Origin of the sequence: Phocaeicola sp. RTP21359st1_B8_RTP21360_211022 (genome assembly GCF_040911965.1) — a bacterium.
Lineage (GTDB): Bacteria > Bacteroidota > Bacteroidia > Bacteroidales > Bacteroidaceae > Phocaeicola > Phocaeicola vulgatus.
Map to the genome: position 1 here is coordinate 1 of NZ_JBDFXP010000042.1, position 45,835 is coordinate 45,835.

Below are 45,835 nucleotides of genomic sequence, written 5' to 3' on the forward strand. Positions count from 1 at the left end.
TATAAAATAAAAAATACGGAACTCGATTTTGAATCCCGTATTTTCCATTTACACAAAATATTTTATAGTGCCATTTTATAATTTAAAATCTGAGTTTAACACCCGCATTCATTACAAATCCATCCAAAGGAGCATAAATATCCCGGAAAACAGGATTAGATATACTTCCGGTATATATAGTATCAAAGCGGGTTTGCCGTCTGTCGGTGAAGTTTTCAAAGTTAGCATACAATGAAAACATCTCCCATATTTTTTCAATCATGAAGCCGCACACCACATATTGTTTTCCTTTTTGTCCGTCTCCTAGTTTTTGGGGGCTGAAATAATAAGCCTCTAATCCTATTTTCCATTTATCTTCTACTTCATACATTAGAATACTGTTCAACCTATGTTTCGGAGTTAATATATTCTCTTGTTTCACCCCATTTTCTTTGGTTCGGGTATCGGTGTATGTATAGCCTAAGTATAAGTGGAAATCTTTGTATCCGATTTTTACATTCGTTTCTCCTCCTTTGCTATCTGTATTGCCGGATATGTTGTTAAGTCGATATAGCCCATCTTTTGTAGATTGCAATAATAAAGGATTATCGAGATAAGTGTAGAAGAATAATTGGTTTATGCTGAAAGTTACATTTCCATCGAAGATTGATGTGACATAATTAAAGTCTAAATTCAAACCATAACTTCTTTCGAGCTTGTTATTGTCTTTATCAATTGGCAATACATTCTGATATTGTAGCCTTTCGCTATCCTCTGTAAATATGGTAGGTGATTTATAGCCAAATCCTCCTCCAAGTCGAGATGAAAACTTATCCGTAATTTTGAAATGTGCAGAAACTCGTGGTAGAATTGCTGCGCCATAATCCGGAATATAGTCTGCTCTTAATCCGGTTTCCAGATTCAACCATTTTGTTGCCTCCCAATTGTTTTGTACGAATGCTCCCATGGTTGTCTGGTTGTAGTCTCTTAACTGAAAATCAGTAAGTTTCTTTTCATCAAATTTGTCTGTCCATAAGTTGAGACCAGCCACCCATTCTGTTTTTTGATTCGTGCGTGTGTAAGTCAATTCACTAAAGGTAGATACCTGAGTACCTTCAAAAGTATAAGTGGGTACACCGATATTTCTATTGAAGTATGTTACACTGTTTTTGAAATCAATTCTGTCTTTTTCGCCGAATTTGTGTTCGAATGTCAGTTGTGTGGAATGTCTTTGAGTCTTGTTTTTCTCGAAATAGGAATGTGTGTCATTTCCATTTCCTTTAATATACTCAATATCCCCGCCCAAACGGTCTTCAAACATAGCATTTAGCCCTACACTCATTTGCGTGTTCTCTGAAAAATAGAGAAATAATTTGGGGTTGAAGACATATCTGTCAAACTGCGGAATGGCTGTGAATCCGGTGTTAGAGGGGTCGTAAGCCCAATTTCTGTTGTAGGAAGCAAAAATGGTTGTACCGACCTTTTTGAATCGTTGCCCATAGAAAGCGCTGACGTCCAAACCTTTTCCGGATGTCCCGTTAAGATGCAGACCTAAATCTCTTTTCTCTTCGGGAGTTTTTGAGATAAGATTAATCAAGCCTGCTATTGCTCCACCGCCATATAAAGTTGAAGTTGAGCCTTTGATGATTTCCACTTGTTTTAAGTCAAGAGGTGGCGTTTGCAATAATCCCAGTCCGCTCGCTGCACCAGCAAAAACGGGGAATCCATCTTTTAATATTTGTGTATATCTGCCATCCAATCCTTGTATGCGGATTGATGCATTTCCGGATGTGGCAGAAGTTTGCTGGGTGATAATACCTGTGCTTTCGTTTAGTAACATACGAATGTCGCCCGGTTTCATGCTCCCTTTTTCTCCTAGTTCTTCGCTTGAAATAAATTCAACACGGGTCGGGATGTTTTGAATAGTGCGTGTACCTCTGGTTGAAGAAATGGTAACTTCTTCCAGCATTTCATCATCTTGTTCCAAGAAGATTTCGACCGGAGCTGAAGAAGATAAAGGGAATGTGTATGATTTGGTTTCCGATTCATAGCCTAAGTAGCTGAATGTGATATGTTGCTTTCCGTCAGGTATGTTCGAAATGGTGATTATTCCGTTTTCATCTGAGCTTGCTCCATTGGCGGTTTTATTAAGAACGGCATTCACGCCAACCAGTATCTCTTTAGTATCTCCGTCTTTAACGATTGCTTTAAATATGTTTTGCGCACAAATGCTTTGTGCCAGCAATGTAATTATTGCCAGTGCTATTAATTTAATTTTCATTTTTCTTGTTTTGTCAATTTAGTGCCACACACTTAATCTGTATTATAATAAGTGCACGACGTACTGGTGATGAAACAGCGGTTTCATCATCATGAATTTAATAAATAAATGGTGAGGTCATATTAATTATGACATACAGAAATCTGCTAAATTCATCAGCTTAGGCGGCTGCCAAATTGAGGAAGAGAAATGAGGAATCATTTTCTCTTTGTAAAACGAAAGGTTATTATTTAATAGAATTAATTCGGCGGTTGGTGAATGAAACAATTTGGGTATTGGACAACCTGTGCATGTGTTGCAATGTAGAAATGGTGAACAATTGCAGTCTGTACATGAGGAACCATCATTATCAGCACATGGTTCTTCTGTTTGTTCATTAGCACATTGAAACAGACATTTGTCTTCAAGAAAGCATGGAACTGTTGATAATAACAGCACCCATAAAGCTAATATGTAGGACAAATGTTTCATTAATATCTATGCTTTGTTCTGATTTTGAGCTGCAAAATTAGTTATTTATATTTTATAAACAAAACATTCTGCAATTTTTATTATATCTATTAAGAAGTTTGACAATTTTATGGTGAGGTGACCGCTACTGACACTCATTATCTTGTTTTCATTCCAAAGAATAACATCACCAGTGTAATAGTCCAAATAGATAGACTGATTACCATTGGCAAGTTGCTTAAACCGGATTCTTACAGGCTCCTTCAATTTTGCCTCTTGTTTCTTCTTCGCCATACTTATGTTTTTATTTTGTTACCGATGGCAAATATAGATATTTTTTTTGTTACTCAACGCTATTCGAGTAACAAACTGGTAACAAAATAAACGCATTTATTGGAATTAATAGGAAAATCGGAAAAACAAAGGAAAAGATGAATATAAACAGCAAATAACTAAATATCAATATCTTATATTCATTATTTTATCTCATTCTTTCTCTTTTTCCATAGCTGCCATGAGTTGATAATGTTTTGCCACACCACATAACTACCCGGACCGACAGACGATAAAGGATTAAGATACGTAACCGCCATCCAAATAGCTAGTACTGTATTTTTTTGCCCCAATGCCTGTCCTGCACTTATACGGTCATTATATGCACTACCAATTCTTTTACCAAAATAAAATTGTAAACAACAAGTTACTAAACCGGCAAAAGCAATCAACATCTCTACCGTTACATCAGCAGTACTATTAACCAAAGAGCGAGTAGTCTGCCCCATTACAATGGTCAATGCTACCGCCCATAAATAAAAAGCCGAAGTATGATATTTCAGTAAAAACTTGTGGAGCCGGGGAATATAATAACGGAATAATAAAGCGATAAAAAACGGTGCAAGCAACAATGGAAAAACCTTACTTAAAATCTTAAGAAAAGCAATACCAAAAGTAACATCTGTATGTGGTTCAACCAATGGAAATATCAAAGGAACTGCTATTGCAGCCAAAATATTTGAAAGCAATGTATAAGTAGTCAAACTGGAAGCACTTCCACCTAGTTTTCCCGTAATTACTGCCGCTGCCGTAGCAGTAGGACAAATAAGACAAACCATAGCCGCCTCGAATATCTCCTTATAAGATTCATCCATCGGACAAAATATTAACAACAACGCAATAATACCGCAAGAAATGGCTTGAATAGCCAACAACCAGCCATGCCATACTCTAGGAACCAACTCTTTTGGTTCAATTTTACAGAATGTAAGCAACAATTGGGCAAAAATCAAGGAAGGAGTTAAAAAAGAAATCAACCCATTCATAAATGGCTTTGTCGGCTCCAGAAAAGTGAAGTTGGCAAAAACAAAATAACCGATAACTCCTGCAAGCATCGCTAGAGGTAACGTCCAATTCTTCATAAACTTAAACAAATCCATCTTTTAATATTTATTTCAGAATACAAAATAAAAGAATTTAGTCCAAACACTCGTCTATTTTTCGGGTTTTGTGGCAAGTTTCGAATAAAAAACGCAAAACTTAAAGACAAAAGCCGAGTTTTCACTAAAAATCGCTACATTTGCAACTTAATTGATATGAAAACCGATAGACTTAAAATAATATTCCTGTTGTGTAGCCTGTGGCTGGTCTTTCCCTGTTTCTGCCTGGCGGCAAAGGGAAAGGACTTTGTAGTCGTCATTGATCCCGGTCATGGCGGACATGATCCCGGTGCTATCGGCAGACGTGGAAAAGAAAAAAACATCAATCTGAACGTAGCTTTAAAAGTAGGACAACTGATCCAAAATAACTGTAATGACGTAAAGGTAATATATACCCGGAAAACAGATGTCTTTATCCCTTTGGATCGTCGTGCACAAATAGCCAATAATGCCAAGGCCGATTTATTCATCTCTATACATACTAATTCCATAGCCCGTGGCAGAACTGTACGGGGAGCAGAGACTTATACGTTAGGACTCCACCGTACTGAAGAAAATTTAGAAGTTGCTAAAAAAGAGAACTCGGTTATTTTGATAGAGGATAATTATGAACAACGTTATGCCGGATTCAATCCAAATTCTTCTGAAAGCTATATTATTTTTGAATTTGTACAAGACAAAAATATGGAGAAGAGTGTAAAATTAGCCACTCTTATCCAAAAACAATTCAAGAATACAGCCAAACGAATAGACAAAGGAGTACATCAAGCCGGATTCCTAGTTCTACGTGCCACTTCCATGCCTAGTGTTTTGGTTGAATTAGGCTATATCTCAACACCGGATGAAGAACAATATCTTTTATCCGATGCAGGCACTACGGCGTTATCTAACAGCATTTATAAAGCATTCCTCAATTACAAGCGCGAACATGACGCCCCCATCGGCCGCAGCAGAGTACAAGAACAAGAATTACCGGAACCAGAAAACAAACCGAAAGAATCAAGAATAGAAATACAAACTGCGGAACCGGACACTGCAACGGAACCGGACAAGGTTACCAAAAAGTCTGTGCCTGCCACACAAAAAAAGATCACAGGCGACCAAGCCCGAACATCTGCCAAGCCTGTATTTAAAATACAAATATTGGTATCAAACAAAATATTGCCCAAAGGAAGTAAACAACTGAAAGGTGTATCACCTGTTAGCTATTACCGCGAAAAAGGACTTTATAAATATACTTACGGAGAAAATACGGATTATAATAAAATACTACGCATGAAACGTAATATTACTCCTAAATTTAAGGACGCTTTCATTATCGCTTTCAAAAACGGAGAGAAAATGAATGTGAACGAAGCCATCAAAGAATTTAAAAAGAATAGATAATATAAAAGGTATAATTGAAATGACGAAAGAGGTAAAAATAGGATTAATAGGCATCGCTGCATTAGCTATGCTGATCTTTGGTATCAACTACCTGAAAGGAATAAATATGTTCCAATCTGCCAATTACTATTATGTAGAATATACAAATATAAACGGATTAGCCGGATCAAGCCCCGTCTTTGCCAATGGTTATAAAGTAGGTACAGTAAGAAATATCAATTACAACTATGCAAAACCGGGACATGTCACAGTAGAAGTGGAAGTGGACAAGGAAATGCGTATCCCCAAAGGAAGTACAGGAGAACTGGTTACAGAAATGCTGGGAACGGTAAAGATGAACTTACTCCTTAACTTTAATTCTACAGAATACTATCAACCGGGAGATACCCTGCCCGGCAAAACGAATGCGGGGCTCATGGGAGCCGCTGAAGAAAAGCTAGTTCCTCAAATAGAGCAGATGTTACCCAAAATGGATTCTATCCTATATTCATTAAATAAAATATTAGCTGATCCTGCATTGAGTGCAACCTTGCACAACGCAGAAAAACTGACAGCCAATCTGGATGTGACAACACGTCAATTAAACATGTTAATGCAAAAGGATCTTCCGCAACTTACTGGAAAATTAAACACAATTGCTGATAACTTCATTGCTATCAGCGACAATTTGAAAGGTATTGATTATGCTTCAACATTCAATAAAATAGACTCCACTTTATATAATGTACAAATGCTGACAGAAAAACTCAATCGCAAGGACAACAGTATCGGATTGCTATTCAATGATCCTACTTTCTACCAAAATTTGAGTGCGACGACAGCAAACGCTGCAACCTTATTGGAGGATTTGAAAGCGCATCCTAAACGTTATGTACATTTCTCTTTGTTTGGCAAGAAAGATAAGTAACAGATTTGCTAATTTAAAAATATTCTAAATAAGTCTACTCAACCATTTTTCCACTTATTTTCAGTAAATGACTGCAAATAGGGAAGAAATACCATGTAGACTTATTTCATTTAAAATAAATAAAAGCCTATTTTGACTGATAGTCAGCTAAGAATCAGTCAATTATCAAACAACAAGAATCTTTCAAAAGCCTTTAGATAGAGGTTTTTATAAGTAACTGAAACTAAAGATATTACTCTTTAAAAATAAAAAGCAAGAAAAAAGCGATTTGTTTTTTCAGAAATTCATTTCGAAATTTGCATTGTAGAAGTTTCGCTTTTTATAATAAATGTTTCATATGATTGAAAACGATCACGTCGTTTTATGGGGTCGTTGCCTGAACCTTATCAGAGACAACGTACCAGAAACGACCTTTAAAACGTGGTTTGAGCCTATCGTACCGCTTAAATATGAGGACAAGGCACTGACAATTGGCGTCCCCAGCCCATTCTTCTATGAATTTCTAGAAGAAAAGTTTGTGGACTTGCTGCGCGCTGCCCTATATAAAGAAATTGGGGAGGGAACGCAGCTTATGTATTGTATCTTGACCGATAAGACCAACCATATAACTGTTAACATGGAGGGAAGCAAACGCTCTTCAGCACTACCCACACAAACAGTTATACGAGATGGTAACAAGGCACCTAATCCAATGCAGGCACCGGCTCCGCAGGATTTAGACCCACATTTGAATCCAAATTACAATTTTGAGAATTTCATAAAAGGAAATAGTAATGAGTTCTCACGTACAGTAGGAGAAACTGTAGCTAAAAATCCGGCAAAAACATTCAACCCTTTGTTTTTGTATGGACCATCCGGTGTGGGCAAAACTCACTTGACTAATGCTATTGGTACCCGCATCAAGGAATTATATCCTGAAAAAAGAGTATTGTACGTATCAGCACATCTGTTTCAGGTGCAATACACTGACTCTGTTCGTACCAATCATTTCAATGATTTCATTAGTTTTTATCAAACCATAGACGTTTTGATTATTGATGATATTCAAGAATTCGCCGGAGTAACCAAAACCCAGAACACATTCTTCCACATCTTTAACCATCTGCACCAGAACGGTAAGCAACTTATTCTGACTTCTGACCGTGCGCCGGTAATGCTACAAGGTATGGAAGAACGCCTTCTGACCCGCTTTAAATGGGGCTTAGTGGCCGAATTGGAAAAGCCGGACGTAGAATTGAGAAAGAATATCTTACGTAATAAAATACGTCGTGACGGTTTGAATATACCGGAAACAGTAATTAATTATATTGCTGAAAACGTAAATGAAAGTGTACGTGAATTAGAGGGCATCATTAATTCACTTTTGGCACAATCCATTATTTTCAAGCGTGATGTTGATTTGGATTTGGCTGAAAGAATTGTACGAAAAGCTGTACGCTGTTGTGAGAGCAAGCCTGTCACAGTAGAAGATATCATACAGAAAGTATGCAGCCATTACGAGATAGAAGAATCTGCCATCCATACTAAAACAAGAAAAAGAGAAGTGGTACAAGTACGTCAGGTAGCTATGTATCTGGCCAAAAAACATACAGACTCCTCTTCTTCCAAAATTGGTCAATTAATAGGTAATAAAGATCATGCAACCGTATTGCACGCTTGCAAAATAGTAAAAGACCAAGTAGAGGTTGACAAAGCATTTAAAGCGAATATTGAGGAAATTGAAGCTTCTCTCAAAAGGAAATAGAATAAAACCACAGAGGTGCGCAAAGGGCATTTTCTTTATTTCCCTCTGCGCACCTCTGTTTTAAGATTGATAGTTCCCGGCAATTCACTTCTCAAAACCCTGTTTCTTCAAGGTTTCTTTCAAAGTTACAGACATACATTCATTATCCGACTTCTTGTATCTGACCTCAGTAAATACCTGAGCCAGTGTTTCCTTATGATTTTCTTTAATAAACTGATGATTTTCCGGAAGTGACTCTTTATATCTATAAATACGATCAATATCCTCTTTGGTATAATCATGATACAATTCTTCATGCAAAATACCCTCTATAGGAAGACGATCGACTTGTGGAGGGCATTCATCCGGATATCCTACTGTAATAGTAGCCACCGGCATAACCAATTCCGGCAACTGAAGGATATCAATAATTTGATCAGGATTATAAATCGTTGTTCCCAAAAAACAAATACCTAATCCATTTTCCTCAGCCAATGTACAAAAGTTCTGAGTCACAAGCAATGCATCCGTAGCAGCATTCAAAAAAGAAATGGGATTGTCATAACCCGGTACCGTCTTACGCTCTCTGCACCATTTACTAAAACGGTTAAAATCCGCACAAAAAGTCAGTACAACCGGAGCACCTGTTACCATCGGTTGATTAAAATGGGCAGGTGCCAATCTCTCTTTCATCTGCTTGTCACGAGTCACAATCACACTATATAATTGCATATTACCCATTGTAGAAGCACGGAACGCCTTTTCAAGCAAATCATTTAACAAAGAAGCAGAAATATCTTCCTGCTTATATTTACGGATCGTCCGTCTATTATTTATCGATTCCATATATATTTTTCTTGCAAAGATAAAAAAAGAAAAGAGTAATAATGCATTTTTTGCAAAATATTATATGCTAAGAATCTGGCCTTTTCAACTAGTCAATCACTCATCCCCTCCATCAAAATTTTCAAAACAGAAAACTTCTACAAATAAGCAAGCATATATATCTTTTGATAATCAATAAATTAACAAATATTCTTGGATAACTTTCAATTTGTTGAAAACTTATCTGCTTTTTATTTTGTTAATTGAAAAAACATATATAGCTTTGCCGAAACTTTTATTATAATGAGTTGTAACTTCTACACTAAAACAACTTATTGATATTACAGTAAATCTAAAAATAAAAGTGGAAAGACAAACGTACACCTATGACGAAGCTTTTGAAGCATCTTTACAATACTTCAAAGGTGATGAACTTGCTGCAAGGGTTTGGGTAAACAAATATGCAGTAAAAGATTCTTTCGGGAACATTTTCGAAAAGTCTCCCGAAGATATGCATTGGCGCATTGCAAATGAAGTAGCCCGCATTGAAGCTAAATATCAGAACGGGTTAAACGCACAGCAGCTTTACGAATTATTGGATCACTTTAAATACATTGTTCCGCAAGGTAGCCCTATGACAGGTATCGGGAACGACTTTCAAGTGGCTTCCTTATCAAACTGCTTTGTCATTGGAATTGATGGAGCAGCCGACTCATACGGAGGTATAATCCGCATTGATGAGGAACAAGTACAATTAATGAAACGTCGTGGTGGCGTAGGACATGATTTATCTCATATACGACCAAAAGGTTCTCCGGTTAAAAATTCAGCACTGACTTCCACCGGACTGGTGCCCTTCATGGAACGTTATTCCAATTCAACACGTGAAGTAGCGCAAGACGGACGTCGTGGTGCTTTAATGTTAAGCGTATCCATCAAGCATCCAGATTCAGAAGCATTTATTGATGCCAAAATGACCGAAGGCAAAGTAACCGGTGCTAATGTATCCGTGAAACTAGATGATGCATTTATGCAGGCAGCTGTAAATGGCACTCCTTACAAACAACAATACCCGGTAGATTCCGATCAACCTGTTTTCACGAAAGACATTGATGCATCTGCGTTATGGAAAAAGATTGTCCATAACGCATGGAAGTCTGCTGAACCCGGTGTATTATTTTGGGACACCATCATCCGTGAATCCGTACCAGACTGTTATGCCGATTTAGGATATCGTACTGTTTCTACCAATCCTTGTGGTGAAATACCCCTGTGTCCCTACGATTCTTGTCGCTTATTAGCTATCAACTTATACTCATACGTAGTAAACCCTTATACAAAGGAGGCTTACTTTGATTTCGACTTATTCAAAAAGCATGTGGCATTGGCCCAGCGCATTATGGATGACATCATTGACTTGGAATTGGAAAAAATCGAGAAAATCATAGCTAAAATCGATTCCGATCCCGAAAGTGAGGAAGTAAAAGAAGCAGAGAAACATTTATGGGAAAAAATTTATAAAAAGAGCGGACAGGGAAGACGTACAGGCGTAGGTATCACAGCTGAAGGGGATATGCTTGCCGCTATGGGGTTACGCTACGGAACAGAAGAAGCAACAGAGTTTTCTGAACAAGTACATAAAACAATCGCTCTGGAAGCCTATCGTTCATCTGTTAACATGGCAAAAGAACGTGGAGCATTCGCTATCTATGACAGTGAACGAGAAAAAAACAATCCGTTCATCAACCGCTTAAAAGAAGCTGATCCAGAATTATATGAGGAGATGAAAAAATACGGACGACGTAATATCGCCTGCCTGACCATAGCTCCCACCGGAACTACCAGCCTAATGACCCAAACTACTTCCGGCATAGAGCCGGTGTTTATGCCGGTGTATAAACGTAGAAGAAAAGTCAATCCGAATGATCCTCAGACACACGTAGATTTTGTAGATGAAACAGGAGATGCATTTGAGGAATATATTGTATTCCACCATAAATTTGTGGAATGGATGACAGTAAACGGTTACGATCCCACCAAGCGTTATACACAAGAAGAAATTGACAAATTGGTAGAAAAGTCACCTTATTATAAAGCCACATCAAATGATGTAGACTGGCTGATGAAAGTAAAAATGCAAGGACGCATCCAAAAATGGGTTGACCATTCAATCAGCGTAACTATCAATTTGCCCAATGACGTAGATGAAGCATTGGTAAACCGCTTGTATGTAGAGGCATGGCGTTCAGGATGCAAAGGATGTACCGTTTATCGTGATGGCTCCCGCTCCGGAGTTTTACTTTCTACCAAAAAGGACAAGAAAGACAAAAAAGAAGAACTTCCCCCTTGCAAACCACCTACGGTAGTAGAAGTGCGCCCCAAAGTACTGGAAGCGGAAGTAGTACGTTTCCAAAACAACAAAGAAAAATGGGTTGCATTTGTAGGCTTGTTGGATGGACATCCATACGAAATCTTTACCGGTCTGCAAGATGATGAAGAAGGTATTTCATTGCCCAAATCGGTCACTACCGGACGCATCATCAAAAACATTGATGAAGAAGGCAACAAACGATATGATTTCCAGTTTGAAAACAAACGTGGATACAAAACAACCATTGAAGGTTTGTCTGAAAAGTTCAACAAAGAATATTGGAACTATGCTAAATTGATTTCGGGTGTACTTCGTTGGAGAATGCCTATTGATCGTGTTATCAAACTGGTAGATTCTCTGCAACTTGACAGTGAAAACATTAACACATGGAAAAATGGTGTAGAACGAGCACTGAAAAAATATGTAACAGATGGTACTAGTGCCGAAGGACAAAAATGTCCCAATTGCGGAAATGAAACTCTCGTATATCAAGAAGGATGCTTGATCTGCAAGACTTGTGGCACATCGAGATGTGGATAATGGTTTATTATATAATGTAACAACACAAAGGAAAAGCTCCTTCATGACTTTCGTGAAGGAGCTTTTTTATATAAACAAAATAAATCCCTTTTCTATCTTACCCCTACAATACGATGAAACCGTTCCACAATACGCCTTCCTAAATCCATACGCGTACTATCTACTTTATGAATGGCAGCAGGAGTCACATCATCTTTATATTTGGCTTTACCTACACGTATTTTCATCTTATCCAGATTACCGGAAATATTCACTCCAGCCTTAAAAGGCAAAGGCGATTTCAAAATGGATATATGATATTTAAAATTCATATCCAGTCCTTGCTCTCCCCCTATGGCAGCTTTATAACGATCTATAGACACTTGAAATGGATAAACAAGAACACTACCGTCATTAACAACTACATTAACCGAAATACTATCAAATACATTCTTCTTTTTATTTTTAAACATCAACATCTTTGAAATTTCGGCAAAGGTCTCACCATCCATCAACACCAAACTGTCCCCTTTTATATACATGGCCGAACGCAAAGTAGGTATACGAATATTCATATTTGAATCCAGACGTGCCTCTGCAGCCACATCAAACTGAACCCTTCCTTCAAAAGATCTCAGCATAGGTACAATGGTATCCATTGAAGGTATAAAATCTACCAGCTTAGCTATATTTATATCCCTAATTTTAAAGTCAAAGCCTGTATATCCTCCTCTGACTGAATCCGCACGATATACCATAACCGCCTTCATATCAGCATCCAATGCACGCATTTCCAAATTTCTTAAATATAATGTACGATTTTTCAAATCTACCTTTCCACACACATCTTCAAATTCCACCTTTTCAAACACTACTTTTTTCAAATCTGTCTGTAATTCAAAATCCAAATTACCCGGTAACACAAACAGCTTCATTTCTGTTGGAGACACTGTGTCTGTCACCGCCACAGATACTGAATCTTCAGATAAAGAGAATGAATTTATCAATTGATTACAATCAATCATCTCAGAAGAGATTGCTAAACGCGCTTTTAAAGTTTCATTTTTAGTCATCGCACGATATAATCCCATTACCTCACCGGTAGCAACCATATCTGAATGCCCTATTTTCAAAGAGGCATTTCTTAATGTTATTTTCGGACCATCTACTGTTACAGCTGTCTTACGTACTCGTAAAGGTAAACCAAATTCAGGAGTATGTACCAACAACCTATCAAAACCAACAATCCCCCGAGGTATCCATAACGAATCATTTTTCTTTTCCAATTTCGCCTTAATACCTGCCACGCCTAACGCCAACTTCGTTTCATTGGCATTAAAGAAAAGAGAATCCGTACGCATGGAAAAGCTAATCATCGGCATCGCCGAATTTTGTTCCTTCGGAGCAAGTTCGCCAGTTCCAGCAGTCTTGCCACTATATATTTTAAGCGAATCTCCTATATTCGCACGCAATTTATTCATTTCCAATTCACATTGCAAAGTGACAATCTTTGTGGTATCTTGAGGATTGGTTGAAACAACCTTCGCTTTCATCCGATCTATCTCTGAAACAAATTTCCTACTATTCAATATTATTTCTCTGATATCCAATTCGGCCTGCAAAGTTTCACTATCACTGAATTTTAAATCGGCATTACCTAAAAAATTAAAATCTTTAGCAGTGTCTTTTAACTCAAAATCCTTTAAAGCCAATCTTCCCCCTAACCTGATACGTCCAATATCCTGCTTTTTCAAAGAAGAAAGACGACATTTTAAATTTAAACCCGCATCTAATTTACCACGGATGGTTACATTTTCCTGCAAAGGGAAAGTTTTAGCTAAAGCATCCAAGTCAACTGTAGATTCAGTATGAAGTGTTATAAGTGGATCTACCAATAAATCCTCCACTTTGGCATCTGCTAGAATCTTGGTATGTGCTCCCTCAAAATGAAGAATTTTCAAGTTCAAAAATGAAGGATTGCGACGCATCAAATCAATATACGATTCAAAATCAGCCGTAAAATTATCAATACCATAAGGAAGTCCTTCATATCGGGCGGATGCATCATTAATCTTTATATTCAATGATACCGCCGGAAGCTGTTTGTTTCCATAATTACCTTCCAATGTTCCATCAACCTTAACCTCACCTTTTGCCGAAATTTGTCCACGTTTCACATAAGCCTCGGGAATCATATTCATGACTGTTTCCATGGAAGGTGCATGTAGTCCATATTTCAAGTTCACACCCACCATCTTGGTAACTGTATCACGTTTTAATTCACCGTTTACATCCAGCCGGATACCATTTATAGTCAATCCTGCATTTTTCAATGTCCACAATGCCGTAGACCTGTCTATCTCAATATCAGTCTGCAAGGAAGCCGCTACCTTATTAATCAATAATTCACCTTGCTGCCAAAAAAGAATATTTTTATTTTCAAATTCTACTCCCAATGAAGAAATTCCTTTTGTCAACGCCAGCTTTAGGCGCAAATCAACATCATCTATACGTGAATAAACCTCTGTATTACGATCATCAAAAATCAAATTGGCATGTTCTAACTCAACCTGACGGATATCTATCTCGCTATCAAATTTATTTTGTGAAATTGTATCTTTTTCCACAGCCAATGTATCCGAGGAAGTTTTCACTATCTCCCAATTCGCCTTACCTGTTTTATTTCGATAAGCATAAACAGCAACATTTTTTAAAGACAAATTATAGACACTGATCTTATTTTTCAAAAAATAATCCAAAGGATTCACTATCAACACACATTCTTTAAATGCCAATAAAGAATCGGTCTTTTGTGGAAGACTATCATTCAATACTTTAGAAACCAAGAAACCTTCGTCAACTTTTAACCCAAATTGAGGAAAGGTAGAAAAGAAAGTCAATTCTACACTTTCTACCTTCAAATCAGCATCCAATGAACGATTAGCAACATTCAACACTATCGGAGTTAATTTATCTGGTGTAAATACATAGTTAATCACAAAAGCCACTACCACAAACCCAGTAAACAGCAAGGCTCCCACTGTAATGGCACTTACCCTTATTAATTTACGAATTCTTCTTTCCATATTATGCAAAATTAATGAAAACACCCATGCCATCAACTTTATTTCGTGTTAATACTATAAAATAGACCAATAAAACAGATAAAAAAGAAAACAAGAACAATGATTTTTAATTTTGAGATATGAAGCGAAAGTTCTACTTTTGTTTCTCAAACTGAAAAAATATGAAAGCAACATCTATGTATATTTATCTGGAAGGTGCCAGGTTTTTCGCTCACCACGGAGTCGATCCACAAGAAACAATAGTAGGAGCTAATTTTATAATTGATTTAAGACTAAGAACCGATTTCACCCATGCAGCACAAACTGACGAACTGAAAGGCACCGTAAGTTATGCTGATATATATGCAGTCATCAAAAAAGAGATGAAAACTCCATCCAAACTTTTAGAGCATGTCTGTGAACGCATAGGGCAAAGACTGTTTAATGATTTTCCAACTATTCAGGAAATAATCATCCGGTTGTCAAAAGAAAATCCGCCTATGGGCAGTGATTGCAGAAATGTTGGAGTAGAAGTACATTATACACGATGAAAAAAATTATCTGACAAACATCCAGTCATTTAATTAAGTTCACCCTATTACATGCCCTCCTCTTAAAAACGTAAATATGCTATCGTGCAAATAACAACACAAACCAATAATAATGAATATACAGACCATGTTCATGACCCTACTTATTAAAATAAAGAAAGTTGTTTTCTTCCTTCAGAATGATAAAATTTCATGGTAGCACTGATTCCTAATGTTTCTATTCTGCGATAAAAAACCTCATTCAAATAGGGAGCATTAGGAGAAATGCATTCAGAACGGTCTTCAAAATAAGTTTGATATCGCTTGGCCATCTTTGGAAAAATCCGCTCTACCCTATCATAAAAATAATCACGGGAGCCCCGTCTTAAAGTTACCCCGAACAAAGGAAGCACATAGGACGCTCCTGCTTCGGCAGCCTTCTCTACTATTTCCTCAATATCTTCTATAGAATCGTTTATAAAAGGCAAAACAGGCATCAATGCCACTCCTGTATATATACCCCGATCGGACAATATCTTCATCGCCTTAAAACGCTCGGAAGATGCCGGTGCATTAGGCTCCAGTTTGCGCGCCATCTCGTCATCCGCTGTAGTGATAGTAAAACTAACGGCAGCATAAGTGCGCCCTATATCCTGCAATACATCGGCATCACGAGTCACAAGACTACTCTTTGTTATCACATGAACAGGAAAACGATGTTTGGCAATAATTTCCAACGCACCTCCAGTCAGCTTCATCTGTTTTTCCAACGGCATATAAGGATCATTCATTGAACCTGTGCCAATGGTTGCTTTTCCACGTTTCGTTCCCAGTTCATGATCCAGTAATTCCAAAGCATTCTTCTTTACAGAGATATGAGAAATATCACCAACACCATAGCAAGAACTACGTGTATCACAATAAATGCAACCATGTTGGCACCCTCTATACAAGTTCATGTTATAAGCAATTCCCCAATAATTATCTTTACTTTTCAAACGTGACAGAATAGACTTTGTTTCAATAGATTTTACCTCATGAACATTCATTTTACAGCTCCTTTTCTTTTTTGATCAAATTTCATCAAACAAAGATACAGGAATAATGCTATAAAAAGAAATATAAAGAGAAGCAATTTAAAAAAGTTTCAACTGGGAAAAATGTTTTTTGCCCAACAAATAATATTTCATAACAATGCTAAAATGAGTCCGTTCCGGAATTATCTCATCTGTAGACTTCATCATATTTTCTATACGAGAAGCGGCAAAAGAATATCTTATATCCTCAAATTCTCTCCGCGCCTGCATTACAGCACGCGCATTCGCTCTATCCTTTTTCAGATAAAAAACAAGGGCAGCCACTCTATCCAGTATACCACGTATAAAAAGTACATGTTCCAATTCCTTATCCGGCAAATTCTTATAAAGCATCAACAGATTATTTCTGAAATTCAAAAAAGTCTTTCTCGGATTCTCTTTTTTCAACGTAGCCCCTCCTACATGATATACCACACTTTGCGGAATACAGACAAGCTTTTTTCCCCTACTGCGCAAACGCCAGCACAGGTCAATTTCTTCCATGTGGGCAAAAAAATGACCATCCAAACCTCCAACTTCACGATAATCAGCCAACCGGATAAAAAGAGCAGCTCCCGTAACCCACATCACCTCCGTTACCGTATCATATTGTCCGCAATCCTTCTCAACAACATCAAAAATACGTCCTCTGCAAAAAGGATATCCATACCGGTCGATAAATCCCCCCGACGCTCCGGCATATTCAAAATATTCCTTATTATGCCAACTTAATAATTTAGGTTGGCAGGCAACTGTTCCGGAATGGGTGTCCATATAATCCAGCAAAGGTTCCAACCAATGCGGAGTAACCTCCACATCACTATTCAGTAAAACTACATATTCTGCATCAACTTGCTCCAAAGCCCGGTTATATCCTTCGGCAAAACCATAATTCTGATCCAGCTCAATCAAACGGACTACAGGAAATTCAGAACGAAGCATTTCAAGCGACCCATCAGAGGACGCATTATCAGCCACACATATTTCAATCCCCTCTCCTACTGAATTATCCATAACAGAAGGTATAAACTTACGGAGCATATCCACCCCATTCCAATTCAATATAACAACAGACACCCTTTTCATTTCTTTTCAGACTAATACCAAATGTATGGAATAATTCAGACTAAAACACCCTTCAACGCTGTACCCTCTTCATTAAAGCCTCCCATTCTTACACGAATCAACTGATTATCCAATTGATCATCGTGATCCATCTCCACCCGGATGTAATTATCAGTAAATCCATGCATAGGAGTTCCAGCCTTAGATTTTTCCATTAATACCCAAGCTTCCCTTCCTATATGAGAGGTATAGAACGCCTTTGTCTTCGCATCAGATAAAGCCAACAATCTCTGGCTACGGCGATGCTTCTCCTCAGGACTCACCACATACTCTATTTTCAAGGCCTGCGTACCGGGACGTTCCGAATAACTGAAAACATGTAACTGCGTCACATCAAGCCCTTCAATAAAACGATAAGCATCTTCAAAATATTCCTCTGTTTCACCACGTGTTCCCACAATTACATCCACGCCAATAAACGCATCCGGCATGATTTCCTTAATTTTGCGTATCTTGGAAGCAAACAATGCAGTATCATATCGACGTCTCATCAATTTCAACACATCATCGCTGCCCGACTGCAAAGGAATATGAAAATGCGGCATGAATGCACGTGAACGTGACACATATTCTATTATCTCATCCGTCAGCAAGTTGGGTTCAATAGACGAGATACGATAACGTTCAATCCCTGCCACCTGATCTAAAGTCTTTACCAGATCAAAGAAACTTTCACCGGTTGTCTTCCCGAAGTCTCCAATATTCACCCCGGTAATTACAATTTCCTTCCCTCCTTCAGCTGCGGCCTGCCGCGCCTGTTCCACAATCTCTTCAATACGTCCGTTCCGGCTACGCCCACGAGCAAACGGAATTGTACAATAAGAACAGAAATAATCGCAACCATCCTGCACTTTCAGAAAATAACGAGTGCGGTCACCCCTAGAACACGAAGGTGAAAAACTACGTATGTCTTTTGCAGCTGTCGTAATCGCCTCACCTTGAGGATGCTTTTCCAAATTTCCGAGATAATTCATCAACTCTCCCTTTTGTTCAGCTCCTAAAACAACATCCACCCCTTCTATATTAGCCACCTGGTCAGGTTTTAACTGGGCATAACATCCCGTCACTACTACATAGGCACCCGGATGCTGTTTAACCAAACGATGGATGGCCTGACGGCATTTCTTATCCGCAACCTCGGTTACAGAGCAAGTATTAATAACACAAATATCAGCTTTCTCACCCTTACGTGCTGTACGTATACCTGCTTCTTTCAGTGTTTTACCGATGGTTGAAGTTTCTGAAAAGTTTAATTTGCAGCCTAATGTATAATAAACAGCCGTTTTATCCTGGAAAATTGTCGTATCAATCATACCTTTTTATCTAATTAGCGAGCAAAGGTACATATTATTCTGCTTAAATTTTTTAGAATACCAATAATTATGCTTATTTTTGCACATTACATCAAAAATTGTGCAATGATAAAAGAAAACTTTATCAAGCTATATGAGAATAGCTTCAAAGAAAACTGGGATCTTCCCTGTTACACAGATTATGGTGAAGATACCACGTTTACATACGGACAAGTAGCGGAAGAAATAGCTAAGATACACTTGTTATTCCAATATTGCAGCCTGCGCCGTGGTGATAAAATATCTATTATAGGTAAGAATACTTCCCGTTGGTGTATCGCTTATTTGGCAACTGTTACATACGGAGCTATTGTAGTTCCTATTCTACAAGACTTCAAGCCGAATGATGTCCATCATATTGTAAATCATTCCGAATCCACATTCCTGTTTACCAGCGATAATATTTGGGAAAATTTGGAAGAAGAAGCATTAAGTGGATTACGCGCTGTATTTTCTCTAACAGATTTCAGATGCCTGCATCAACGTGACGGTGAAACTGTCCAAAAATTCATGAAAAATATGGATGCAGCAATGAAAAAGAATTTCCCCAAAGGCTTCTATAAGGAAAATATCAATTATACAGAACTCTCCAATGAGAAGGTCATGTTACTGAATTATACCTCAGGAACTACCGGATTCAGTAAGGGAGTAATGATTACGGGCAATAATCTGGCAGGAAACGTTACCTTCGGTATCCGTACAGAACTTTTAAAGAAAGGAGAAAAGGTACTTTCCTTCCTTCCCTTGGCCCATGCATACGGATGTGCTTTTGATTTTCTAACCGCTACTGCTGTCGGCACACATGTCACCTTATTAGGCAAGACACCTTCTCCCAAAATATTGATGAAAGCTTTTGAGGAAGTAAAACCCAACCTTATTATTACAGTACCATTAGTTATAGAAAAAATTTATAAGAATGTAATTCAGCCGCTCATCAACAAACGCAGCATGAAATGGGCGCTTAACATACCTTTACTAGACAACCAGATTTATGCACAGATTCGCAAAAAACTGATTGACGCATTAGGCGGACGTTTTAAAGAAGTCATTATCGGTGGAGCTGCCATGAATCCGGAAGTCACCGATTTTTTCCACAAAATAAAATTTCCGTTCACCATCGGTTACGGCATGACCGAATGCGCCCCACTGATCAGTTATGCTCCATGGAATGAATTTATACCTGGTTCTGCCGGAAAGATACTGGATATCATGAAAGTCCGTATCGACTCGGATGATCCTTATAACATAACCGGAGAAATACAGGTATGTGGTGAAAACGTAATGAAAGGTTATTATAAGAATGAAGAAGCTACCCGTGAGGTATTTACTGAAGATGGTTGGTTGAAAACAGGCGATTTAGGTACAATAGATGCTAACGGATTCATTTATATAAGAGGCCGTAGTAAAACCATGATCTTGAGTTCTAATGGACAGAATATTTTTCCTGAAGAGATAGAATCCAAGCTAAATAATATGCCATTCGTTCTAGAAAGTTTAATCATAGAGCGCAACAAGAAACTGGTAGCTTTAGTATATCCTGATTATGAAAGTCTGGACAGTCTGGGACTCAATACCCCCGAAAACCTAAAAACAGTAATGGATGAAAACTTGAAGAATCTGAATAAACTGGTAGGAAACTATGAACAAGTGAGTAAAATACAACTTTATCCCACAGAGTTCGAAAAAACTCCCAAAAAAAGCATCAAGCGATTCTTATATAACAGTATTACCGAAGAATAAATATGTTGTAAAACATGCTACTAATCAGCAAAATAGGTTGTATAACATAAAAAATTAGAAAAAAAGTTGTTCTTTTTGGTACAACGTATTAAAAAAGTGTATACCTTTGCATCGTTTTAAGAAAGCAACATTAGTATTACAGATTTAAAAAGCAAAGAAAATGAAAAAATTAGTATTTTTGTTCGTAGCCTTCGCAGCTGTTTCTTTCGCATCTTGCGGAAACAAAGCTGCTAACAACAACGCAGAAGCAACTGATTCAGTTGCAGTAGTAGAAGAAGCTGCTGTTGTAGAAGAAGTTGTAGCAGATTCAGCTGCTTGTGACTCTACAGTTGCTTGCTGTGACTCTACTAAGGCTGAATAATTCAGTACGAACTCTAGAGAGAATTGAAAGTCTGCCGTGCGAAAGCACAACAGACTTTTTTTATGTTTTTACCTCTCCCTTTCTGCCAGCATTCCATTGCTTTACAATACAAATTATCTACTTTTGTTTCTCGAACCACAAACAAAAGCAGAATATGAAAAAGACAAATCTAAAAGAGAAACTTCAAAACTGGAAGTTGGGAAATTATTTCCGCGAATTATCAATTGTCACTGCCGGAGTATTTATCACTCTTGCCGGAACTGATTTTATAAACAGTGCCTCACAAGAGAAGCAGATAAATAAAAGTATGCAAATGATAAAAATGGAATTAGAAGAGAATTTAAAAAGTATCAATCAGGCCGAAGCCGCATATTTAAATGAAATTAATTTCTTCCGATTGTTAATACAAAAACAGGATTCACTTCAAACCATTAAAGCTTCTATTTTAGAAAACAATGCCAATGCTCCTTTTGCGTATGAAAATTGTGAGTATTCGGAAGATGCGCTAGAAGTACTGAAAAGCTCAGCGCTGATGCAGCAGATACCTGACAAAGAGTTCATTTTAAAACTTTTACAAGCCTATAAAGGATGCAGAAAAATAAATGAAGACAACAAAGACTATTATAAATACAAACAGGACCATATAACTCGCTATTTATCTCACCAAACCAGCAATAATATTCATAAAAATTATAACAGTATTTATGAAGTATGGGCAGCCAGACTACAAGAATATGATATCAAACAACTGATCCTCACTATGCCAAATACTTTTAATGAAAATCCTTTTACCACTCCTCAAAAAGCTATAAAAGAAACGATTGAATTAATAAATCAAACATATTAAAAAGAAAAAGCCCGGCTCTCACGAACCGGGCTTTTTCAGCATCATTATACTTTAAAGTATTTACAGATTTTATTCAGCAACTACTTCGAACGGGATCTCTACAGAAACTTCCTTGTGAAGTTTAACGATAGCTTTGTAAGAACCAACTTCTTTCACTGCATCTTTCACAACGATAATCTTTCTGTCAACCTTGTGACCCAATTTTTCCAATTCCTCAGCAATTTGAATGTTGCTAACAGAACCGAAAATAGTACCTGTGGCACTCACTTTAGTAGCAATAGTCAAGGTTACATCCTTCAACTGTTCTGCCATAGCTTCAGCATCTTTCTTAATCTTTTCCAATTTGTGAGCGCGTTGTTTCAGCTCTTCTGCCAACATTTTCTTAGCTGAAGGTGAAGCAATCACTGCCTTACCAGTCGGAATAAGATAGTTACGACCGTAACCAGACTTCACAGTTACAATATCATTTTTGTAGCCTAAGTTCACTACGTCTTCTTTCAAAATTATTTCCATACTTATTCCTCCTTATTATTTCATCATGTCAGTTACAAATGGAAGTAACGCCAAGTGACGTGCTCTTTTAACAGCCTGCGCAATACGACGTTGGAACTTCAGAGAAGTACCTGTAATACGGCGAGGAAGGATTTTACCCTGTTCGTTCAAGAATTTCTTCAAGAATTCAGGATCTTTGTAATCAATGTACTTAATACCACTTTTTTTGAAACGGCAGTATTTTTTCTTCTTTACGTCTACTGAGGGCGGAGTTAAATATCTGATTTCTGATTGTTGCTGTGCCATGATTAATCCTCCTTTTTAGTTGATTTAACATTTCTTCTCTTAGCAGCATATTCAGCAGCGTATTTATCCATTTTAAAAGTCAAGAAACGGATAACACGTTCGTCACGACGGAAGTTAATTTCCAACTTTTCAATAACCTGCGGTTCTGCTTTGAACTCTATCAACTGATAGAAACCAGTTGATTTCTTTTGGATGGGGTAAGCCAGCTTTTTCAAGCCCCAGTTTTCCTCATTGATAATCTCTGCACCTTCTGCAGTCAGAATACCTTTGAATTTCTCTACCGCTTCCTTCATCTGAACATCAGATAAAACGGGAGTTAAAATGAAAACGGTTTCGTATTGATTCATACTACGTTTATTAAATTATTAAATTAAATTTCAAATGCGAGTGCAAAAGTAGATATTTTATCTTAATCTACAAAGAGTTATCGCAATTTTCTTCAAAAAATATAGTTTCATTTTACAATTAATTTTCCTTTTTATATTTTTTATCTGTGAAAAATAAGTTATATCCGCCAAGAATTGTATATTTGCAAAGTTGTTTAAACAATAATTCCATGATAGAACAATTTAGTTTTGATATCCAATTAATATTTGCCATATTAAATGGCAAAGTATCTGCCGCCATCAACCGGAAACTAAGCCGGAATTTTCGCCAGAATGGTGTAGAAATTACCCCCGAACAGTGGACAGTCCTTCTTTTTCTATGGGAAAAAGATGGTGTCACACAGCAAGAACTATGTAATGCCACTTTTAAAGACAAACCCAGCATGACCCGCTTGATAGACAATATGGAACGCCAGCATTTGGTGGTGCGCATCGCCGACAAAAGAGATCGACGCACCAATTTAATTCATTTGACCAAAACCGGCAGAGAATTGGAAGGCAAAGCACGTTTCATCGCAAACAAGACATTGAAAGAAGCACTGCAAGGATTAACATTGGAAGAACTGAAAGTCAGCCAAGATGTATTAAGAAAGGTATTCACCAACATCAAAGACTAAAGTTTTTCAAGGTTTTCATCTTTTTTTCCTAAAATAATTTCCATGATAAGAGAATTATGCTTTAATTTGTACACAAGAATAAATATAATCTATTAATAAAATACACACATGAAAAGCTTACTTAAGAATTTAGGTCTGATACTGATGATCATCGGCGCCGCTATTTTAGTCGGTGTTTTCTTCACCGGAAGTGCAGCAATTAACGACAACGGTGTTTTAGGTGGAAGTGCCGCCCTTATCGTTATAGGTTTAATCGTTTATATTGTATTAAACAAACGCATTGTTGATTAAAGTATAAGAGAACAAAAATAAAAAAGTCCGAAACAAATGTTCCGGACTTTTTTATTTCATCTATTTCACTCAGCCTTATTCTACTTCAGGAGTAATCAGTTTATACCCCTTCCCGTGAATGTTGATAATCTCGATAGAATCATCTTCTTTCAAATGTTTACGCAACTTAGTGATATACACGTCCATGCTTCGTGCATTGAAATAATTATCATCAATCCAAATGGTTTTCAATGCGAAATCACGCTGCAGAATCTCATTAGCATGAGCACAAAGCAAGCCCAATAATTCGGATTCTTTCGTAGTCAGTTTAGTCTGTTTTCCATCGATAGCCAAAATTTGTTTCTGAGTATCGAAAGTAAAACGACCAATCTTGTAGATATTGCTTTCCTTGTTTCTCTTACCACGTACACGACGCAAAATAGCCTCGATACGGAAAGTCAACTCTTCCATACTGAACGGTTTAGTGATATAGTCATCCGCACCAATCTTGAAGCCTTCCAATATATCCTCTTTCAAAGTTTTAGCAGTCAGGAAGATAATAGGAATTTCAGCATTAGCCTGACGGATTTCCTGTGCTAAAGTAAAACCGTCTTTCTTCGGCATCATCACATCCAATACACATAAGTCGTATTTGTTCTTAAGGAAAGCCTTGTAGCCAGCCTCACCATCCGGGCAAAGTTCGGCCGAGTAGCCTTTTGCCTGCAAATATTCTCTCAATAGCATGCCAAGATTCTCATCATCTTCGCATAACAAGATACGCAATTTCTCGTCCATATTATTCATTTTTTAATAAAGGTAATACAATTATAAATTTAGTTCCTACATTCAATTCACTCTCGGCACGTATAGCCCCTTTGTGATCTTGAATTATTTTTTTCACATAAGCCAGTCCCAAACCAAAGCCTTTCACATCGTGTAGGTTACCGGTATGCACACGATAGAATTTATCGAATATCTTCTTCAGGTTTTCTTTCTTAATACCTATTCCATTGTCCTGGATAGAGATATAAAGCTTGCCCGATTCATTCCAAGTACGTACATTCAACAACAATTCGCCTTCCTGTTTTTTATATTTCACTGCATTGTCCAGCAAATTAAAAATAACATTTGTAAAATGCATCTCGTCTACAAATATATCCGGATTTACCGCATCCAGATTCGAAGTGATTTTACCATTGTATTTCTCTACCTTCAACGTGAAAGTATTGACAACACCGGCTATCAAATCATTTGCATTCACCTCTTTCATCTTCAGCGTCGCTTTTTGCTTTTCGAACATAGACATCTGCAACACCTTTTCCACTTGGAAACGCAAACGTTTGGTCTCATCATTTATCACTCCGGATATATGCTGGAACATAGCAGGAGATTTGCCCACTGCCGGATCTTTCAACATCTGGGCCGCCAACGATATGGTAGAGATAGGCGTCTTGAATTCATGTGTCATATTGTTTATGAAATCATTCTTTATCTCGGTCAACTTCTTCTGACGGAAGATGATATAGATAGTAAAGATGAACGTCACAAGCAATACGAATGTGAAGATCAGTGACGGGATCATAAATTTAACAGAACTGAATATGTAACTGTTCAATGTAGGAAAATGAATATTTACTGTCGCCATACGAGCCGGAGGATCATTTTTAAATAAAACCTGCGGATATGTATTCTCACTACCCTCTTTGGTATAATCAGGGCAATGGTAAACTTCCGTCCCGTCACGGTCTGTCACCGTAAAATGATAAGGAATGTCAATGCCATTATTCAGCAATTCCGTCTTTAAAAACAAGTCCAACTGTTTAAAGTTGATTCTTTTGTTCAAAGGTTTGTCACTAGCTGTATACAAAATGTTATAGACCACTTCGTCCAACAATGCACGTTGGTACACATATCTGTCTTTGATTATTTCCTGCAAGGCTCTTGAAGTCTGAGGAATGTTCTTACCAGTCGAAATAATTGCTTTAGGAATATTAGAAGGACGATTCGCACTGAACCTCATCTTCAATTCAAAAGTAGAGTAACCGTTCAATCCGTCGGAAGTAATGGAATACTCATGCGTATGCGCCACCACATCACCACTTCCTTCCCCCTTCTTCTCTTCGGACTGCTCCCTGGACAGCTGTGCTGCTTTTTCCGTAGCAATCGCATCATCCTCAAGATACTTTTTAGTTTCCACCAACTCAATATTCCGACACGCCTGGACCAAGCTGCGCTGAACAGACTCATCAAATTGCCCTTTGCGCATTTTCACCATTTCTTCAATATAGCTTACCTGCAAATACAATAAGCTAAGAAATGATAGCCCCATTACAATACCTAATACCCAAATAGTAGACTTTTTCATGCCAGCAAAATTAAAAGCGTTAAATCTCATCACACAATAGATTAACCAAATTTAAACGGCCATTCTCTATAATTAACCGAAAAAGTCATTTAAGCTAAGATTCTGACTATTATAACAAAATTTACGCCAATTGGTTTGCAAAAATAATAAAAAATTAAGTTCAAAGCCAAATAACAAACCTAAAAGTTTAAGTTACCTTAAATAAAAAGAGACGCATTTTTAACGAAATACGTCTCTTCTAAGTACGAAATTTTACACTTTATCAATCATCTTTATTCTCTTTAGCTTCAAATTCCTTCATCAATTTTTCTTGTACGTCTGTCGGAACCAATTCATAGCTGGCAAACTTCATAATAAATGAAGCGCGACCGCCTGTCAAAGAACTTAAAGAAGTGGAATAAGAAGACATTTCTTTCAGAGGTACTTTTGCAACCAGTTTTTCGTATCCACTTTCACTGCTCATCCCCATAATCATACCACGACGACCTTGCAAATCACTCATCACATCGCCCATTTTATCGCTGGGAACGAAAACCTCCACATCATAAATCGGCTCCAGAATCTTAGGTCCGGCATTCTTAAATGCCTCACTGAATGCATTACGTCCTGCAAGCATAAAAGAGATTTCATTTGAGTCTACCGGATGCATCTTACCATCATAAACAATCACTCGTACATCACGCGCATACGAACCTGTCAACGGACCCTGCTCCATCCGGCTCATAATCCCTTTCAAGATAGCGGGCATAAAACGGGCATCAATAGATCCTCCCACGATACTGTTAATAAAGACTAATTTACCACCCCATTCCAAAGGTATTTCCTCAGTCCCCTTCACATTTATCTTGAATTCCTGACCGTTAAACTTATACGTTTCGGGTACAGGCATTCCTTCATAATAAGGTTCAACAATGAGATGGACCTCACCAAATTGCCCAGCACCGCCTGATTGTTTCTTATGACGATAATCGGCACGGGCTGCTTTAGTGATTGTTTCACGATAAGGGATCTTAGGCTCCTCAAACTTAATCTGCAATTTTTCGTTATTTTCCAAACGCCACTTCAAGGTACGGAGATGAAACTCACCTTGTCCATGCACAATAGTCTGTTTCAATTCCTTAGATTGCTCCACTTCCCAAGTAGGATCTTCCTCACGCATACGGTTCAATATAACCATCATCTTCTCTACATCAGCCTCATTTACAGGCTTGATGGCACGCGAGTATTTAGCATTAGGATATTTAATGAAGTTAAACCGGTTTTCACAGTCTTTGCCGTTCAAGGTATTTCCAGTCTTTACATCTTTCAATTTCACAGTACAACCAATATCTCCGGCTACCAGTTCCTGCACCGGAATACGATTAGCTCCCGCACAAACAAAAAGCTGTGCCATACGCTCTTTAGAGCCACGATCAGCATTAGTCAAATCGTCACCTTCGTGTACTTTTCCGCTCATCACTTTAAAATACTGCACACCACCGATATGGGGTTCAACGGCAGTCTTGAAGAAATAAAGAGAAGTAGGGCCATTCGCATCGGGAGGCACAGGAACACCACGGGTATTATGAACCACAGGCATATCCGATACGAATGGAACAACATTACCTAAGAATTCCATCAGACGACGGACACCCATATCCTTACCTGCACATACACAGAAAACAGGGAACATACCACGTGCCGCCAATCCCTTACGGATACCTTCACGCATTTCATCTTCAGTCAATGATTCCGATTCAAAGAACTTTTCCATCAGTGTCTCATCATTTTCAGCAGCAGCCTCTACCAAAGCTTTATGCATTTCCAATGCCTTTTCTTTCTCAGAATCAGGAATCTCTTCAATTGTAGGAGCGCCCCCTTCAGGTCCCCATGAATATTTCTTCATCAACAGCACGTCAATGAGTTCATGAAAATTAGGTCCCGTTTCAAGAGGATACTGCACGGGAACTACCTTGGAGCCATAAATGCTACGCAACTGTTCGAGCACATTGTCATAGTCACATTTCTCATTATCAAGCTGATTGACCAAAAAGATAACCGGCTTGCCCAGCTTTTCAGTATAACGGAAGTGGTTCTGAGTACCTACTTCGGGACCGTATTGTCCATTCAGCAGCAAAATAGCAGTATCGGTTACATTTAGCGCGGTTATGGCAGCCCCTACGAAGTCATCACTACCCGGACAGTCAATTATATTTAGTTTTTTTCCATTCCACTCTACATGATAAACGGTAGAGAACACTGAATAACCATATTCTTGCTCTACCGGAAAATAATCACTAACCGTGTTTTTGGCAGTAATTCTGCCACGACGTTTTATAATACCACTCTCAAAGAGCAAAGACTCTGTGAGGGTGGTTTTACCTGAGCCATCATTGCCAAGAAGTGCAATGTTTTTAATTTCGTTAGTCTGATATACTTTCATGATATCTAAGGTTTAATTATTAACAAACGGATATGTGTTTCATATCTCCTAAAAATGTGGAGCGCAAATTAGAAAATAAAGAGAAAAAAAGCAACTCAAAGGATAGTGTTACTAAACTATGTTTTACGGCAGATATAAAAAGGCCATAGGCTTATGTCTTCACATTCTTGGTGTTAGTAGGCTTTAATTTGTCTGATAAGCCCTTTTTTTATAGCTTTGCTGAAAATTTTAAATTTATGGCAGGTATTTATCTTCATGTCCCTTTTTGCAAACGACGTTGCATTTATTGCGATTTTTTCTCTACGACTCAAAGCGAAAGAAAAACAGCCTATATACATGCAGTATGCAGTGAATTGGAAATGCGAAAAGAATACCTTGGCGGTGAAACGATTGAAACCATTTATTGGGGAGGAGGCACTCCTTCTCAGCTTGATAAAGAAGACTTTGAGACTATCTTCTACTATCTACATAAGAACTATTCCATCAGCAGTCATCCCGAAATAACCCTTGAAGCCAATCCTGACGATCTGACCCCGGACTATATCGCTATGTTACGTACCCTACCCTTCAATCGGCTGAGTATGGGCATTCAAACTTTTAACGAATCCATTTTGAAAGTACTGCAACGCCGTCACACCGCCCGGCAAGCCATCGAAGCTTTCCAGAACTGCCGTGCCGCCGGGTTTCAGAATATCAGCATTGACCTGATGTATGGCCTGCCCGGAGAAACCTTGTCAACCTGGCAACAAGATTTGGATCAAGCCCTTTTATTACACCCCGAACATCTATCGGCCTATCACCTGATATACGAAGAAGATACCGTATTGTGGAAGCTGCGTGAACAGCATAAAGTGGAAGAGGCGGACGAAGACTTAAGCGTTTCCTTATTCAGCACACTGATAGACCGGCTGACCTCCGAAGGGTACGATCATTATGAGATTTCCAATTTCTCGCTGCCGGGCCTTTACTCACGCCACAATTCCAGTTACTGGACAGAGAAAAAGTATTTGGGCTGCGGCCCTTCCGCCCACTCATACAATGGCGTTTCCCGCCAATGGAATGTCGCCTCACTGGATACCTATATAAAAGGAATCTCCGCAGGGACACCCGTTTTCGAAATAGAAGAATTGGATTTATATACCCGGTATAACGACTTTGTCATTACCCGCATCCGCACGGAATGGGGTATGCCATTGTCAAAGCTACGTGATGAATTTGGAGAAAAGTTGTACGACTACTGTCTCCGCATGGCTGCTCCGCATTTAAAGCAAGGTACATTAGAACTTGTCAATGATATATTGAAACTCACCCGCAAAGGCATCTTTATTTCTGACGGGATCATGAGCGACATGCTTTGGACAGACTGAAAAGAATCATCATTCAGGCTCACCTGCAAAATCAGAGAGGAAGTGTGCATAAAGGATTGGTACACTCACGGAATATAACCTCAACAGGCAGTGTACTAAATAATTCATATCAACTCATTTAGTACACTATCATTCCTGCCCCCAACATTTGAATTATTGACCCCCCAATGAAATTTGGAAAGGAGAAGCCGGCAAGCCGGCCATATTTCTCAAATTCGCATGAACCGGATTATCATCCCAACCATAACGTACCGTCACTGGATGAGGGATACCTTTATGCCATACCGCCACCTGATTCCCATTAACGACAACTGCTTCTGCCCATTGAAAATGTCCATCGGCACCGGCTATCGCAAATCCCTTCAATTCATCTACCACCCGTAATTTATCAGTTCCCGCTTCAAAAGAAAGAATAGCCTTTCCTTCATGATTGACAGTCATGCCCGTACACATGGGCCCGTTGTGCACACTCTTTTTATCACCATACACCCCTCTTTTCGCCAACAGGGAGATACGTCTTGCCAGTTCTTTTTTATTCAATGGATGAATATCGTTCCACTCGCCCAAATCAATCGCTACCGCTAAAGCTGCATTCGGGACTTTCAACGCTACTTGCCGTTGCGCTTCACGCAAAGCCGCCCAATTACTTTCTACCGGCTCCGGATGTGTCTGCATGAAATTGGCCAACTGTACAATGAAGAAAGGCAATTCTTTATCAGCCAGTTTCTCACGCCAGTCAATAATCATGGCAGCCAGCAATTCCTCATATTCATTAGGACGGCCCGTATTCGTTTCTCCCTGATACCACAACGCACCGGTAAAGGTCAGATTACGCAGAGGAGAAATCATGGAATTATACATGCCGGTAGGAACATTCTGAAAAGAGACACTGTTGGTGCGTGCAGGCATCTCACAGCCTAATTGATATTTCCAGCGGCTGGACAAACGGACTGTATCTATCCCCCATGCCAGACAATAAGGTTTATCGGGCACAAAACTGGCGGCCCCTCCGTAATTAATCAGCCGGACAGTCACCAGATTCTCACCGGGTTTCAATATAGAAGCCGGCACCCGATAAATACGCGGCGGATACTGATAGAAAGTGTTACCTACAAAAATCCCGTTCACAAACACCGAATCGGCATCCACCATGCACCCCAAACGAAGAACAGCCTCTTTTCCGGCTTGTTCCGCTGATACATTCACTTTCTGACGGAACCAATGAGAGCCACTCACCGGATATCCATTCTTTCTTCCCCATTCCTTGGAAAACATATCTACAGTCTGCCAGTCCGTATCATCCAGTTCCGGACGATTCCAGCATATCCCGTCATGAAGTCCCCGGTCTCCTTTGTACAAAGCGGTATCCCAAAAACGGTTCATCATCTGTCCCGAACGGTTGCACAACTCACGATACTCATCCGAATCAAACAAATCACGCTCGTGCAACTGACGCGGAAACTTCTGCAAGGCCTCCTCACTCATCCAAGCCTCGACGGAACTTCCCCCCCAACTGGAGTTAACAATGCCCACAGGTACTTGCGTCTCCCTATACATCTCCTTGGCAAAGAAATAAGCCAAAGCAGAGAAAGAAGGAGCAGTTTCTTTAGTCAGCGGCATCCAGTCCGCTCCCGGCAAATCGTCTTTAGGTCCATGCAAATCATTGCCTAAAGGAATCTTCACATACCGTATCATCGGATTCTCATCCCTTGCTATTTCCTCGGCAAATTTATCAGTCACCCGTCCGGCGGTCAATTCCATGTTAGACTGTCCGGAGCAAAGCCAGACATCACCCACTAGAATATCTTTCAACCGGATATCATTCACGGTCATTTCAAAAGGGCCGCCTGCCTTCATGGGAGGCAGCTCCACCAGCCACTTACCATCTTCCCCGGCTACCGTACTGAATTTCTTCTTTTTAAAAACAACGGTCACATTCTCTCCTTTATCGGCATTTCCCCATATTTTAACGGGCCGCTCACGTTGCAATACCATACCGTCCGATAGGATGGCAGGCAATTTCACCTTTGCTTCGGTCCATGCGGAAAATGCACAAAGAACCGACATTACTAAAGCTAACTTATATTTCATGTTTCTTATAAAGTTAAAAACCGTAATTTATTTATTGAACCCACTCTCGGGACATTCATAGTTCGAGATTTCCAACCGGAAGCGTTTCATATCCTCCAACTCGTGTACAGGACGTTCTATGCCAGCCGGGATAGGCATCCCTGAGAAAGTCTGGAAATAAAGCAGACAAGCATCTTTCCACCACACGGCGTCACGCATCTGGATTTTCAATTTCGACTGCACTTCCCTGAACCGGCGTACATCTACAAAAGGTTCCACACTGTCCCATACTTCTTGAAAACCACGTACCTGCCGCACACCTCTATCGTATACATGGCACAACTCCCCCCAAAGCGTACGTCCGCTTTTCATCTGATGCTGCCAAGGCACATGATGGAACCAAAGCAAATAAATCTCGGGGCAAGTTGCCTTGTCATTGTAAATCTGACGAAGTGAATCGGGATACTGAGAAACGGCATCACTCCCTTTGCTGCTACGGTCGAAACCGATTCCCTCCTTATCTGCCTTATGATAATAAGAAGGTAGCCAGTCCGGACGAGCACCGGGCACACTACACCACGGTTCAGGTCCATAATGGTGCCCCCATGCAAACTGATGATGCAGCCCCAACGGCATCATATAATTCACCACCGCCTCCCGGCTCTGCAACATCATCTCTTTGACCGGACGGACAAATGCCGGCTGGGAAGTAAACGTCTGCCGCAACCACTCATCCGCAATCCGGTCTGAAGTCAGCGACGGATTCCATGCCAACCGCCCGAAAGCATACCAATTGGCTTGTGCAAAATGGTGTCCACACCAATTCACATCCGTACCGATGTTTGCCACACCCGCCACAGCTTTCAACCTATCCGGACGCACCTCGCCAAAAAACTCCTCCCATAAAGGAGCCAAATAAGCCAGATGATTGGAAAAGCCTAAATACTCCTGAGTAATTTGAAACTCCACCATCATGGGAGTCCGCTTCATGGCTGTGAACAAAGGGCTGTAAGGTTCGCGAGGCTGGAAATCTATCGGTCCGTTCTTTATCTGTACTATTACATTGTCATGAAACTGCCCGTCCAAAGGCATAAACTCCAAATAGGCCTGCTTGGCACGGTCACTGTCGGTAGGACTATAGACAAACGCCCTCCACATCACGATTCCTCCGTAGGGTTTCAACGCATCCGCCAGCATATTCGCTCCCTCGGCATGAGTACGCCCGAAATCACATGGTCCCGGCTGCCCCTCCGAATTGGCCTTTACCAAAAAGCCGCCAAAATCAGGTATCAACGTATAAATTTCTTTCACTTTCCGCCTCCACCACCGGATGACCTCCTTGTCCAACGGATCTGCCGTATCCAACTTGCCCAACTGGATAGGAGATGCAAAATTAACCGATAAATAGACCTTTATACCATAAGGCCGGAAGACATCAGCCAATGCCTTGACTTTCTCCAGACTGGAGGTTGCCAGCACTTGGGGCGAGGCATTGACATTATTCAGCACCGTTCCATTAATACCCACAGAAGCATTGGCACGGGCGTATGCCTCGTAACGTGGTGACAAAGTTCCGGGAAGTTCTTCCCAATTCCACAAAGAACGACCGGCATAACCACGCTCCACCGTACCATCCGGATTATCCCAATGGTTCAAGATGCGAAGATCATACACAGGTTGTTCAGTAACCGACAGAGGTACTGTGACCTGCCCCGCCGCCTGCATACGCAACAGACTATAAACACCATAAAGCAATCCTGCCTCGGTGGATGAAAGAATACGGACCTGATGTTCCGAAGAAGTGATGGCAAACCCATCCCCCTGCCCTGTCCTCTTTTTCTCCAAAAGTACAGGCTCTCCCTTCCAGGCGTTTTTCAACTCAGCAATGGCAATGGTTATGGTGGGTGACACTTTTCCTTTATATATAACTTCCACTTCCGCACCTTCCGCCGGGCGCATCACCGGCAACCACAAGCGGCTGCCGTCTTCTTCTGCCGGACAGGCATTGTCCGGTCGTGTACCGGCTTGCAACATTCCTGCCGCCAAGCACCCGCACATCATTCCTATCCAAACTGTCAATCTGATGTTTTTCATTGTCCATTCAGTTTATTTCTCCGGCAAGGAGATTCGTCCATAAACAAATAACTATCCTCATAACCGCCATAATCCACCACAATCTTTTCAAATACGATGGCAGGCTCCACCGGTTTCAGAACCAATGTATAGGTTCCGTCCGCACGGTCGGGCAGGCTCAACTTCACCCGGGTCTTCACCACCCGACGGGCCACTGTGGGATACAGTACGCGATATACATTATCCGGATGCTCGTTCAACTCCGCATTGAAACAGACAGTCTGCTCCTCCCCTCCTTCAAAACCTACTGTGTAGCGATGACCTTCCCGTCTGAGGAAGGGCAGGGTGGATTTCACAATGACATACACATTTACCGTATCTACTTTTTGCGGTATTTTCATTTTATAAGAGAGCGAAGCTCCCTCAGCAGACTGTGTATAAGGCATCAAAGCCACTCCGCTCAGCGTACGTCCCATGTGCGGTATGACTGTCCAGGCAGTTTCCGGTGCCGCGGATGATGCAAAATAATGCTCCGCCTCCATGGAAACCACCCCTTTGTCACCGGCAAACAAATACCCTCCTACAGCCTGTTCCGGTTGCTCTATCCGGTAAACTTCCGGCAAACGGTCGGCAGGGAAATCATCGTTCCACGAAGTATAGCCTATATGTTTCTGCGTCATCATTCCGTTCCACTTGCCTCCCGACATTTCTTCGTTGTATTCCCTGCACAATTCCGCATCGCGCCTAAACGCCTTCTCCACCTTGTCGGCCCACTCATTCGCCTGCGGATTGTTCTCCTGGTACAATTTGTGATTCATGGCTTGTGCATAGTACATTTCATACAGATTGGCCATCGCCTGCACAGGAAAAAGAATCAGTTGGCGATAAGCATCCCTGTAAGCGGCCTCCAGTTTCAAATACTGCCGCAAGGCTTCCGCCTCCAGCTTCACATATTCATCGGCCACCTGCCTCCATTCCCCCGAAGCCAAGTGATAAGTATCCTTATCCAGCATCTCGGGAGTCACGCGTCCATTGTACTTGCAATACAGGTTCAGGATACGCATGGCCTCATCCGCCTGTTCCTCACCGAACTGCTGCGCACAGAACGCTCGTGTATGCTCCAACAGATTCCCTGCCGCATAGCGTTCCGGATTCCAAGCCATATTCATAAAAAGAGTGATAGGATACTCCATCGGCTTCAAATCACCCACATTCAATATCCAAAGCTTATCCACCCCATAGCTGTAAGTCAACTGAAGCTGTTCCCACATATTTTGTATAGGAGTTACATTCAACCATTTGGAATTACGGGGAGCCCCCACATAATCTACATGATAATACATCCCCCATCCGCCGGAATGCTTCCGCTCCTTTGCATCCGGCAACCGGCGCACATCCCCCCAGTTGTCATCACTCAGCAACATAATCACATCATCGGGCACACGGAGTCCCATGTCATAATAGCGTTGCACTTCTTTATAAATAGCCCATACCTGCGGACGTTTCTCCGGCGCTTTTCCCGTCACTTCCTTGATAATGCGACGCTGATTCCGGAATATCTTCTCCATCAGGCGCATGTTTTCCTCATCACGCGGCACATATTTGTCATCTTCTCCTTCCTTTCCACCCATCGGAGTATCACCGTCACCTCTCATACCAATGGTAATCAAATCTTCCGTATCGGCCGCACGCTCCATACCTTCACGGAAAAAACGGTCAATCACTTGCTGGTTGGAAGCATAGTCCCATGCCCCATATTCGCTGCGCTTCCTCACCCATTCCTGATGATTGCGTGCCATAGGCTCATGGTGTGAGGTTCCCATTATAATCCCCATCTCATGGGCGGTCTTGCTGTTCTCCGGATCATCCGCATAAAAACTCCAACCCCACATGGCAGGCCACATAAAGTTACCGCGCAGACGCAAAATCAGTTCGAACACACGGGCATAAAAACGATGATCACCATAATTCGTGCCATAAGTGTGTTTCACCCACCCGGTCAGGCAAGGAGCCTCGTCATTCAAAAAGATACCCCGATACTTTACCGCCGGTTCTCCCGCCGTATAACTTCCACGCATCATCGAAAGATTCTGCCGGGGCATCACCGGCACATCCGCCCAGTCGTACCACGGCGAAACACCAATCTGTTCCGAAAGCTCATAAATCCCATAAATCGTTCCGCGTTTGTCACTTCCAGCAATGACAAGCGCTTCATTCACTCCGTTCAAGGGAGCAGACACCACAGTCATCAGGTATTTCTCATTCTTGCCCTCCAGCAATGAAGCATCTATCTTTTTCGCCTTTACCAATTCCCGGATATAACGGCTTTTCAACGTACCTACCATAATCATGCGCTTTACACCGGGAGTATAGCATAACCCGGCAGCCCGGCCACTCACCCGTTTAAAGTCATTCTGAAGATTCCTTACTGCTATCATCACACCGGCATCCTCCTGCTCGTCCACCAATATTTCATTGGCCACTCCGTTTTCCATCAGAGTGAAACGGTCGGGAGCCAGCCGGTCAAAAGTAATCCCTTTATGATCTATAGCTCCTACATTCAGGCACAAGGTGGAGAACAAGAATATCCCCACGCATTTTTTTAGTTTCATTCTATTCACTTTTTAGTTACCGTATTCAAAATAATCTATATCCACATATCCTCCCAAATCTTTAGTAGCATAATTAAAAATAGCAAACTTGCTTCCCATAAAGAATTTGGTATAATCAAAAACCATTTTACAAGGCTCCCCTATTCGTTTCCACGTTTTCTTGTCATAACTGTAGTAAAAAGTGGCTTCATCTTTTTTATCGGCAAAGTCGCCCTCCATACGAAGATAGACCACCTCTTTTTCACAATCTATGCGTTCCTTCTCCAGTACTTCCACAGCAGTCACCCTTTTTTCCCGGTCCGAAAGACTGACAGACTGATGTGACATCACCCACTGCTTTTTCCCGTTCTCCATGACCACAGCCAGCACTCCGGACAACCCATTAAAAGCACTGAAGCCCGCAACATCCCCTTCTTTCATCTTCGAGACATCCATAGCTACCACACCGCTGCATTTCGGCCCGCTCATACGCTGGGTCAAGGTATTGGGAGCCAGAAACAGATTATCCACCACCCTTCCGGTCCTCAACCGCAGGAAACCCGGACGCTCTGTCAGCGACCAGCAATTGTCCAACGGATTATGGTTCCACTGCCAGTTCAAGCTCAACCGGTCGGTGTCGAAATCATCACTTCCCATGATACTTCCTTTACACTTCTCTCCGGAAGCAGGCATCTCCATACACTCGGGCACACGTCCGTCCGCATCTCCCAGTATCGGCCAACCGTCTTCCCAGCGGCAGGGCATCAATGTGGGCACACGTCCTATGCCGCCCCTATCTTGAAAAATAAAGCCATACCAGTTTCCGTCAGGAGTATCGACTATACAGCCTTGTCCCACGCCACCATATCCTTGAAATTCGGTTTCTAAAATCACCTTTTTCTCATACGGACCAGTTATCTGGTCGGCACGATAGCACACCTCACGACGCAACCGTCCGGGAATGCTCCAGTCCATGGAAATCATCATCACGTAATATCTGCCGTTATGCTTGAATGCCTGACTTCCTTCCAGAAGTCCCTGCTCGTCGGCATCCCGCTCGAATATCTTTTGGTCTATACCTCCCGGCTCCACATCGCTCAGGTCGCTCTTGAGCTGACGAAGTTGTCCGGTGCCATAAAACAGATAGACTTTGCCGTCATCATCAAAAAACAAAGAAGCATCATGATGATGAGGCGGACGGGAGACTAATGTCCATTCGCCCGCCGGATCTTCGGCGGTATAGATATAACCACGATGAGGTTCATCATTGGGTGAGAACCATACATAGAACCGTCCGTCATGATAGCGGATGCTGGAGGCCCATTGTCCGCGACCATATACCGTGCCTTCCTTCAAATCATAACGGGGCAAGTCAGTAAGTCGTTGAAACACATAACTGATCGTTTCCCAATGCACCAAGTCCTTTGAACGCATCACCGGACAACCCGGCATCAGGTGCATGGTGGTGCTTACCAGATAGTAATAGTTTCCCACCCTTATCATGGAAGGGTCAGGTACATCCGCCTCAATCACCGGATTATGGAAGATTTCCCGTTGTTGTGCAAACGCCCCCGACAAACCAATGAAGCAGGTAATAATAATAATGATCTTCTTCATTTCTTTTTCTACTTTCTATTTTTGAACAAATGAGGCACAAACCGGTACAAGCAACGACGCCATGTCAACCACTCGTGTGCCGTGCCCTGCGATTCGTAATAGTCCACATGAATACCTATTTTGCGCAAAGACTCTGCCAGTTTTCGGGTACCGAACTGTTCTTCCGTTCCGCATCCCAAAAACAAGTAATGTACCTGCTTGTTAAACTTGCCGGCATCAGCAAACACACCGTCAAAGCAAGTCTTCACATCCAGTCCGAAGATAGCACCGCTGAATGCGCCAATATACGAAAACTTGTCCAGATGAGGCAATGTGGTAGTGAGAGTCTGATGACCACCCCATGACAATCCTGCCATTGCACGATGTTCACGATCAGTATAAGTCCGGAACGTCCTGTCAATCATCGGTATCAAGTCCTCCAGCATCACCCTGTAAAAAGAGGCACCATACAAAGCTCTCTCCTCATTCACATCCTTCCCTTTGCGAGGAATGAAAGGAGCTTTCACATCCCCACTGTCCATCACAACAAGCATCGGCACACATTGCCCGGAGGCTATCAGGTTATCCATAATATGTTGCATACATCCCTGTGCCGACCAGCCCGTCTCATCCTCGCCCATGCCATGTTGCAGGTAAAGTACCGGATAACGTTTTTTCACCTTGGTTTCATATTCAGCCGGAGTATAGACCATGCAACGGCGGAATTCCTTTTTGGCTTCCGAATAATAAGTACACGAGCGCACCTGCCCATGAGGTACTCCCTGCTGAGGACGATAGTAATCACCTTCCACTCCCTCGGGAACCTCTATCCCACTCGCCATACGGCAACAACCAAAGAAAGTGTAACTGGACGGATCGGCCACCTGCACCCCGTCCGCTATCAAAAAATAATAATGGAATCCTACGACCAACGGATCGGTCTTTACTGTCCAGAAGCCATCCGCGTCCTTCTGCATGTCATACTTCTTACCGCAACAGTCTACCTGAAGCCTTCCGGCTTGCGGAGCATAGAAACGGAAGTGGGCGCAATGCTCCTCGTCCAGCCGCGGATACTCGTAACCCGGAATATTGGTAGATGCGGCCTGCGTCCTGTCTTTCACCTCTTGCTCTGTCATTTCCTGCCGGCTGAATTTCCACCAGTCAAAATGAAACAGTTCACATCCTTTCCTGCCTTTGAACACAAAATAGACATCATGCACACCCGTCACAGGAACCGTTACATCCGCCTCTATACTTGTCCAACATTCCCATCCTCCGGTATGAGGAACCCTCATTTCAGCTATCAGCGTCCCGCCGATGCTGTCGGTCCTAATTTCTATCCACCCGCCACGAAGGGCACTGGCAACAGACACACAAAGACACTTGGGCGACAAATCTTCAAAATCCACCTCGCGTACCTTTATATAATCCCCGTCATGAATTCCGGATACATACACCCCCGTCTTTGCATTCCATTCCGACTTTACTCCCTCGGAGAAAGCTATCGTTTCCGCCTCCACACGTTGATAAGGAGTCAGTGTGCCTACCGGCGACACCCCTTCTGTCGTCGCATTAATTATCGGGAAAGTACCATCGGGGTTGTAACTGAACTGCTCCACTGCCACGCTACGTCCGAAACCACCCCCACCGGGTAATTTCCCGGTGTGATAAAAGAAATAAGAATTACCTTTATAATCCGTCACTCCACAGTGATTGGTAAACGAACCGGTATCTTGCAACGGCATAATTTCTCCCATATACTTCCAAGGTCCTGTCGGAGTGTCACTCATCGAGTAAGCGATGTGTTCGGGTACTCCGCCGGCTGCATACGACAGATAATATGTACCGCCACGCTTGTGCAACCACGGACCTTCCGTATAGATGTCCTTGTATTTCTTTCCTTTCTCCCGTTTGTCCGGCCCCGGAGAACCAAAACTCTCTATAGTCTGCTCCACCTTGGACACCTCACCATCCAGCGAAACCATATCGGCATTCAGCTTGGCATAGTAAACATTCGGATTTCCCCAATATAGATAAGCCTGCCCGTCATCGTCCACAAAAACCGTGGGATCAATAAAATCCCAGCTACCTTCGTAAAGCGGTCTGCCGATAGCATCCTTAAAAGGGCCGGTAGGCGAATCACCCACCGCCACACCGATAGCCATCGTGTTTGTCAACTTGGAATGCAGACACACATACCAATAGAATTTCCCGTTGCGTTCGATACATTGCGATGCCCAGGCACGATCGTCCGCCCAGTCGAAAGACTCGATGGCAAGCGGAGAACCGTGATCGGTCCAGTTCACCATATCTTTAGTAGAATAGACGCGCCACTCTTGCATCCAGAAAAAATCGGCATGGTCCTCATCGTGTCCCGTGTAAACATACAAGGTGCCATCGTGCACCATAGGTGCCGGATCAGAAGTATAGCAAGTCTGCACAATCGGATTCTGCGCCTGCAACACTCCGGCAAGCAACAGGGACAAGCCACTCATCATACATTTCCGGATACCGGATAAATCACATTCAAGTTTCATATTCATGGTATTAAATTCACAAGGCTGTTTTTACGTTCCGTTCTTCACTGCTCAACAAGAGCAAAGGTAAGGACATTCGCCTTATATCGGAGTGTAACCATGTTACATAGTCCTTTTTCCATGTTACAAACCTGCCCGATATGGCACAAAGTACCGAAATTACTTCCTTATTTATTAGGCTATATATTCTTTTTTGAATTATTTTTGTGCACCTGAATTTACTGGGATATTTATATTATGATGAAACATACGATTCTTATACTATTTCTTTTTCTGTCTTTGTTGTGCCACGGACAATCGTACAAATTCTTCACAACAGACAGGGAACTTTCCAGCAGTCTGATCAACAAAATATATCAGGACCGGAACGGCATGATATGGATTGCCACCGAAGACGGACTGAACCGCTATGACGGAGCCAAGTTCATCACCTACAAGCATGACCCGGAAAACGAGTACTCCCTCTGCCATAACTACGTACGAGTGCTGTACGAGGACAGCAAAGGACGGTTGTTCGTAGGAACCTATAACGGTATACAGCTATACGATCCGGAAACCGACAGCTTCAGCGCGCGAGCGCAATGGGAAGACGGAAAGACTTTTGACAGCAATATCATGTCCATTCTGGAACGTAGGAACGGAGAAATATGGGTATCGGGAAACAACTTGTGTACCATAACCATCACACAGGGGAAACTGACTGCACACAAACTGGACTTACCTATCCCCACCCAAATGACAGACTACATGATAGAGGACAGACAACACAATCTTTGGGTAACACAGGGTGAGAATGGTATCTACCGCCTCTCTGTGGACAATAAAAGCAAGCACTTTCTGAAACAAGAGAAGGGAATGACCATTGTGGACCTCTATGAAGACAACTACGGAGACATCTACCTGGCAACCATAGGCAAAGGATTGCTGAAATATAACCAACCAGCAGAAGAGTTCATTCCTATCCTTTATAAAGGAAAACAAAACCTGCCTATCAAATCCATCTGCCAGATAAGCCAAAACGAGCTTTGCCTGGGCACGGACGGGAAAGGCACCAAGATTTTCAACATCCCCAAACAGCTCATCACGGATTACCCTTTTGATAATAATTACCTCGACTCCGGTACCTCCAAAGTACACTCCGTCCTGAAAGACAATGCAGGAAACCTATGGATAGCCATTTACCAGAAAGGGGTTATGATGATTCCCGCACAGCCCAACAGTTTCAAGTACATAGGCTACAAATCAATAAACAAGAATATCATCGGCTCCAACTGTATCACCTCACTCTGCCGCGACCACGAAGGCATATTATGGATAGGTACTGACAACGACGGCATATACGGCATCACCACAGAACTGAAGCAAAAAGTCCATTATGCCCCACATGACAGCCCCTCTTCGGTTCCTTCCACCGTTTTCGGCCTGTATGAAGACTCTGAACATAATCTGTGGTTCGGATCCTATACCAACGGACTAGGCAGACTGGATAAGAAAACAGGACAGTGCAGCTATCTGCAGAATCTGACAGACAAGAATGGAAACCGTATCCAACGCGTGTATGATCTGGTTGAAGACCAGGACAAACGACTCTGGATAGCCACCATGGGAGCCGGACTTTTCTATTATGACTTGAAGACAGGACAGTCTGTATATGACCCTAAATTCAATGCTGCCACCAAAAAATATAAATGGATAAGCTGTCTTTTGTACGCCGGTGACAACCACCTTTATGTAGGAACGTATGACGGAATAAGATGTATAGACCTGAGCACCGACGACTTCAAGACTGAAGAAATCCTATCCAGACACATCATCCACTCCCTTTATGAAGACCCCCAAGGCAACATCTGGATAGGCAATTCCGAAGGACTGGCAGAATGGAATCCCCAAACCCAGCAACTAAAGACCTACACCACCGCCCACGGACTATCCAGTAACGCCGTATATGCTATCAAAGGAGACGGGCAGGACAACTTATGGATAAGCACCAATGCCGGAATGTCACGTTTTAATCTGAATACCCACACGTTCAGCAATTTCTATGCAGACGACGGTCTGCAAGGAAATGAATTCAGCAAAAACGCCTCTTTTGCCGACCACAACGGCATACTCTGGTTTGGAGGTACAAATGGAATTACCTATTTCAATCCTCAAGAGATTACGAATCCCGCAAAAAAATGGAACGTACGCATCATCGACTTCTATCTGCACGACCAGCCCATAAGGAAAGGAATGTTGTCGGGCGGAAAAGAAATCATAAACACCTCCGTCTTTGAGGCCCGGGATTTCCACTTGTCACATAACGACAACGCTTTCAGCATCGAGTTCTCTACCCGCGAACTAAATAATTCCGAACGTATCACGTATCTATATACCATAAACAACACCCCTTGGGTCAAGCTTCCCAAAGGAGTCAACCGAGTGTCATTCAGCGACCTTCCCCCCGGCGATTATCATTTCCGGATCAAAGCCGAAGATTATCTGCTGGAATCCGACACCGATGAAATCACCATTCACATCGCACCGGCATGGTGGGCATCGGGCTGGGCCATGCTGATCTATGCCTTATTGGCAGTAACAGCCGTCTATGGCATCATCCTGCAAGTGAGACACCGTTACCGCATAAGACAGGAAATGATGCAACATATCCATGCTGAACAGATAAACGAAGCCAAGCTACAGTTTTTCATCAACATCTCCCACGAGATACGTACTCCGATGTCGCTCATCATCAGTCCTTTGCAAAAACTGATGACAAACGATACAGACCACGAACGGCAAAAGAACTACCGCATCATCTGGCGCAATTCCGAAAGAATCCTTCGGCTTGTAAACCAATTGATGGATATACGCAAGATAGACAAAGGGCAGATGTCACTCGTTTTCCGTGAAACCGAAATGACCGGATTCATTAATGATTTGTGTGAAACCTTTACAGAACAAGCGAACAAAAAACAAATTACTTTGCAGTTCCACCACGAGGGCGCCGACCACTTAAAGTTGTGGGTGGACCCGGTGAACTTCGACAAAATTATCCTGAACATCCTGTCCAATGCCTTCAAATTCACCCCCGAAGGAGGCAGTGTGGACATACGGCTACGCACCGGTAAGGACTCCACCCTGCCGAAACCATTACAACAGTATGCCGAAATCACCGTGACCGACAGCGGAATAGGAATCGCCCCCAAAGAAACAGAACACATATTCGAACGCTTTTACCAGATACGGAATAGCCAAAACAACTCAAACATAGGTACCGGTATCGGGCTGCACCTCACCCGCTCACTGGTGGAACTTCATCACGGAGACATCCGTGTAGAAAATAATCCGGACGGACAACCGGGATGCAGCTTTATCATCCGTATGCCTCTGGGATGCGCCCATCTGCGCAAAGAAGAAATGGAAGCCGACAAAGCTCCTCTCTTCCACACTCCGGCTCCGGTCCTTCCTGTTCCTTATGAAACCGAGGAAGAAGAAAACGGAAAAACACGAACCAAAACGAAATACAAAGTACTGGTGGTAGAAGACGATGAAGATATACGCCGCTATATCTGCCGTGAACTGGCAAGCGATTACCATACCCTGGAAAGCTGCAACGGCAAGGAGGCACTGGAAAGCATCTTCAATAAAACCCCGGACCTGGTAATAAGTGATGTCATGATGCCCGAAATGGACGGACTTACCTTATGCCGCAAAATAAAGCAAAATGTGAACCTGAACCACATCCCGGTAATACTGCTCACCGCCAAGACACGGGAGGAAGACAATCTGGAAGGTCTGGAAACAGGAGCCGACGCCTACATGACCAAACCTTTCCATATGGAGATATTGAGGAAAACGGCCGCCAACCTGATCCGCAGTCGTGAACGGCTACGCAATACCTATACCGGACAACAGACCCAAGGGGATAAGGTACAACCAATAGAAGTACAGTCCCCCGATGACAAACTGATGGAACGAATCATGCGGGTCATCAACGAAAACCTGAGCAACCCGAACCTTACCGTGGAGATGATTACCACCGAGGTAGGCATCAGCCGCGTGCACTTGCACCGTAAACTGAAAGAACTGACCAACCAGACCACACGGGATTTTATCCGGAACATCCGACTGAAACAAGCGGCAGAACTATTGTCGAAGAAACGGTACACCATAGCCGAAGTGGCGGACTTGACCGGATTCACCAATCCCAACAATTTCTCGACCGCTTTCAAGGATCTGTACGGAATGCCTCCCAGCATATACATGGAACAACATTTGAAACAGGATAAGAATAAGGAAGAGAACTGAAAATAATTTCCGGTTCTCTTTTCCACCAAGTACAGACCCAGTTTCCGCCGAATGCAAACTTTGCGGATACAATGGTATGAACAAATACACTTTTCCTACAAAACACTCTTACATATACCTATTTCACGAACCTTTCTTCAGTCCATTCAGCCGGCATAACTCACTATTACACAATGCATAAGGCTGACAGTAGTCCTTTCAGTCTGCTATCAGTCCTTTCAGCCGATGGAAAAATATTTCCCAAGCTCTTTCCTTACTTCAAAACATATCCGACAGGAACAGACAGACCCCATATCCACCAATCGCAAACTACAAGCAACAACAAGCTGTACAAGTATCCTTTGCCAGCCTGATGAATACCCTAATTCCTCTTGCAGGGCAGACGCATTAAAAATTATTGTCCCGTAAAAGTTGTGACAAATAGTTTTCATCCCATCCCGCTTTTAGTCTTTTCAGATTCATACTTCCTTTTGTTGTTTTCTC

At 41.5% G+C, this 45,835-nt stretch carries 31 protein-coding genes; 12 read left to right on the forward strand and 19 right to left on the reverse strand.

Going from position 1 to position 45,835, the window contains the following annotated elements; translation table 11 throughout:
- Positions 1 to 82: 82 nt before the first annotated feature.
- The 3 genes from AB5062_RS18025 to AB5062_RS18035 form a co-directional block, all read right to left on the reverse strand.
- Complete coding sequence (locus tag AB5062_RS18025) at positions 83 to 2,260, reverse strand: TonB-dependent receptor (RefSeq protein WP_005839481.1); 2,178 nt, start codon at positions 2,258 to 2,260, stop codon at positions 83 to 85.
- Between the two features lie 516 nt (positions 2,261 to 2,776).
- Positions 2,777 to 3,004 (reverse strand): hypothetical protein, encoded by a 228-nt coding sequence (locus AB5062_RS18030; RefSeq protein ID WP_005839483.1) that lies wholly within the window; start codon positions 3,002 to 3,004, stop codon positions 2,777 to 2,779.
- Positions 3,005 to 3,186: 182 nt separating this feature from the next.
- Positions 3,187 to 4,143, reverse strand: a complete 957-nt coding sequence (locus tag AB5062_RS18035) for a transporter (RefSeq protein ID WP_005839485.1) — start codon at positions 4,141 to 4,143, stop codon at positions 3,187 to 3,189.
- A 156-nt stretch (positions 4,144 to 4,299) separates the two neighbouring features.
- Here AB5062_RS18035 and AB5062_RS18040 point away from each other — a divergent pair, with 156 nt between their 5' ends.
- The 3 genes from AB5062_RS18040 (at position 4,300) to dnaA (ending at position 8,180) form a co-directional block, all read left to right on the forward strand.
- Positions 4,300 to 5,529 (forward strand): N-acetylmuramoyl-L-alanine amidase, encoded by a 1,230-nt coding sequence (locus AB5062_RS18040; RefSeq protein WP_022508829.1) that lies wholly within the window; start codon positions 4,300 to 4,302, stop codon positions 5,527 to 5,529.
- A gap of 19 nt (positions 5,530 to 5,548) precedes the next feature.
- Positions 5,549 to 6,436 carry an MlaD family protein gene (locus tag AB5062_RS18045; protein WP_005851206.1) on the forward strand — a complete coding sequence of 296 codons (888 nt, stop codon included), beginning with the start codon at positions 5,549 to 5,551 and terminating at the stop codon, positions 6,434 to 6,436.
- A 337-nt stretch (positions 6,437 to 6,773) separates the two neighbouring features.
- Positions 6,774 to 8,180, forward strand: coding sequence for a chromosomal replication initiator protein DnaA (gene dnaA / locus AB5062_RS18050; protein WP_117814855.1), 1,407 nt, complete (start codon positions 6,774 to 6,776; stop codon positions 8,178 to 8,180).
- Positions 8,181 to 8,264: 84 nt separating this feature from the next.
- Here dnaA and AB5062_RS18055 read toward each other — a convergent pair whose 3' ends face one another.
- A complete protein-coding gene (locus tag AB5062_RS18055; protein ID WP_032952710.1) occupies positions 8,265 to 9,005 on the reverse strand; it encodes an NADPH-dependent oxidoreductase in 741 nt (246 codons plus the stop codon).
- Positions 9,006 to 9,348: 343 nt separating this feature from the next.
- Here AB5062_RS18055 and AB5062_RS18060 point away from each other — a divergent pair, with 343 nt between their 5' ends.
- Entirely contained in the window at positions 9,349 to 11,895 is a 2,547-nt protein-coding gene (locus AB5062_RS18060) for an adenosylcobalamin-dependent ribonucleoside-diphosphate reductase (RefSeq protein WP_117852160.1), read from the forward strand.
- Positions 11,896 to 11,987: 92 nt separating this feature from the next.
- On the opposite strand, the gene AB5062_RS18065 is transcribed toward AB5062_RS18060, so the two are convergent.
- Positions 11,988 to 14,960, reverse strand: a complete 2,973-nt coding sequence (locus AB5062_RS18065) for an AsmA-like C-terminal region-containing protein (protein WP_134978316.1) — start codon at positions 14,958 to 14,960, stop codon at positions 11,988 to 11,990.
- A gap of 161 nt (positions 14,961 to 15,121) precedes the next feature.
- Between AB5062_RS18065 and folB the strand changes: the two genes are divergently transcribed.
- Positions 15,122 to 15,490, forward strand: coding sequence for a dihydroneopterin aldolase (gene folB, locus AB5062_RS18070; RefSeq protein WP_032939008.1), 369 nt, complete (start codon positions 15,122 to 15,124; stop codon positions 15,488 to 15,490).
- Between the two features lie 146 nt (positions 15,491 to 15,636).
- Here the strand turns inward: folB and AB5062_RS18075 are convergent, their stop codons facing one another.
- The 3 genes from AB5062_RS18075 to mtaB all read right to left on the reverse strand — a co-directional run bounded on the left by AB5062_RS18075 (position 15,637) and on the right by mtaB (position 18,983).
- Complete coding sequence (locus tag AB5062_RS18075) at positions 15,637 to 16,518, reverse strand: radical SAM protein (protein ID WP_005845014.1); 882 nt, start codon at positions 16,516 to 16,518, stop codon at positions 15,637 to 15,639.
- 87 nt (positions 16,519 to 16,605) lie between these two features.
- Entirely contained in the window at positions 16,606 to 17,631 is a 1,026-nt protein-coding gene (locus AB5062_RS18080; RefSeq protein WP_005845017.1) for a glycosyltransferase family 2 protein, read from the reverse strand.
- Positions 17,632 to 17,666: 35 nt separating this feature from the next.
- Positions 17,667 to 18,983, reverse strand: coding sequence for a tRNA (N(6)-L-threonylcarbamoyladenosine(37)-C(2))-methylthiotransferase MtaB (gene mtaB, locus AB5062_RS18085; protein WP_115649097.1), 1,317 nt, complete (start codon positions 18,981 to 18,983; stop codon positions 17,667 to 17,669).
- 105 nt (positions 18,984 to 19,088) lie between these two features.
- Here mtaB and AB5062_RS18090 point away from each other — a divergent pair, with 105 nt between their 5' ends.
- From AB5062_RS18090 to AB5062_RS18100, 3 genes are all read left to right on the forward strand, one after another.
- Positions 19,089 to 20,762 carry a long-chain fatty acid--CoA ligase gene (locus tag AB5062_RS18090; protein ID WP_005851194.1) on the forward strand — a complete coding sequence of 558 codons (1,674 nt, stop codon included), beginning with the start codon at positions 19,089 to 19,091 and terminating at the stop codon, positions 20,760 to 20,762.
- Between the two features lie 160 nt (positions 20,763 to 20,922).
- Positions 20,923 to 21,123 carry a hypothetical protein gene (locus AB5062_RS18095; RefSeq protein WP_119064166.1) on the forward strand — a complete coding sequence of 67 codons (201 nt, stop codon included), beginning with the start codon at positions 20,923 to 20,925 and terminating at the stop codon, positions 21,121 to 21,123.
- Between the two features lie 154 nt (positions 21,124 to 21,277).
- Positions 21,278 to 21,970 carry a hypothetical protein gene (locus tag AB5062_RS18100; RefSeq protein WP_368326930.1) on the forward strand — a complete coding sequence of 231 codons (693 nt, stop codon included), beginning with the start codon at positions 21,278 to 21,280 and terminating at the stop codon, positions 21,968 to 21,970.
- 69 nt (positions 21,971 to 22,039) lie between these two features.
- On the opposite strand, the gene rplI is transcribed toward AB5062_RS18100, so the two are convergent.
- From rplI to rpsF, 3 genes are read right to left on the reverse strand one after another with little or no spacing between them, the layout of a single operon-like run.
- Positions 22,040 to 22,483, reverse strand: a complete 444-nt coding sequence (rplI, locus tag AB5062_RS18105; RefSeq protein ID WP_005841179.1) for a 50S ribosomal protein L9 — start codon at positions 22,481 to 22,483, stop codon at positions 22,040 to 22,042.
- A gap of 15 nt (positions 22,484 to 22,498) precedes the next feature.
- Entirely contained in the window at positions 22,499 to 22,768 is a 270-nt protein-coding gene (rpsR, locus tag AB5062_RS18110) for a 30S ribosomal protein S18 (RefSeq protein ID WP_005841178.1), read from the reverse strand.
- Positions 22,769 to 22,770: 2 nt separating this feature from the next.
- A complete protein-coding gene (gene rpsF / locus AB5062_RS18115) occupies positions 22,771 to 23,115 on the reverse strand; it encodes a 30S ribosomal protein S6 (protein WP_005841177.1) in 345 nt (114 codons plus the stop codon).
- Between the two features lie 209 nt (positions 23,116 to 23,324).
- Between rpsF and AB5062_RS18120 the strand changes: the two genes are divergently transcribed.
- Together AB5062_RS18120 and AB5062_RS18125 are read left to right on the forward strand one after the other, a co-directional pair.
- On the forward strand, positions 23,325 to 23,771 hold the full coding sequence (locus AB5062_RS18120) for a MarR family winged helix-turn-helix transcriptional regulator (RefSeq protein WP_005841174.1): 447 nt from the start codon (positions 23,325 to 23,327) through the stop codon (positions 23,769 to 23,771).
- Positions 23,772 to 23,879: 108 nt separating this feature from the next.
- Positions 23,880 to 24,062, forward strand: a complete 183-nt coding sequence (locus tag AB5062_RS18125; RefSeq protein WP_005851190.1) for a hypothetical protein — start codon at positions 23,880 to 23,882, stop codon at positions 24,060 to 24,062.
- Between the two features lie 75 nt (positions 24,063 to 24,137).
- On the opposite strand, the gene AB5062_RS18130 is transcribed toward AB5062_RS18125, so the two are convergent.
- The 3 genes from AB5062_RS18130 to AB5062_RS18140 form a co-directional block, all read right to left on the reverse strand.
- On the reverse strand, positions 24,138 to 24,836 hold the full coding sequence (locus tag AB5062_RS18130) for a response regulator transcription factor (RefSeq protein WP_005841169.1): 699 nt from the start codon (positions 24,834 to 24,836) through the stop codon (positions 24,138 to 24,140).
- Between the two features lies 1 nt (position 24,837).
- Positions 24,838 to 26,406, reverse strand: a complete 1,569-nt coding sequence (locus AB5062_RS18135) for a sensor histidine kinase KdpD (RefSeq protein WP_005841165.1) — start codon at positions 26,404 to 26,406, stop codon at positions 24,838 to 24,840.
- A gap of 262 nt (positions 26,407 to 26,668) precedes the next feature.
- Positions 26,669 to 28,828, reverse strand: coding sequence for a translation factor GTPase family protein (locus AB5062_RS18140; RefSeq protein WP_005841163.1), 2,160 nt, complete (start codon positions 28,826 to 28,828; stop codon positions 26,669 to 26,671).
- A gap of 236 nt (positions 28,829 to 29,064) precedes the next feature.
- On the opposite strand from AB5062_RS18140, the gene hemW reads away from it, so the two are divergent.
- On the forward strand, positions 29,065 to 30,195 hold the full coding sequence (gene hemW, locus AB5062_RS18145; protein ID WP_008670144.1) for a radical SAM family heme chaperone HemW: 1,131 nt from the start codon (positions 29,065 to 29,067) through the stop codon (positions 30,193 to 30,195).
- 153 nt (positions 30,196 to 30,348) lie between these two features.
- On the opposite strand, the gene AB5062_RS18150 is transcribed toward hemW, so the two are convergent.
- The 5 genes from AB5062_RS18150 to AB5062_RS18170 are packed head-to-tail and all read right to left on the reverse strand — an operon-like array spanning position 30,349 to position 41,062.
- Complete coding sequence (locus AB5062_RS18150) at positions 30,349 to 32,286, reverse strand: sialate O-acetylesterase (RefSeq protein WP_008670146.1); 1,938 nt, start codon at positions 32,284 to 32,286, stop codon at positions 30,349 to 30,351.
- Positions 32,287 to 32,313: 27 nt separating this feature from the next.
- Complete coding sequence (locus AB5062_RS18155) at positions 32,314 to 34,359, reverse strand: alpha-glucuronidase (protein ID WP_368326929.1); 2,046 nt, start codon at positions 34,357 to 34,359, stop codon at positions 32,314 to 32,316.
- Complete coding sequence (locus AB5062_RS18160) at positions 34,356 to 36,950, reverse strand: glycosyl hydrolase 115 family protein (protein WP_005844642.1); 2,595 nt, start codon at positions 36,948 to 36,950, stop codon at positions 34,356 to 34,358. Before AB5062_RS18160 ends, AB5062_RS18155 begins: the two co-directional genes overlap by 4 nt.
- A 12-nt stretch (positions 36,951 to 36,962) precedes the next feature.
- Positions 36,963 to 38,546, reverse strand: coding sequence for a glycoside hydrolase 43 family protein (locus AB5062_RS18165; RefSeq protein WP_005844640.1), 1,584 nt, complete (start codon positions 38,544 to 38,546; stop codon positions 36,963 to 36,965).
- An 8-nt stretch (positions 38,547 to 38,554) separates the two neighbouring features.
- On the reverse strand, positions 38,555 to 41,062 hold the full coding sequence (locus tag AB5062_RS18170; RefSeq protein ID WP_005844638.1) for a family 43 glycosylhydrolase: 2,508 nt from the start codon (positions 41,060 to 41,062) through the stop codon (positions 38,555 to 38,557).
- A 237-nt stretch (positions 41,063 to 41,299) separates the two neighbouring features.
- Here AB5062_RS18170 and AB5062_RS18175 point away from each other — a divergent pair, with 237 nt between their 5' ends.
- A complete protein-coding gene (locus tag AB5062_RS18175) occupies positions 41,300 to 45,352 on the forward strand; it encodes a two-component regulator propeller domain-containing protein (RefSeq protein ID WP_005844636.1) in 4,053 nt (1,350 codons plus the stop codon).
- Positions 45,353 to 45,835 lie beyond the last annotated feature (483 nt).

What these genes read in the sequence shown, in the direction of transcription:
- AB5062_RS18170 (WP_005844638.1), bottom strand. Translation starts at nt 41,062, where the DNA reads ATGAAACTTGAATGTGATTTATCCGGTATCCGGAAATGTATGATGAGT.
- AB5062_RS18150 (WP_008670146.1), bottom strand. Translation starts at nt 32,286, where the DNA reads ATGAAATATAAGTTAGCTTTAGTAATGTCGGTTCTTTGTGCATTTTCC.
- AB5062_RS18055 (WP_032952710.1), bottom strand. Translation starts at nt 9,005, where the DNA reads ATGGAATCGATAAATAATAGACGGACGATCCGTAAATATAAGCAGGAA.
- AB5062_RS18035 (WP_005839485.1), bottom strand. Translation starts at nt 4,143, where the DNA reads ATGGATTTGTTTAAGTTTATGAAGAATTGGACGTTACCTCTAGCGATG.
- AB5062_RS18065 (WP_134978316.1), bottom strand. Translation starts at nt 14,960, where the DNA reads ATGGAAAGAAGAATTCGTAAATTAATAAGGGTAAGTGCCATTACAGTG.
- AB5062_RS18140 (WP_005841163.1), bottom strand. Translation starts at nt 28,828, where the DNA reads ATGAAAGTATATCAGACTAACGAAATTAAAAACATTGCACTTCTTGGC.
- AB5062_RS18080 (WP_005845017.1), bottom strand. Translation starts at nt 17,631, where the DNA reads ATGAAAAGGGTGTCTGTTGTTATATTGAATTGGAATGGGGTGGATATG.
- AB5062_RS18165 (WP_005844640.1), bottom strand. Translation starts at nt 38,546, where the DNA reads ATGAAGAAGATCATTATTATTATTACCTGCTTCATTGGTTTGTCGGGG.
- rplI (WP_005841179.1), bottom strand. Translation starts at nt 22,483, where the DNA reads ATGGAAATAATTTTGAAAGAAGACGTAGTGAACTTAGGCTACAAAAAT.
- folB (WP_032939008.1), top strand. Translation starts at nt 15,122, where the DNA reads ATGAAAGCAACATCTATGTATATTTATCTGGAAGGTGCCAGGTTTTTC.
- AB5062_RS18130 (WP_005841169.1), bottom strand. Translation starts at nt 24,836, where the DNA reads ATGGACGAGAAATTGCGTATCTTGTTATGCGAAGATGATGAGAATCTT.
- AB5062_RS18125 (WP_005851190.1), top strand. Translation starts at nt 23,880, where the DNA reads ATGAAAAGCTTACTTAAGAATTTAGGTCTGATACTGATGATCATCGGC.
- AB5062_RS18030 (WP_005839483.1), bottom strand. Translation starts at nt 3,004, where the DNA reads ATGGCGAAGAAGAAACAAGAGGCAAAATTGAAGGAGCCTGTAAGAATC.
- AB5062_RS18090 (WP_005851194.1), top strand. Translation starts at nt 19,089, where the DNA reads ATGATAAAAGAAAACTTTATCAAGCTATATGAGAATAGCTTCAAAGAA.
- AB5062_RS18175 (WP_005844636.1), top strand. Translation starts at nt 41,300, where the DNA reads ATGATGAAACATACGATTCTTATACTATTTCTTTTTCTGTCTTTGTTG.
- rpsF (WP_005841177.1), bottom strand. Translation starts at nt 23,115, where the DNA reads ATGAATCAATACGAAACCGTTTTCATTTTAACTCCCGTTTTATCTGAT.
- AB5062_RS18135 (WP_005841165.1), bottom strand. Translation starts at nt 26,406, where the DNA reads ATGAAAAAGTCTACTATTTGGGTATTAGGTATTGTAATGGGGCTATCA.
- AB5062_RS18120 (WP_005841174.1), top strand. Translation starts at nt 23,325, where the DNA reads ATGATAGAACAATTTAGTTTTGATATCCAATTAATATTTGCCATATTA.
- AB5062_RS18045 (WP_005851206.1), top strand. Translation starts at nt 5,549, where the DNA reads ATGACGAAAGAGGTAAAAATAGGATTAATAGGCATCGCTGCATTAGCT.
- AB5062_RS18025 (WP_005839481.1), bottom strand. Translation starts at nt 2,260, where the DNA reads ATGAAAATTAAATTAATAGCACTGGCAATAATTACATTGCTGGCACAA.
- AB5062_RS18040 (WP_022508829.1), top strand. Translation starts at nt 4,300, where the DNA reads ATGAAAACCGATAGACTTAAAATAATATTCCTGTTGTGTAGCCTGTGG.
- mtaB (WP_115649097.1), bottom strand. Translation starts at nt 18,983, where the DNA reads ATGATTGATACGACAATTTTCCAGGATAAAACGGCTGTTTATTATACA.
- rpsR (WP_005841178.1), bottom strand. Translation starts at nt 22,768, where the DNA reads ATGGCACAGCAACAATCAGAAATCAGATATTTAACTCCGCCCTCAGTA.
- AB5062_RS18100 (WP_368326930.1), top strand. Translation starts at nt 21,278, where the DNA reads ATGAAAAAGACAAATCTAAAAGAGAAACTTCAAAACTGGAAGTTGGGA.
- AB5062_RS18075 (WP_005845014.1), bottom strand. Translation starts at nt 16,518, where the DNA reads ATGAATGTTCATGAGGTAAAATCTATTGAAACAAAGTCTATTCTGTCA.
- AB5062_RS18160 (WP_005844642.1), bottom strand. Translation starts at nt 36,950, where the DNA reads ATGAAACTAAAAAAATGCGTGGGGATATTCTTGTTCTCCACCTTGTGC.
- AB5062_RS18155 (WP_368326929.1), bottom strand. Translation starts at nt 34,359, where the DNA reads ATGAAAAACATCAGATTGACAGTTTGGATAGGAATGATGTGCGGGTGC.
- dnaA (WP_117814855.1), top strand. Translation starts at nt 6,774, where the DNA reads ATGATTGAAAACGATCACGTCGTTTTATGGGGTCGTTGCCTGAACCTT.
- hemW (WP_008670144.1), top strand. Translation starts at nt 29,065, where the DNA reads ATGGCAGGTATTTATCTTCATGTCCCTTTTTGCAAACGACGTTGCATT.
- AB5062_RS18095 (WP_119064166.1), top strand. Translation starts at nt 20,923, where the DNA reads ATGAAAAAATTAGTATTTTTGTTCGTAGCCTTCGCAGCTGTTTCTTTC.